Origin of the sequence: Desulfoscipio geothermicus DSM 3669, from assembly GCF_900115975.1 — a bacterium.
GTDB lineage: Bacteria > Bacillota > Desulfotomaculia > Desulfotomaculales > Desulfallaceae > Desulfoscipio > Desulfoscipio geothermicus.
In genome coordinates, this window is the sequence record NZ_FOYM01000024.1 from 1 (window position 1) to 56,755 (window position 56,755).

The 56,755-nt window shown below is 46.6% G+C and carries 52 protein-coding genes and 2 tRNA genes; 46 read left to right on the forward strand and 8 right to left on the reverse strand.

The features are described 5' to 3' along the window. On the forward strand, window positions 1-372 hold a 372-nt coding region (locus BM299_RS13605; RefSeq protein WP_165608332.1), incomplete at its 5' end, for an RNA-guided endonuclease InsQ/TnpB family protein. A gap of 238 nt (window positions 373-610) precedes the next feature. Here BM299_RS13605 and gyrA read toward each other — a convergent pair. The 7 genes from gyrA to dnaA form a co-directional block, all read right to left on the reverse strand. Further along, complete coding sequence (gyrA, locus tag BM299_RS13610; protein WP_092485364.1) at window positions 611-3,037, reverse strand: DNA gyrase subunit A; 2,427 nt, start codon at window positions 3,035-3,037, stop codon at window positions 611-613. A gap of 134 nt (window positions 3,038-3,171) precedes the next feature. Then, entirely contained in the window at window positions 3,172-5,073 is a 1,902-nt protein-coding gene (gyrB, locus tag BM299_RS13615; RefSeq protein ID WP_092485367.1) for a DNA topoisomerase (ATP-hydrolyzing) subunit B, read from the reverse strand. Between the two features lie 22 nt (window positions 5,074-5,095). Then, window positions 5,096-5,332 (reverse strand): extracellular matrix regulator RemB, encoded by a 237-nt coding sequence (remB, locus tag BM299_RS13620; RefSeq protein WP_092485370.1) that lies wholly within the window; start codon window positions 5,330-5,332, stop codon window positions 5,096-5,098. Continuing rightward, window positions 5,332-6,432, reverse strand: a complete 1,101-nt coding sequence (recF, locus tag BM299_RS13625) for a DNA replication/repair protein RecF (protein ID WP_092485373.1) — start codon at window positions 6,430-6,432, stop codon at window positions 5,332-5,334. Before recF ends, remB begins: the two co-directional genes overlap by 1 nt. Then, window positions 6,433-6,660, reverse strand: coding sequence for an RNA-binding S4 domain-containing protein (locus BM299_RS13630; RefSeq protein ID WP_092485376.1), 228 nt, complete (start codon window positions 6,658-6,660; stop codon window positions 6,433-6,435). Window positions 6,661-6,673: 13 nt separating this feature from the next. After that, a complete protein-coding gene (gene dnaN, locus BM299_RS13635) occupies window positions 6,674-7,777 on the reverse strand; it encodes a DNA polymerase III subunit beta (protein ID WP_092485379.1) in 1,104 nt (367 codons plus the stop codon). Window positions 7,778-7,979: 202 nt separating this feature from the next. Next, window positions 7,980-9,332 (reverse strand): chromosomal replication initiator protein DnaA, encoded by a 1,353-nt coding sequence (gene dnaA / locus BM299_RS13640; protein ID WP_092485382.1) that lies wholly within the window; start codon window positions 9,330-9,332, stop codon window positions 7,980-7,982. 311 nt (window positions 9,333-9,643) lie between these two features. Between dnaA and rpmH the strand changes: the two genes are divergently transcribed. From rpmH to BM299_RS13700, 12 genes are all read left to right on the forward strand, one after another. Continuing rightward, complete coding sequence (gene rpmH / locus BM299_RS13645; protein ID WP_092485385.1) at window positions 9,644-9,778, forward strand: 50S ribosomal protein L34; 135 nt, start codon at window positions 9,644-9,646, stop codon at window positions 9,776-9,778. A 68-nt stretch (window positions 9,779-9,846) separates the two neighbouring features. Beyond that, window positions 9,847-10,200 carry a ribonuclease P protein component gene (gene rnpA / locus BM299_RS13650; protein ID WP_092485388.1) on the forward strand — a complete coding sequence of 118 codons (354 nt, stop codon included), beginning with the start codon at window positions 9,847-9,849 and terminating at the stop codon, window positions 10,198-10,200. Beyond that, complete coding sequence (yidD, locus tag BM299_RS13655; protein WP_092485391.1) at window positions 10,197-10,403, forward strand: membrane protein insertion efficiency factor YidD; 207 nt, start codon at window positions 10,197-10,199, stop codon at window positions 10,401-10,403. The genes rnpA and yidD overlap by 4 nt, the downstream gene beginning before the upstream one ends. 50 nt (window positions 10,404-10,453) lie before the next feature. Then, a complete protein-coding gene (locus BM299_RS13660) occupies window positions 10,454-11,116 on the forward strand; it encodes a YidC/Oxa1 family membrane protein insertase (protein ID WP_425429491.1) in 663 nt (220 codons plus the stop codon). After that, entirely contained in the window at window positions 11,113-11,733 is a 621-nt protein-coding gene (gene jag, locus BM299_RS13665; protein WP_092485394.1) for an RNA-binding cell elongation regulator Jag/EloR, read from the forward strand. The genes BM299_RS13660 and jag overlap by 4 nt, the downstream gene beginning before the upstream one ends. 62 nt (window positions 11,734-11,795) lie before the next feature. Next, complete coding sequence (gene mnmE, locus BM299_RS13670; RefSeq protein ID WP_092485397.1) at window positions 11,796-13,178, forward strand: tRNA uridine-5-carboxymethylaminomethyl(34) synthesis GTPase MnmE; 1,383 nt, start codon at window positions 11,796-11,798, stop codon at window positions 13,176-13,178. A gap of 9 nt (window positions 13,179-13,187) precedes the next feature. Further along, window positions 13,188-15,101, forward strand: a complete 1,914-nt coding sequence (gene mnmG / locus BM299_RS13675; protein ID WP_092485400.1) for a tRNA uridine-5-carboxymethylaminomethyl(34) synthesis enzyme MnmG — start codon at window positions 13,188-13,190, stop codon at window positions 15,099-15,101. Next, the gene (rsmG, locus tag BM299_RS13680; RefSeq protein WP_245779784.1) at window positions 15,085-15,810 is read left to right on the forward strand and encodes a 16S rRNA (guanine(527)-N(7))-methyltransferase RsmG; all 726 of its coding nucleotides are present in this window, start codon (window positions 15,085-15,087) and stop codon (window positions 15,808-15,810) included. Before mnmG ends, rsmG begins: the two co-directional genes overlap by 17 nt. Before the next feature lie 133 nt (window positions 15,811-15,943). Beyond that, window positions 15,944-16,705, forward strand: coding sequence for a ParA family protein (locus BM299_RS13685; protein WP_092485403.1), 762 nt, complete (start codon window positions 15,944-15,946; stop codon window positions 16,703-16,705). Further along, a complete protein-coding gene (locus BM299_RS13690; protein ID WP_092485406.1) occupies window positions 16,698-17,561 on the forward strand; it encodes a ParB/RepB/Spo0J family partition protein in 864 nt (287 codons plus the stop codon). Before BM299_RS13685 ends, BM299_RS13690 begins: the two co-directional genes overlap by 8 nt. Before the next feature lie 38 nt (window positions 17,562-17,599). Next, window positions 17,600-18,292: a DUF554 domain-containing protein gene (locus BM299_RS13695; RefSeq protein WP_092485409.1), complete on the forward strand. Its 693-nt coding sequence runs from the start codon at window positions 17,600-17,602 to the stop codon at window positions 18,290-18,292. 478 nt (window positions 18,293-18,770) lie between these two features. Further along, window positions 18,771-19,682, forward strand: a complete 912-nt coding sequence (locus BM299_RS13700) for a YkuS family protein (protein ID WP_092485412.1) — start codon at window positions 18,771-18,773, stop codon at window positions 19,680-19,682. 279 nt (window positions 19,683-19,961) lie between these two features. Here BM299_RS13700 and yyaC read toward each other — a convergent pair whose 3' ends face one another. Further along, window positions 19,962-20,564 (reverse strand): spore protease YyaC, encoded by a 603-nt coding sequence (gene yyaC / locus BM299_RS13705; RefSeq protein ID WP_092485414.1) that lies wholly within the window; start codon window positions 20,562-20,564, stop codon window positions 19,962-19,964. 171 nt (window positions 20,565-20,735) lie between these two features. Here yyaC and BM299_RS13710 point away from each other — a divergent pair, with 171 nt between their 5' ends. From BM299_RS13710 to BM299_RS13870, 33 genes are all read left to right on the forward strand, one after another. Beyond that, entirely contained in the window at window positions 20,736-21,755 is a 1,020-nt protein-coding gene (locus BM299_RS13710; RefSeq protein WP_092485417.1) for a YkvI family membrane protein, read from the forward strand. A gap of 78 nt (window positions 21,756-21,833) precedes the next feature. Beyond that, window positions 21,834-22,553, forward strand: coding sequence for a CvpA family protein (locus tag BM299_RS13715; RefSeq protein WP_092485420.1), 720 nt, complete (start codon window positions 21,834-21,836; stop codon window positions 22,551-22,553). 21 nt (window positions 22,554-22,574) lie between these two features. After that, window positions 22,575-23,972 (forward strand): aminopeptidase, encoded by a 1,398-nt coding sequence (locus BM299_RS13720; protein ID WP_092485423.1) that lies wholly within the window; start codon window positions 22,575-22,577, stop codon window positions 23,970-23,972. Window positions 23,973-23,990: 18 nt separating this feature from the next. Continuing rightward, window positions 23,991-24,188, forward strand: a complete 198-nt coding sequence (locus tag BM299_RS13725) for a DUF951 domain-containing protein (protein WP_092485426.1) — start codon at window positions 23,991-23,993, stop codon at window positions 24,186-24,188. 183 nt (window positions 24,189-24,371) lie between these two features. After that, window positions 24,372-24,659: a 30S ribosomal protein S6 gene (gene rpsF / locus BM299_RS13730; RefSeq protein ID WP_092485429.1), complete on the forward strand. Its 288-nt coding sequence runs from the start codon at window positions 24,372-24,374 to the stop codon at window positions 24,657-24,659. Between the two features lie 47 nt (window positions 24,660-24,706). Beyond that, on the forward strand, window positions 24,707-25,129 hold the full coding sequence (locus BM299_RS13735; RefSeq protein ID WP_092485432.1) for a single-stranded DNA-binding protein: 423 nt from the start codon (window positions 24,707-24,709) through the stop codon (window positions 25,127-25,129). Window positions 25,130-25,140: 11 nt separating this feature from the next. After that, complete coding sequence (gene rpsR / locus BM299_RS13740; RefSeq protein ID WP_092485435.1) at window positions 25,141-25,371, forward strand: 30S ribosomal protein S18; 231 nt, start codon at window positions 25,141-25,143, stop codon at window positions 25,369-25,371. Window positions 25,372-25,558: 187 nt separating this feature from the next. Further along, complete coding sequence (locus BM299_RS13745) at window positions 25,559-26,533, forward strand: DUF2232 domain-containing protein (RefSeq protein WP_165608333.1); 975 nt, start codon at window positions 25,559-25,561, stop codon at window positions 26,531-26,533. A gap of 4 nt (window positions 26,534-26,537) precedes the next feature. Beyond that, window positions 26,538-26,984, forward strand: coding sequence for a 50S ribosomal protein L9 (gene rplI / locus BM299_RS13750; protein ID WP_092485441.1), 447 nt, complete (start codon window positions 26,538-26,540; stop codon window positions 26,982-26,984). 45 nt (window positions 26,985-27,029) lie between these two features. Next, window positions 27,030-28,955 carry a Lon family ATP-dependent protease gene (gene lonC / locus BM299_RS13755; protein ID WP_092485444.1) on the forward strand — a complete coding sequence of 642 codons (1,926 nt, stop codon included), beginning with the start codon at window positions 27,030-27,032 and terminating at the stop codon, window positions 28,953-28,955. A 26-nt stretch (window positions 28,956-28,981) separates the two neighbouring features. Then, entirely contained in the window at window positions 28,982-30,313 is a 1,332-nt protein-coding gene (dnaB, locus tag BM299_RS13760) for a replicative DNA helicase (RefSeq protein ID WP_092485447.1), read from the forward strand. A gap of 206 nt (window positions 30,314-30,519) precedes the next feature. Continuing rightward, on the forward strand, window positions 30,520-31,908 hold the full coding sequence (locus BM299_RS13765) for an NAD(P)/FAD-dependent oxidoreductase (protein ID WP_092485450.1): 1,389 nt from the start codon (window positions 30,520-30,522) through the stop codon (window positions 31,906-31,908). A gap of 125 nt (window positions 31,909-32,033) precedes the next feature. Then, window positions 32,034-33,320 (forward strand): adenylosuccinate synthase, encoded by a 1,287-nt coding sequence (locus BM299_RS13770; protein WP_092485452.1) that lies wholly within the window; start codon window positions 32,034-32,036, stop codon window positions 33,318-33,320. Between the two features lie 249 nt (window positions 33,321-33,569). Further along, window positions 33,570-33,645, forward strand: a tRNA-Lys gene (locus BM299_RS13775). Window positions 33,646-33,652: 7 nt separating this feature from the next. Next, a tRNA-Glu gene (locus BM299_RS13780) sits at window positions 33,653-33,728 on the forward strand. Window positions 33,729-33,921: 193 nt separating this feature from the next. Then, the gene (locus BM299_RS13785; RefSeq protein ID WP_092485511.1) at window positions 33,922-35,742 is read left to right on the forward strand and encodes a polysaccharide biosynthesis protein; all 1,821 of its coding nucleotides are present in this window, start codon (window positions 33,922-33,924) and stop codon (window positions 35,740-35,742) included. After that, a complete protein-coding gene (locus BM299_RS13790) occupies window positions 35,739-36,773 on the forward strand; it encodes a Gfo/Idh/MocA family protein (protein ID WP_281246383.1) in 1,035 nt (344 codons plus the stop codon). The genes BM299_RS13785 and BM299_RS13790 overlap by 4 nt, the downstream gene beginning before the upstream one ends. Window positions 36,774-36,895: 122 nt before the next feature. Then, entirely contained in the window at window positions 36,896-37,807 is a 912-nt protein-coding gene (locus BM299_RS13795; RefSeq protein WP_092485458.1) for an LCP family protein, read from the forward strand. A 103-nt stretch (window positions 37,808-37,910) separates the two neighbouring features. Then, window positions 37,911-39,239 (forward strand): nucleotide sugar dehydrogenase, encoded by a 1,329-nt coding sequence (locus tag BM299_RS13800; protein ID WP_092485461.1) that lies wholly within the window; start codon window positions 37,911-37,913, stop codon window positions 39,237-39,239. 8 nt (window positions 39,240-39,247) lie between these two features. Then, window positions 39,248-40,009, forward strand: a complete 762-nt coding sequence (locus BM299_RS13805) for an acyltransferase (protein ID WP_092485464.1) — start codon at window positions 39,248-39,250, stop codon at window positions 40,007-40,009. Beyond that, window positions 40,009-41,112 (forward strand): DegT/DnrJ/EryC1/StrS family aminotransferase, encoded by a 1,104-nt coding sequence (locus BM299_RS13810; protein ID WP_342741337.1) that lies wholly within the window; start codon window positions 40,009-40,011, stop codon window positions 41,110-41,112. The genes BM299_RS13805 and BM299_RS13810 overlap by 1 nt, the downstream gene beginning before the upstream one ends. A gap of 71 nt (window positions 41,113-41,183) precedes the next feature. Beyond that, a complete protein-coding gene (wecB, locus tag BM299_RS13815; RefSeq protein WP_092485470.1) occupies window positions 41,184-42,254 on the forward strand; it encodes a non-hydrolyzing UDP-N-acetylglucosamine 2-epimerase in 1,071 nt (356 codons plus the stop codon). After that, window positions 42,244-44,628 carry a glycosyltransferase gene (locus BM299_RS13820; RefSeq protein WP_165608335.1) on the forward strand — a complete coding sequence of 795 codons (2,385 nt, stop codon included), beginning with the start codon at window positions 42,244-42,246 and terminating at the stop codon, window positions 44,626-44,628. Before wecB ends, BM299_RS13820 begins: the two co-directional genes overlap by 11 nt. After that, window positions 44,621-47,119, forward strand: coding sequence for a glycosyltransferase (locus tag BM299_RS13825; RefSeq protein WP_165608336.1), 2,499 nt, complete (start codon window positions 44,621-44,623; stop codon window positions 47,117-47,119). The genes BM299_RS13820 and BM299_RS13825 overlap by 8 nt, the downstream gene beginning before the upstream one ends. After that, the gene (locus tag BM299_RS13830; RefSeq protein WP_131820652.1) at window positions 47,112-48,308 is read left to right on the forward strand and encodes a glycosyltransferase family 4 protein; all 1,197 of its coding nucleotides are present in this window, start codon (window positions 47,112-47,114) and stop codon (window positions 48,306-48,308) included. Before BM299_RS13825 ends, BM299_RS13830 begins: the two co-directional genes overlap by 8 nt. A 35-nt stretch (window positions 48,309-48,343) precedes the next feature. Then, the gene (locus BM299_RS13835) at window positions 48,344-48,973 is read left to right on the forward strand and encodes a PIG-L deacetylase family protein (protein WP_092485481.1); all 630 of its coding nucleotides are present in this window, start codon (window positions 48,344-48,346) and stop codon (window positions 48,971-48,973) included. A gap of 72 nt (window positions 48,974-49,045) precedes the next feature. Then, entirely contained in the window at window positions 49,046-49,591 is a 546-nt protein-coding gene (gene cysC / locus BM299_RS13840; protein WP_092485484.1) for an adenylyl-sulfate kinase, read from the forward strand. Beyond that, window positions 49,591-50,595, forward strand: a complete 1,005-nt coding sequence (locus BM299_RS13845) for a sulfotransferase family protein (RefSeq protein WP_092485487.1) — start codon at window positions 49,591-49,593, stop codon at window positions 50,593-50,595. The genes cysC and BM299_RS13845 overlap by 1 nt, the downstream gene beginning before the upstream one ends. Window positions 50,596-50,645: 50 nt before the next feature. Further along, window positions 50,646-52,631, forward strand: coding sequence for a sugar transferase (locus BM299_RS13850; protein ID WP_092485490.1), 1,986 nt, complete (start codon window positions 50,646-50,648; stop codon window positions 52,629-52,631). A gap of 17 nt (window positions 52,632-52,648) precedes the next feature. Further along, a complete protein-coding gene (locus BM299_RS13855; protein WP_092485493.1) occupies window positions 52,649-53,311 on the forward strand; it encodes an acetyltransferase in 663 nt (220 codons plus the stop codon). Window positions 53,312-53,325: 14 nt separating this feature from the next. Next, window positions 53,326-54,291 carry a GNAT family N-acetyltransferase gene (locus BM299_RS13860; RefSeq protein ID WP_092485496.1) on the forward strand — a complete coding sequence of 322 codons (966 nt, stop codon included), beginning with the start codon at window positions 53,326-53,328 and terminating at the stop codon, window positions 54,289-54,291. A gap of 15 nt (window positions 54,292-54,306) precedes the next feature. After that, on the forward strand, window positions 54,307-54,975 hold the full coding sequence (locus BM299_RS13865; RefSeq protein ID WP_165608337.1) for a PIG-L deacetylase family protein: 669 nt from the start codon (window positions 54,307-54,309) through the stop codon (window positions 54,973-54,975). A gap of 193 nt (window positions 54,976-55,168) precedes the next feature. Then, a partial coding sequence (locus tag BM299_RS13870; protein ID WP_092485502.1) for a hypothetical protein occupies window positions 55,169-56,755 on the forward strand: 1,587 nt, incomplete at its 3' end.

The window sequence follows — 56,755 nt, forward strand, 5'->3', positions numbered from 1 at the left end:
ACTAAGCTTCACGACAAGATAGCCAACCAGCGCAAGGATTTCCTGCATAAGACTTCTTACGGCATAGTCCAAAAATATGACTTAATAGCCGTGGAGGACTTGTCAGTCAAAAACATGGTTAAAAACCGTCATTTAAGTAAAAGTATTGCCGACGCCGGGTGGGGAAAGTTCGTGGACTACCTGGAATACAAGTGCCTAAAATATGGCAAGTCATTCGTAAAAGCTCCAGCCAGTGGAACATCCCAAACCTGCGTGTGTGGTGCTCACGTACCCAAGGACCTGAGCGTTAGGGTGCACAAGTGCCTAGAATGCGGTTTGGTTGCAGACCGGGATGTGGTTTCAGCGATGGTGATACTTCAAAGAGCAAGTTAAGTTTTTGTGATTCAGTAGGGCTGGTAGCACCCGAATTTACGCCTGGGGAGATTGCATAAGACCTCAAAGGCTGCGGTCGATGAACCAGGAAGCTCCCGCCTCTTAGCGAAGCGTAGGCGGGAGAGGCTTCACCCAACCGGCCTAATCAAAACTTTTGCAAATGTAGCACAGCCCCATATCGGTTGTCAATAAAAAATGTGCGCGCCTTTCGGCGCTTTGTTACACGACAAAGCGGGGATTATTCATCCCCGCTGATCACTCTGGCCACGGCCACTACATGATCCCCTTCACTGAGTTTCATAAGTAATACTCCCTGTGTAGCCCGGCCAATTAGAGATATGTCATCCGCTTTCAACCTGATCATGATACCTTCAGCGCTGATCATCATCACTTCTTCTTCCGGTTTAACTACCTGCAGCGACACCACATAGCCGTTGCGCTCGGTGCACCTGATATTAATCAACCCGATACCGCCACGGGATTGCGCTCTGTATTCACTAAGCCTGGTCCGCTTACCGTAACCTTTACTGGTTACCACCAGTAAATCTGAATCATCTCGCACCCGGTCCATGGAAACCACCCGGTCGTTGCCCCTTAAACTAATTCCCTTGACACCCCGGGATACCCTGCCTGTGGACCGGACATCATCTTCAGCGAATCTGATAGCCATGCCCTGTCGAGTACCAATAATGATTTCCCCGTTGCTTTCGGTCAGCAGTACATTGACCAACTCATCTCCTTCATCCAGGTTGAGGGCGATAATTCCGTCGCGCCTGGAATAACCGTATTCACTAAGAGGTGTCTTTTTAATAATGCCCCTGCGGGTGGCCATAAGCAGGTAATAATCCGGTACAAACTCGCGTATGGGTATGACCGTGGTAATAAATTCGTCTTTCTCTATATACAGTAAATTTACAATAGCCGTACCCCTGGCCTGGCGGCCGGACTCGGGAATTTCATACCCTTTAAGTCTATATACCTTACCTTTATTGGTAAAGAAAAGAAAATAGTGATGGGTAGTGGCAATAAACAAATGCCTTAAAAAGTCATCCTCTTTAACACCCATGGCGTGAATGCCGCGCCCGCCCCTGCGCTGGCTGCGGTAGGTGTCCAGCGGCATTCTCTTAATATAACCCTGATTGGTGATGGTAACCACCACATCTGCCTCGGGTATCAAGTCGGCTTCCTCAAAATCCGTGTCTTCATCGGAAATTATCGTGCGCCGCTTATCGCCGTATTTCTTTTTAACCTCCAGGATTTCCTCCTTGATAATGGCCAGGACCATTTTCTCATCGGCCAGCACGGCGCGGTAGTATTCAATCTTCTTGATCAGGTCCTTGTATTCGGCCTCCAGTTTATCCCTTTCCAGGCCGGTCAGCCGGTGCAGCCGCATATCCAAAATGGCCTGGGCCTGTTTTTCGGAAAGACCGAACCTGTCCATCAAGCCATTTCTGGCCTCATCCACGGTTTTGGAACCGCGGATAATCTTGATCACCTCGTCCAGGTTGGCCAGAGCAATGCGCAGCCCCTCCACGATATGGGCCCGTTCTTCCGCCTTACGCAAATCATACCTGGTACGGCGGATGATGATCTCTTTCTGGTGTTCCAGGTAATGATAGAGCACCTCTTTTAAATTCAATATTTTGGGCTGCCCGTCAACCAGCGCCAACATGATGATGCCGAAGGTATCCTGCATCTGAGTATGCTTGTATAGCTGGTTCAAAATTACCTTGGGCTTGGCGTCCCGGCGCAGTTCTATTACAATACGCATGCCATGCCGGTCGGATTCGTCCCTTAAATCCGAAATGCCATCAATTTTTTTATCTTTGACCAGTTCGGCAATCTTTTCGATCAAACGGGCCTTGTTAACCTGGTAAGGAATCTCAGTGACAATGATACTGGTTTTTTTACCGTTGTCTGTAATTTCCGCTCTGGCCCTGACTTTAACAGTTCCCCGGCCGGTTTTGTAAGCCGAGCGAATGCCGTCCCGTCCCATAATGATGGCACCCGTGGGAAAATCCGGGCCGTGAATGATTTTTATCAGGTCATCAACCCCGATTTCCGGGTGATCAATCATCCTGACAATGCCGTCAATCACTTCCGTCAGGTTATGGGGCGGAATGTTGGTCGCCATACCCACGGCAATGCCGGCCGAGCCGTTCACCAGCAAGTTGGGTATCCGGGAAGGAAGTATCACCGGCTCTTTTTCACTCTCGTCGTAGTTGGGCGCGAAATTAACGGTTTCTTTATCAATATCCGCTAACATTTCGGTGGCTATTTTAGCCAGGCGGGCCTCGGTGTAACGCATGGCCGCCGGCGCATCACCGTCCACCGAACCGAAGTTGCCATGCCCGTCCACCAGCGGGTACCGGGAGGCAAAATCCTGGGCCAGCCTTACCAGGGTATCGTAAATAGCCGCATCACCGTGCGGGTGGTACTTAGCCATTACTTCACCGACAATGTAAGCCGATTTGCGATGCGGCTTGTCGGGCGTAACCCCCAGGGTGTGCATGGCGTAAAGTATCCGCCGATGCACCGGTTTCAAGCCGTCCCTTACATCGGGTAAGGCCCGGCCCACAATCACACTCATGGCGTAATCCAGGTAAGACTTTTTCATTTCATCGTTTATGTCAATAGAGCGGACTTGTCCAGTTAAAGCCGGCACAGATTCTTCACCTCATAAAATAAATTAAAATTAAATACCTATAATAGTATAATTGCCTTATTTAAGCTAGGCAATACCGTAATTTGGTAAATAAAAAGCAGGAGAACGGCACTCCCGCTAACGATAAACGTACTTTACACGTCAAGATTTCTGACTGAACGGGCGTTATCCTGGATAAATTCCCGGCGGGGTTCCACCTTGTCGCCCATGAGCATGGAGAAAATATGGTTAGCTTCAATGGCGTCCTCAAGTTTCACCTGCAGCACGGTCCGCGAATCAAAGTTCATGGTGGTTTCCCACAACTGATCCGGGTTCATTTCACCCAGACCCTTGTATCGCTGAATGGCTATTTTATCCCGGCCGATCCGGTCCAGCAATTTTTCCAATTCCTTATCGCTGAATACATAATGATCTTTTTTACTTTTACGCACCTTGTAAAGGGGGGGCTGAGCGATAAAAACGTAACCGTTTTCAATCAACGGCCGCATATACCGGTAAAAGAAAGTCAGCAACAGGGTGCGGATATGCGCCCCGTCCACGTCCGCATCAGTCATGATGATGATTTTATGGTAACGGGCCTTTTCGATGTTGAAATCTTCCCCAATGCCCGTGCCCAGGGCGGTTATCAGGGACCTGATTTCTTCATTGGCCAGTATTTTATCCATGCGGGCCTTTTCCACGTTTAATATTTTACCCCGTAAAGGTAGGATGGCCTGGTAACGCCTGTCCCGACCCTGTTTGGCCGACCCGCCGGCGGAATCGCCCTCGACAATAAATATTTCGCTCAAGGACGGGTCCCGTTCGGAACAATCGGCCAACTTTCCCGGTAAGGTGGAACTTTCCAGAGCGTTTTTACGCCTGGTCAACTCCCGCGCCTTTCGCGCTGCCTCCCGGGCGCGGGCGGCATTAACCGATTTTTCCAGGATCTTTCGGGCCACGGAGGGGTTTTCTTCAAAAAAGGTGCTCAGTTTTTCAGACACCACGGTGTCCACGATGCCGCGCACCTCGCTGTTGCCCAGCTTGGACTTGGTCTGCCCCTCAAATTGCGGCTCCGGCACCTTTACACTGATGATGGCTGTTAAGCCTTCCCGGATATCTTCCCCAAGCAGACCGGAGATACCGTTTTTAAAAATGTTGTACTTTTTACCGTAATCATTGATCACCCGGGTCAGGGATGTCTTAAAGCCCGTTTCATGCGTACCTCCGTCCACGGTGTGAATATTGTTCACGTAAGAAAACAGGTTTTCCACAAACCCGTCGGTATATTGAAAAGCTACCTCCACCATCACCTGTTCTTTTAATTCTTCCAGGTAAACAGGCTTGTGCAGCACATTCTTATTTTTATTTAAATGCAATACAAAATCCTTGACACCGCCGTTATGCTGGTAAACAAACTGCTGTCCGGTGCGTTCATCGTTTAAGGTGATCTTTACTCCCTTGGTCAGGAAGGACAATTCCTTGAGCCGCTTTATCAGGGTTTCCTGGTTAAATTCCAGTTCTTCAAAAACTTCCGGGTCTGGCTTAAAGGTGACCTTGGTGCCCGTACTTTTAGCCTTACCCGTTTTCTGTAGTCGGCTGACGGCAACGCCCCGTTCATAACGCTGGTGATAAACAAAGCCGTCCCGGCGCACCTCCACTTCCAGCCATTCGGAAAGGGCGTTGACCACGGAAACACCTACCCCATGCAGGCCACCGCTTACTTTGTAACCACCGCCCCCAAACTTTCCCCCGGCGTGCAGCACGGTAAGCACGACCTCCACCGCGGGCAAGCCCATCTTGGGATGAATGTCCACGGGTATGCCGCGCCCGTTGTCTATTACGGTAACTGCATTGTCAGGATGGACAATGACATCTATTTTGTTGCAATAACCGGCCATGGCCTCGTCTATGCTGTTATCCACCACTTCATAGACCAGGTGGTGCAAACCCCGGGCGCTGGTGCTGCCAATGTACATGCCCGGCCGGCGCCGAACAGCTTCCAACCCTTCAAGCACCTGGATTTCTTCGGCACTGTACCTTGTATTATTTTCCAACAACAGGGTTCCTCCGTTCTTTTAGTTACTCAAGAGCTCGTTTTTTCAGAGTATTGCATGATATGGGGGACAGGTAAATTTCATTGCCTGTTATAACATAGGTTTTTTCCTTGCCCGGCTCGGATATATTAACTATAAACCCCTCATCGCCGGCTATTTCCAAATATTCACGGGTAATACCGGAAGACTTGGCTCTGATATCCAAAATTGCCACTATATCTTTTTTAGGCACCACAACATCGCCGCCCAGGTGTAAAAACATTAACTTTCCTCCTTCACTGTGCCTTTATTAACAAAGTATACCCGATCCACATACCGCTTAATTGAATCGTCCAGGGTAGTGGAAGTAATAAATGATTGATATTTGCCGGCAATCAGCTGCAGTAAATAATGCTGCCGCCGGTCATCCAACTCCATCAGCACATCATCCAGCAATAATATGGGTTGCTCACCGGTTTCCAAGCGAAACAATTGCAACTGGGCGGTTTTCAGGGCCAGAACAATGGACCTGATCTGTCCCTGGGAGCCGTAATGGCGAGCATCCTGTTTATTAATTAAAAAGACAATATCGTCACGATGCGGACCGATAACCGTTTGTTTTTTATAAAATTCTTCCTTTTCCCTGGTTTTTCCTTCAAAAATAAAATCGTTTATAATTTGCTCCGTATCCGTTCCACCAGATATTTTTACGGTTGAAAGGTATTTAATCTCCAGGTTTTCATGGTTTCCCGCAATGCTGGCGTACATTTCCCGCACCAGGGGAGAATATTTTTTTAATAATTTAATGCGACCGGATAAAACTTCCGCGCCATACCGGTAAAATTGCTCATTCCATATTTTCAGTGATTGTAAATCCTTACCGCCACCCACGCGCAATAAATTATTTCTTTGCTCCACCACACGCCGGTACTGCTGCAAGCGGCGGCGGTAAACCGGCTCAATCATGCCGATCTCATTATCGATAAATTCGCGCCTGCGGGCCGGCGGTCCTTTAATTGTTTCCAGATCGTCCGGCCTAAATAGAACAATGCCGAAACGTCCCGGTAAAAATTTCCGACCGTCTTCGGCACCGTTGATCAATATCTTCTTTTTTCCCTCTTCGTTGATATCAGCTACTATGTCAACCGGCATGTCCTTTAAAAAATAAGTGGCCCTGACGGATGAATGTGTCTTTCCCCAGCGGATGACATCACGGTCTTTTTTACGAAAAGAATAACCCAGTCCGCTGAAAAAAACAGCCTCCAACAAATTTGTCTTACCCTGGGCGTTGGACCCGGTAATAAAATTTATCCCATTACACGGCTCCCATAGTATTTTATCATAATTTCGAAAATCATTTAATAGTATATTCTTTAAAAACAATCATGAGCACTCCTGTTCGGTCACAACGCGAAAAGAGCCCATGTTCTCCACTTCCACCAGGTCGCCGTGTTTCAATTTACGCGATCGCCTGTTTTCTAAACGGCCGTTGACCCGTACCATGTCGCTGGCAATCAACAGTTTGCTTTGACCACCGGTGGAAGTCACGCGGGACCATTTTAAAAATTGATCAAGTTTAATTTCGTCCCTGATAAGAATGTCTTTTGCCAATAATCACTCACCCTTAAGGAACAGCCGGCACCAGGATGGCAAAGTAATTATCATCATCAATGGGTTTAAAAAGGGCCGGGTTTTCCGAGCCGCTCAATTTAATGATCACCTCGGAGGTGTCTAAAGATCGCAACAAATCAATAAAAAACCTGACGTTGAATCCAACATCCAGTTGATCACCGGAAAAGTCAGCAGTAATTTCCTCCCTGATTCTTCCAGTTTCAGTATAAAAGTAAATTAACAGGTTACCGGGTTGAAAATTAATGTTGAATACGTTTCGCCTGTTATTAACCAGCAAGGACGCCCTTTCAGCAGCATCCAGGAGCGCACTTACCGGAGCCCTTACTTCACAAACGTATTCATTGGGAATGACGATTCTATAATCGGGATATTGCCCGGCAATTAAACGGGACATCAGGCAAATATTTTCAAAGGCAAAAAAAATCTTATTGTCCGTAAGATACAAATCGAATGTATCGTCCACTGCATCAATTAATTTATATAATTCATTTAAAGTTTTACCCGGTACGATAATATTTATAAAATTTTCAGGCGCTGTTTCCAGTTTTTCTTCGCACACGGCCAAACGCCGGGTATCCGTAGCTACCATGGAAATAGTTCCGCCGGTATCTATGCGAATATTGACACCGGTAAATACGGGGCGGTGTTCTTCGGTGGCCACTGCAAAAAGAACTTGTTTAAGCATCTTTTTAAAAATTCTTTGATTAATTTTCAGAGCCTGCTTTTCAGGCAAAGCCGGAAAAGGAGGGAATTCTTCAGCCGGATACCCATGAAGCACCACTTCGGAATCACCGTAAGAAAAAACAGTGGTGTTGGTTGAAATATCGCATTGCACATTTAATTCAACTTCCGGCAGGCGATTGATAAAATTGGCCATGTACTTGGCAGGCAAAGCAGCAGAGCCTTCAATTACAGTATTTACCGGAATGGTGCAGCGGATACCGAATTCGAGATCGGTAGCTGTTACAGTAAGTGTACCACTGGTGGATTCCATATGCAAACAAGATAATATGGGCATGGGATTGCGCAAAGAAACCGCTTTTTGAACAACCTGCACGACGGAATTCAAATCCTCTCTGTGAACGGAAAAATGCATAATAACCACCTTATAAACATATAATAATAAATTACGTAGTAGTAATAGTAAGGAAAAAAATGTGGATAAAGGCCACCGGATTAACGGCGGCAAGCTATCAAAGGTTTTAAAAAAATGTGAAAAATGGCTGGGAAATTTTTTATAAAAATGTTAACCGGAAAAACGCCGGTAGAGAAATCAACAAAAAAATAAACAGGGTTTGTTAGTTTTGTTTAATAAGTTCCTTGATTTTAGTAATGGTCATGGCCAGGGTGGGGTCGTTGTTCATTTCTTTAGTAATTTTTTCTTGTGCGTGCAGTACGGTTGTATGGTCGCGACCCCCAAACCGGTTACCTATTTGGGGTAAGGATTCCTCTGTCATTTCCCGGCAGAGAAACATGGCGATTTGCCTGGGAAAGGCGATATTACGGGTTCTTTTTTTTGATTTTAGGTCGTCCACTTTCACGTTAAAGTATTCAGCCACTTTTTGCTGAATTCTGGGAATGTTTATTTCCACTGGTTTTTTGGCCGGTAAAATGTCTTTAAGTACCTCGGCCGCCATGTCCTTGTTGATTATTTCATTGTTCAACGTGCTGTAGGCGGCTACCCTGATCAAAGCCCCTTCCAGTTCTCTTATGTTTGAATTTATACGGTCTGCAATGAAATTAATGATTTCATCGGGGATAATTAAATTTTCCATCTGGGCTTTCTTTTGTAAAATAGCTATTCTTGTTTCAAAATCCGGTGGTTGAATGTCCGTAATTAAACCCCATTCAAAGCGGGAACGCAACCTGTCTTCCAGTGTGGGTATTTCCTTGGGCGGGCGGTCACTGGAAATAACTATCTGTTTATTTGCTTCGTAAAGCGTGTTGAAAGTGTGGAAAAATTCTTCCTGGGTTCTTTCCTTTTTGGCTAAAAACTGAATATCGTCGATCAATAAAGTGTCTATACTGCGGTATTTATTCTTAAATTCCACAGTTTTTTCTTCCCTGATGGCGTTGATCAAGTCGTTGGTAAATTTTTCGGTGGTCACGTAAGCCACTATATAATTACCGCTGTTATTATTTCTGGCGTAATGGCCGATGGCATGCATCAGGTGGGTTTTGCCTAACCCGACACCGCCGTAAATAAACAAGGGGTTATATGCTTTGGCCGGTGATTCGGCTACAGCCAGACAGGCGGCGTGGGCAAATCTGTTGCTGTTGCCTACTACAAAGTTATCAAAAGTATACCTGGGATTGAGTAAGGTGTTCCTTAAATCGTTTTCCCTGTAATCCGAATTATCCACAGATTTTTCTTGCTGATCGGCAATATGGGGTATGTCTTCGTCCAGTATGAACTGTACATTGATTTCTGATTCAGTAAAATGGCTGATGATTTCCCGAAAAAGAGGGGCATAACTGTTGTTCAACCAATCCCGTGAAAAATGGTCTGGTACACCGATGTAAAAAGTATTGTTTCTGATTGTTACCGGTTTCATTGCTTTAATCCATGTTTCATAGGAACGGGCATTCAATTTGTTTTTTAGTTGGTTGATGGTTTTTTCCCAAATGGCGTTAGTGCCGGAATTTGCCAATGGATAATCCCCCTGAACAAATTTGTTAATAAAAAAATAAGCGAGTGCAGTATAAAATATCTAATCTTAACAATTTACACACAGATTTATCCACAGGTTGTGAATAATTTTATTGTCTGAAAGGCTAAACTAAATGATACCAAATCTTACTGATCTATTCAATAAGAATAAATAGCTCGTAGTTGGCGGATTAAGTTCACAATCTATAACTTGACTTGAAATAAGGGCATACTATATAATGAGAACGTACGCCTAGTATTTTCCAAAATTTTTCGTCAAGATAAAGCAGCGGTTAGGGGGATTTTGGTGCAATGAAAAGAACTTACCAACCTAAAAAAAGGCAAAGAAAAAAAGTACATGGTTTTTTAAAGAGAATGTCTACAAAAGCGGGACGGAGGGTTATTAAGAACAGAAGGCTAAAAGGAAGAAAAAGATTGACTGCGTAAGGCCGCTTGCTGAAAGTGGCCTTTTGCTAATTGTATAAGGATGTTCCAGACAGGTTAAATTTTTAAACATGCACAAAAAAAAGTTTATAAAAGACAATAAAGAATACAGAAAAGTGTACAGGGAAGGCATATCGCTGGCCAATCGTTATGCCGTGCTTTATGCGTGTAAAAACACTTTAACCACAAAGCGGTTTGGATTTTCCGTCAGTAAGAGAATAGGTAAGGCCGTGGTTAGAAACAAGATAAAAAGGCGGCTGAAGGAAGTATGCAGAATACACGGTGACTGGTTTGCCGATGGTTATGACTATATTATCATCGCCCGCAGGGGTATTGATGAATTGTCCTTTAATTCGGTAAAAAATAATTTGGAAGACTTGGCGTACAGGATAAATAAAAAGATTATAAGGGAAAATCGGTTATGAAAACTATATTGATTGGTTTGATAAAAGTTTACCAGATTTTTATTTCCCCGCTGAAGGGTCCGACCTGTCGATTTTACCCCACATGTTCCGAATACGCGGTTCAGTCATTGGTAAAATATGGATTTTGGAAAGGGTCTTTAAAGGCAGTATTCAGGTTATTGAAATGTCATCCTTTTAACCCGGGAGGGTATGATCCTGTATAATAATGCCTGGTTATCAAGAGTTGTTACAGGGAGGCGATGGTTTGGGAGAATTGTTCCAGTCACTGGTTAATGCCATGACTTCTTTGACACACTGGCTGTATGAATTGACGGTATCGGTAGGTGTGCCCAGTTATGCTTTAGCCATTATTATTTTAACCATATTGATTAAAGTGGTGTTGTTTCCGTTAACGCAAAAGCAAATGGTATCTATGAAAAAAATGCAGAAAATCCAGCCCAAGATTAAAGAAATACAGGACAAATACAAAAACAAGGACCCGCAGAAAATGCAGCAAAAAATCATGGAAATGTACAGGGAAAACAATGTCAATCCCATGGCCGGATGCCTGCCCATATTAGTGCAAATGCCTATTCTTATCGCATTATATCGTTCTTTATTGCATATTGAATTTTTAAATAATGAACATGCCGGCTTTTTATGGATTACTACCTTGACGGATAAGGATCCGTACTTCATTTTGCCGCTGCTTGCCGGTATTACCACGTTTATGCAAACCAAATTAACGACTTCCACCACGGACCAAACCCAGCGCATGATGCTGTATATGATGCCCGTATTTATCACCTGGATCAGCACGACAGTGCCGGCGGGGTTGGTGTTATACTGGGTAACGTTCAATATTCTGGGGTTTGCGCAGCAATTGCTGGTAAATAAACAAGTTGGGCAAGTAAAGGAGGGTGCTCCTTCGAAGTGAATTACGTGGAAAAAAGTGGTAAAACCGTGGAAGAGGCAGTGGAAAACGCACTCAGGGAAATTAATTTAACCAGGGATGAAATTGAAATAGAGGTTCTGGAGGAACCCAGCAAAGGGTTGTTTGGTTTTATTGGCGGCAGGCCGGCGCTGGTGCGGGTCAAACCAAAGGAAACGCCGGCCCGGCAAGCCAGGGCACTACTGGAGAAGGTAATGCAAACAATGGATTTGGACGTGGATATTGATGTAATAGAAAAGGATGAAAAAATATTAATTAATATAAACGGTCCCGATCTTGGTATATTAATCGGTAGACGTGGAGAAACTTTAGATGCGTTGCAGTACCTGGTGAATTTATCCGCCAACAAAAATACCGACAAGCGCAAGCGAATATTAATAGATATTGAAGGTTACCGCAAGCGCCGGGAAGATACGCTGAAAAAGCTGGCTTACAAACTTGCCGACAAGGCCAAACAGCGAGGGCGCAATGTTATCCTGGAGCCTATGAATTCAATGGAGCGGAGAATCATACACACGGCATTGCAGGGCAGAGATGATATTTATACATTCAGTGAAGGCGAGGAGCCTTACCGAAAGATAATTATCGCACCCAAAAAATAATATGCAAAAAAACCCAGCCCGGTATCCCGTGCTGGGTTTTTTAGAAATTTCGGGGGTAGGTTATGCTTGACGATACCATTGCCGCTATTTCCACGCCGCCGGGTGAAGGTGGAATCGGTATAGTAAGGATTAGCGGACCGGCAGCAGTAGAAATCGCGCAAAAAATTTTTCGCCCGGCCAAAAAAAATAACTGGCAAAAGCAAACTTTTCGGTTGGTGTACGGGCATATTTACGACCCGGGGGACGGACAAGTAATTGATGAAGTATTGCTGGGCATTATGCGCGCCCCCCATACATACACCAGGGAAGACGTGGTGGAAATCAACTGTCATGGCGGGGCGCTGCCATTGCGAAAAACCCTGGAACTGGTATTGGGCGTCGGGGCCCGTCCGGCCGAACCCGGCGAGTTCAGCAAGCGCGCTTTTTTAAACGGGCGGCTGGACCTGGCCCAGGCGGAATCAATAATCGATGTTATCAGGGCCAGAACCGGCGACGCGCTGCGCTTGGCCGTCGGCCAGCTGTCAGGCGGACTGTCAAAAAAATACGCGTCGATTCAGGAAGAATTGCTGGCCATGACTGCTCTTATTGAAGCCAATATTGATTTTCCCGAGGACGAGGTGGAAGAATACAACCTGGATGAAATATACTCACGCGCCGGAAAGATGGCCGGTGAAATACAAAAATTGATTGACGGCGCGGAAACTGGTAAGGTGTACCGGGAGGGAGTGCGTACAGTTATAGCCGGTAAGCCCAATGTGGGAAAATCATCTTTATTGAATGTTTTATTGCGGGAAAAAAGAGCCATAGTTACGGATATACCGGGCACTACCAGGGATATTATCGAGGAAATTTTGAACATCGGCGGGGTTCCTTTAAAAATTATCGATACCGCGGGCATTCGGGATACTGAAGATATTATAGAAAAAATCGGAGTGCAAAAAACCAGGGAAAGTATCAAGGGGGCTGACCTGGTTATTCTGGTTATTGACGCGTCCAGCGGAATAAGCGATGAAGACCGGAAAATCATTGATCTGGTGAAGGACAAGCAGGGCATTAAGGTGATGAATAAGATTGATATAGTTGAGAATGATGAAAACCGGCGATATATTGATGCTGTGCTTCCGGAATGGCCCTTGGTGCGGGTTTCCGCTACCGAGGAAAAAGGCATAGAACAGTTGGAAAAGGAGATAGTGGAAGTGGTTACCGGTGGAAGGATCATACCGGCGGATGGAGCTATGGTTACCAATGTACGGCACAAACTGCTGTTAAAAAAGGCGCTGGATCACTTAAAAGAGGTGCGGGCAGCTGTAGAAAACCGAGTGCCTCTGGACTTGATTGCCATAGATGTGCGAAGCGCATGGGAAGCGGTGGGTGAGATAACAGGCACCGTAACCACGGAAAATATTATCGATAAGATTTTTGCCGATTTTTGCATCGGAAAGTGAGGGATGGACTTGGAATACCTGGCCGGTCAGTATGATGTGATAGTTATCGGCGCCGGTCATGCGGGTTGCGAAGCCGGTTTGGCGGCGGCGCGCATGGGCATGAAAACACTGGTACTAACTATAAATATGGAAAATATAGGAATGATGCCTTGCAACCCGGCCATGGGTGGTCCGGCCAAGGGACAGTTGATCAGGGAGATTGATGCCCTGGGCGGTGAAATAGGTTTGAACACCGACCGGTCGGCCATTCAAATGCGTATGTTGAATACGGCCAAAGGACCGGCGGTGCAGGCACTGAGGGCCCAGGCAGATAAAAATATATATCATGTAAATATGAAATGGGTACTGGAAAATCAACCTAATCTGGATGTCAAGCAAGTAACGGTAGAAAAAATTTTGGTTAAAGGGGAGCGGGTGGCCGGTGTTGTGGGCCGGACGGGGGCGGTTTTCAAGGCGCATGCGGTAATAGTAACCACGGGGACGTTTCTAAGGGGACGCATTGTCATTGGCGACCTGGCCTATCCCGGTGGTCCGAGCGGTAATTTTTCGGCAATAAAATTATCGGAAAGTTTACAGGATCTGGGTTTTAAATTAGGCCGGTTTAAAACGGGTACGCCGGCCAGAGTGGACCGGCGCAGTATTGATTTTAATAAAATGACTATTCAGCCGGGGGATGACCGGATATACAATTTTTCTTTTATTTCAAGCATAAAGCAAAGGGAACAAATACCTTGCTGGTTGACTTACAGTAATGAGCAAACCCATGATATAATCCGGGAGAACTTGCATCGTTCGCCGCTGTACAGCGGTTTTATCGAGGGCACCGGTCCGCGATACTGCCCGTCAATAGAGGATAAAGTGGTAAGATTTGCGGACAAGCCCGCCCACCAAGTTTTTGTAGAGCCCGAAGGAAAAAAGACCAATGAAATGTACGTGCAGGGTATGTCCACCAGTTTGCCGGAAGATGTACAGATGGCCATGCTGCGGACATTGCCGGGGTTGGAAAAGGTGGAAATTGTACGTCCCGGTTATGCCATTGAATATGATTACGTGGTGCCGAGCCAGTTGAAACTGACATTGGAGACAAAAGCTGTCAAAGGGTTGTTTACCGCCGGACAAATCAATGGCACCTCCGGGTATGAGGAGGCTGCGGCCCAGGGATTAATTGCCGGAATTAACGCGGTGTTGTATATAAAAAATAATGAACCGTTTATAATTTCCCGTTCCGAGGGGTATATCGGTGTGTTAATAGATGATCTGGTCACAAAGGGGGTCACTGAACCGTACCGCTTATTAACTTCCAGGGCTGAATACCGTTTGATGTTGCGTCAGGACAATGCTGATCTGCGGCTTACAGAGCGAGGCTACCAGGTGGGACTGGTTTCGGCGGAACGTTACGGCAGGTTCATTAAAAAGCGCCGGGCTATAGAAGAAGAAATTGAGCGTCTTGAAAAGACCGTAGTACCGGTGGGACCGGAGTTGAAAAACGTATTGGAAAGAGCTAAATCGGCCCCGTTGCAGGGCGGTATTAAACTGGCCGCCTTATTGAAAAGACCCGAGATAACCTATCGGGACATAGAAGATTTACCGCTTGAACATCCCAATCTTGATGAAGATGTCAAGGAAGAAGTGGAAATACAAATCAAGTACGCGGGCTACATTAAAAAACAGGCGGCACAGATTAATAAGTTTGAAAAAATGGAAAATATGAAAATACCGCCGGATATTGACTACGGCAAGGTACGAGGGCTGGCGGTGGAAGCAATGCAAAAACTGGACAAGGTAAGACCGGTTTCCATTGGGCAGGCATCGCGCATATCCGGGGTTAACCCGGCTGATATTTCGGTATTATTAATTCACCTGGAACAAAATAAGCGCCAACAAACAACTGGCGGCAGCGCGAAAGATGATAGCCATGCATAACGAGCTCAGGGAAGTTATTATAAGCGGTGGACGGAAATTAGGGCTGTCTGTTTCAGAAGAAACGGTGAATAAATATGAACAGTATTATCAAAAGTTACTGGAGGAAAATAAAAAGTATAACCTAACTGCTATTACCGCTGCTGCTGAAGCGGCAGAAAAACATTTTTTGGACTCATTGTTATTGGTTGAGGATCTACAAGAAATATATAATACCAGTGTGGTGGATATCGGCAGCGGGGCGGGTTTTCCGGGATTGCCTTTAAAAATATATCTGCCCGGTCTGAAAATGACCCTGCTGGATGCGGTGGGCAAAAAGGTTTTATTTTTACAGCAGGTGATTAATATTCTTGAATTATATAATGTGGTAGCTGTACACGCCCGGGTGGAAGAATTTGCTGCAAATCATCGAGAAAGTTACCATGTAGCGATCAGCAGGGCGGTGGCGGAATTACGGGTGCTGGTTGAATACGCCCTGCCCCTGGTGCAGGTGGGTGGTATGTTTATCGCATCCAAGGGACCTGCAATAAACGAAGAACTAAGAGCAGCAGAGCAAGCCATAGAGATTTTAGGCGGGCGATTGGAAAAGGTGCGCGAGATAGCATTGCCACTAAGTAAGGAAAGGCGTTCCATTGTTATCATTAAAAAAATATCCGACACCCCCGCCAAATACCCGCGCCGGGCCGGGATACCAAAGAAGCGACCATTGTAAAATTCGGAGTAGATTTAAAAACGGGGATAAAATGTCCCTGTTTTTTATTTGCCCAAAAAACAGAGCAGGAAGTAACGTTATAAATGTGGAATAAAAATTGAATGTAAACTTTGGCATCTAAGGGGTGCATAGCGTGGGAAAAATAATTGCCATTGCCAATCAGAAGGGGGGTGTGGGTAAAACCACCACTGCAGTAAACCTTTCAGCATGGCTTTCTATGATGGAATGCCGGGTATTACTGGTGGATATCGACCCACAGGGAAATGCCACAAGCGGGCTGGGGATAGATAAGGATGCCCTGGAAGGCTGTATATATGATTTATTGCTGGATAGCGCGAGCATTGAAAATATTAAAATTTGTAATGTACTGGAAAGACTGGACCTTATTCCATCATCAATTGAACTGGCTGGTGCGGAAATAGAAATGGTGGGTATTGAGTACCGGGAAAATTTATTAAGGAATATATTATACCGGGAAAAAGATGAATACGACTATATTATTATTGACTGCCCGCCATCACTAGGATTGTTGACGGTCAATGCCCTGGTGGCGGCGGATTCGGTGATCGTGCCTCTACAGTGTGAATATTATGCACTGGAAGGCCTTGGCCAGTTAATGAATACTATAAAGCTGGTACAGCAAAGTATGAACCGTGGACTGGAGATAGAAGGCGTAGTATTGACTATGTTTGACGGGCGTACAAATTTATCTATTCAAGTAGTGGATGAGGTAAAAAGCCATTTTAAAGATAAAGTTTACAAGAGTATTATTCCGCGTAACGTTCGGCTAAGTGAGGCACCCAGTCACGGCAAACCGGTAATGCTTTACGATCGTAGGTCCAGGGGAGCGGAATTGTACCATGATTTGGCGCGTGAGGTGATGGGTCTTGAGTAAAAAAAGGGGCCTGGGAAAAGGACTTTCGGCATTAATACCGGTGGAGCCTGGTGATAAAGTAAAGAATAATGATAATGAAATGTGCTATATTGAAGTGGAAAAAATATTTCCCAATCCTAATCAACCTAGGAAAAATATTGATGAGCACAACCTGGAAGAACTTATAAAATCCATAAAAACCCACGGTTTAATCCAGCCTATAGTAGTACGTTCCAGAAGTAATGGCAATTATGAAATTATTGCCGGCGAGCGTCGCTGGCAGGCCTGTAAAAAATTAAAAATGAATGAAGTACCGGTTATTATAAAAACATATAATGACCTGGAAGCTTCCGCCGCTGCCTTGATCGAAAATATACAGCGGGAAGACCTGAATGCCGTGGATGAAGCCAATGCGTATCGCCGTTTGATGGAGGAATATGGTTTAACCCAGGAGGAATTATCGTCTCGTCTGGGTAAAAGCCGGTCTTTTATAGCCAATATGGTGAGGTTGCTGGGATTACCCGGGGAACTCAGGGAAATGCTGGCGGAAGGTATAATTTCCACCGGTCATGCCCGCGCGTTGATTCCTTTACAGGATAGTGAAACACAAATAAAATTTGCACTCAAAATAATTAAACAGCATTTAAGTGTCCGCAAAACAGAGGAAATAGTAAAAAAATATATTGAAGAGGCGGGTAAAACCAAGCGAGCCAGGGAAAAGGATCATGAAAGCATGGAATGGGAAAGATTATTAAGTAAAAAATTAGGAAAACGGGTAACTATACGCCCTAACTCAAACGGTAGCGGTAAACTAATTATAGAATATACCACACGAGATGAACTGGCCGCCATAGTTGATAATATTAAAATCAATTAAATGTTTCACGTGAAACATTTTATACGGGAGTATATTTTATGACAGGTACTATAGTAAATATTATAGCCATCGGAATAGGTACGTCTATTGGCTTGTTTTTTAAAAAGGGAATATCGCCACGTGTAAAAAATACGGTGATGCAAGGCATCGGACTGGCGGTCTTGCTAGTGGGCTTACAAATGTCATTACAGGGAGAACAGTTATTGATAGTAATTATCAGTTTGGCCCTGGGTGGGATTTGCGGCGAACTGTTAAAAATAGAATATAATCTGGAACGCCTGGGAATGTGGTTGGAAAGTAAGGTGGGTGATAATGGCGGAAACGTGGCCCGGGCTTTTGTTACAACCAGTTTAATATACTGTGTGGGCGCCATGGCCGTGGTGGGCGCTATAGAGGACGGTATTTCCGGTAATACCGATACATTGTTTGCCAAGGCCATGCTGGACGGAGTAAGCTCCATTTTCTTTGCTTCTACCATGGGCATCGGAGTTATTTTTTCCGGTTTACCCGTACTGGTTTATCAGGGCACCATCACCTTGCTGGCCGCATCGTTGAAAGATATTCTCAACCCCTTTGTGATTAATCACTTAACTTCCACCGGTGGCCTTTTAATTATTGGCATAGCGATAAATATACTGGAAATTAAGAAAGTAAATATTGGTAACTTGCTGCCGGCCATAATTATTGTCATACCGCTGGCATATTTTATGCAATATTTGCATTTATTTTGACCAAGGGAGGGGTAAAATATCCTCTCTTTTTTTTAATAGTGCGCTTTTGGAAGTAGCTTTCTTCGCTAAAAAGCTAAATAATATAATAACTATTAACCAAAACATTTGACTGCTGTAGTATCGCCCATAAGCGAACGACTTGCGTAGCGCCGGTAACAGAACCCGGGAAAAGCTTTTAGGTAACCGGATAGCGGCGCGAAAACAGTGGGTTACTAACAGTTTGCGATTTAAAAAGATGAGCTTTAAAGTCAATATATCAAAAATATGAATACATATCGCGCCGCTTTTGCAGCTCCGCTAATCCGGTCCGAAGCAAGGCGTGGTGTGCATCACACGCGAAGCATTAAAGTGAGTGTTAGGCATTACTACAGCGGGCTTGCTGAATAGTTACATAATATATTACCCACAATCTTTTGCTCTATTAATAATTTACAAAGCATGGCGGGCAAAATAGAGTAAAAAATCGGGGGCGGTATGAATGTTCGATGAAAATTATCAATACAAAGATCGTCTTGAGGCGGGAAATATATTGGGCTTAAAGTTAATGGAAAAAGTTAGCAATAATACAGTGGTAATCGGCATACCCCGGGGCGGAGTTGTGGTGGCCGCCAGGGTGGCAGAAATGTTAAATAATCCTCTGGATATAATTATCCCACGCAAGATAGGGGCACCGTTTAATCCCGAGGTGGTCATTGGAGCTGTGACACAGGATGGGACGGTATTGTTAAACAGTCATGTGATGGCGGCTTATAACATAGAAGAGAAAGAAATTGAAACGCTGATTCAAGAACAGGTTGCCGAAATCAAGCGACGCATGGTTAAATATCGCGGCAGTGCAGATTACCCGGATTATTCCGGGAAATTAATTATTCTGGTGGATGATGGCATTGCAACGGGTTTTACTGCCAGGGCCGCCGTGCAGTCGTTGAGGAATATGTTTAGGCCGCGAAGAATTATCCTGGCGGCACCGGTTATGCCGGCCGATACAATAACCAGGTTAAGTGGTGATGTTGATGAAATAGTTTGCCCTCTAACTGCCGAAAAGTTTTATGCCGTGGGTCAATTTTATAAGGAATTTGAGCAAACCACCGATGCTGAAGTCATTAATCTCCTGCATAAAATCAAAAAAGCCAGGAAAGATAATACAGGAGGTGTGAATATGAAAAAGATAGCACTTGATGATGATCTACAAAGGTTCCGCAAGGATTTGGAAAGAGAAGGCTTTACGGTGGTTGACGGTGCCATGGCTGACGATGCTGACGCGTATATTGTTTCCGGCATGGAAAACAACTTTATGAATATGCAGGACAGAGCGACGGAGAAAAAAGTGATTGACGCCAGCGGAAAAGACATTAATGAAGTTATAAACGAATTAAGAATTATTCCATGAAGGAACAAGAAAGGCGCACGCTTTCCAGTACTGCAATGTTTTGCCCGGCTATGAATATGGCCGGGTATATTTCTTAAAGTGAAAGTAACTATTCAGTAAGCCCCTGTGGTATTGTCCAACGTTCACTCCAGTGCTTCGCGCCGCTATCCGGTTACCTAAAAGCTTTTCCCGGGTGCTGTTACCGGCGTTACGCAAGTCGTTCGCTTATGGGCAATACCATAGCAGCCAACTGTTTTGCTGAATATTTACCTTTAAAGTGAAAAACTTAAAACCCGGAGTTTAGCAACTCCGGGCCTTTTTATGCCTGCTCTCCCTGGCAACCTTGTTCAATCCTGCTACAATGGTATTGGTAATCTTCATTACCAGGCTGAGGCGGGTGTTTTGCAATACCAGGTATTCCATAAAACCGCCTACATTTACAATGCCGGTAATATAAATTTGACCCACGGAGGGTAAAGACTTGTTAACACCGGCGCCAGGCTGCAACGATCCGTCACCGATATTGATGCACCCGACATTTTCCAAGCTGCCAAGGCAGGCATCAACGGCTATAATAAACGGGTCGCTGTATTGTTTGTTGATCATATCCAGATATTCCTGTAAATTACCGGCATGCACCGGCTGGTCCAGGGTACCGTAAATTTGAAACAGGTCTTGATTTTGATATTCCAACTGGGTGCCAACCAGCGGTCCCAGACAATCGCCGGTTGACCGGTCGGTGCCGATACACAATAATATCACGGGGCCGGTATGCAGCGCTTCATAACGGGTTAGTTTATCCATTAAAGCAAGGTATATTTTCTCCGTTGCCAGCTGATCATCAACATGTATTTTAATTTTAGGCATAGAATGTTGTTTTATGAGTTGCTTTGCCACAGCCATAATATATCACCTCTTTGTTTAAAAAAACAAACTAATATATTTATTCCCTTAAACTTATGGCTTTATTCCTTTTTTGTAAAAAATTAATTAACTGGTGCATAAGATCATTAGAGGATGGAGGTGAAATAGCTGTCGTTAAATAAACAAATTTCAATATTAAAAGTTATTGCCATGTATATGGGTGCGGTTATAGGCGCGGGTTTTGCCTCAGGCCAGGAAATTATGCAGTTTATTACTTTGCATGGCCTGAACGGGTTAAAGGAAGTTGTTCTGATAACCGCATTATTCGCTTATCTGGGAGCATCAATACTTTACCTTTCAGTAAAACTAAGCACGGATAATTACTTGGCACTAATTAATTATTTACTGGGTAAAAAAGTGGGAAAAATGTTGGATTTATTAAGCATGTTGATGCTTTTCGGCGGTTTGAGCGTTATGCTGTCCGGCAGTGGAGCGATATTCAGCGAACACTTTAACATTAGTGCAAAATTTGGAATATTTATAGTAGTGGTGATAAATTGCTTTATTTTGCTGGGTGGTTTGAACGGTGTGGTACTGGTAAATGCGGTGTTGGTGCCCATAAAAATTATAGCTATTCTAATTATATCATTATTAATCTTACAGGCTGAAAATACTTCGTTTGTACAAAATAATGCCGTGCTGTTTACGGGAGCGGTAACGGGTCACTGGTTATGGTCGGGGGTACTGTATGTGTCGTATAATATGATTCTGGTTGTGGCCGTCTTAACCACACTGGGAAAAAGCATCACCAAAAAGGTAGCATTATGGGGCGGCGTAGCCGGCGGCGCTAGTCTGGGAATTATAGCCGGAATCATGTATCTGGCCGGGCTCAGTTTGTATCCAGAAATTATCAATTACAAAGTGCCCATGTTATATATGGCCGGCAAGGTGGGTCAAGGATTTAAATATATTATGGGTGTATTGATCTGGCTGGCTATTTTAACCACAACGGTGGCCAATGCCCACGGGTTCGCTGCCCGCATGGCTGACGCGGGAAGTAAAAATTACAAAATAATTGGTATCGGCGCAACTTTGCTGGCCGTTCCACTGGCAGGAATGGATTTTGACCGGCTGGTGGGCACCATATATCCTTTATTTGGTTATGCCGGTTTATTGTTAATGTTATTCTTAATAATGGCACCCCTGCTGGTGGTGCGGCGCAGGCAGTAAACCAAATAATCAAAAAACTGACAGGTAAAAAATATTAACAGAAAGAATAATTATAATGAGGAGGTGAAGCAGGCTATTATGAACTGGTTGGATTGGTTAATGTTGTTGATTATTTTCTTTTCAGCCTGGCGCGGGCTGCACACCGGATTTATAGCCGGCGCGGCCGGGCTGGCAGGTCTGGTGCTGGGATTGGCGGCAGCCTTCATCGGGTATGCGCCGCTGGCATTGTATATGGAAAACCGGTGGGGTTGGGGAGGCGCCATCGCTACATTTATTAATGATAAACTACCTCTTTCCGTGCTGGATGAATTAATCAAGAATGATTATATGAATAACCTGCAAATTACGGTGCCGGGCGTCAAAGCCACGGGCTATATAACAAACATGGTGTATCAGGCAGCCATGTCAATTCTGGAGATAATATCCTTTTTATTACTGTTGGTGGCGGTATCCCTGCTGGTGAAAATTGTATTGCGCATGTTTTCCGGGGCGGTGGCGCATACATTTTTCAGCCCGCTGGATCGCTTTGGCGGGTTGTTGTTGGGAGTGGTAAGGGGGCTTGTAATTATCACGTTAATGGCGATTCTTCTAGAGCCTTTGCAGGCCACCGGTGCGGCGCCGGTTCAAGGAGATCCGGGCTTTTTGGGACGGGCCGTCGCCGGATCCGCGCTGATGCCGTATGTATGGCATCTTTTGAATATATTAAATATGCATATACCAGCCTGGCAATCCCTGGGGGATATATTTAAATCCGGCGGGAGTAATTATATATATCCCGGCCATACTAAAACATCATAACTATGGGTTGGAGGTTGACCGATGAGTAAAAAGGGCCAACTGGCTTACAGTAGGAAAAATGTTTGGGAAAAAATCAGTGAACTCGAAAAAAAATCGGTATTAAGCATGGGTGAAGATTACAAGCAGTTTATCAAACAGGCCAAAACGGAACGGGAAACTATTTATTTGATTAAGGAATTTGCCGAGAACAACGGTTTTAAACCGCTGCAGGGAATATCAGGCCCGTTAAAACCCGGTGATCGCGTGTACGCCGCATTACGCAATAAATCGATGGTCATGGCCGTAATGGGCAGCCGCCCGCTGGTTGAAGGAGCTAATATTATCGGAGCGCATGTGGACAGCCCGCGCTTGGATCTAAAAGTTCACCCGCTGTATGAAAAAAGCGATCTGGCTTTATTGGAAACCCACTATTACGGGGGTATAAAAAAGTATCACTGGCTGGCGCTGCCGCTGGCGTTACACGGAGTGGTATTTCGCAAAGACGGCATTCAAGTGAATATTTGCATTGGCGAAGAGGAAGGCGACCCGGTATTTACCGTAACCGACCTGCTGCCCCATCTGGCCCGGGAGCAGGCGGAGAAAAAGGTATTGGAGGCTTTCCCGGGTGAAAGCTTGGATGTTCTGTGCGGGAGCCTGGCGGTCAACGACCGGGAAGTCAAAGAAAGGGTCAAGGAAACAATCCTGGACCACCTGCATGAAAAATATGGTATAATAGAAGAAGATTTGGTTAGTGCCGAATTGGAGTTGGTCCCGGCGGTGGCTCCGCGGGATATCGGTTTTGACCGTTCCATGATAGGCGCATACGGGCAAGACGATCGAGTATGCGCTTATGCGCAAATGATGGCCATTAATGGCGTTAACTTGCCCAATCGCACGGCAGTGGGCATATTTACCGATAAAGAAGAAATCGGCAGTGTTGGGAACACAGGCATGCAAGCCAGCTTTTTTGCTAATATTATGGCAGAATTATTGGAAAAAAGTACCGGTAAATATAATGAGTTGCTGCTGCGCCGGGCCATGAATGCTTCCCGGGCATTATCAGCCGATGTCAATGCGGCTTTAGACCCCAACTTTGAGGAAGTGATGGAAAAGAATAACGCCGCGCGGCTGGGATGCGGTGTAGTCATTACCAAGTATACCGGTTCCGGCGGCAAAAAGGGGGCCAACGACGCCCACGCCGAATATATGGCGCTGGTCAGAAAAATATTTAATGATCATAACGTTATCTGGCAAACCGGCGAACTGGGCAAGGTTGACCAGGGTGGCGGCGGGACCATAGCTTATATGCTGGCTGAGTACGGGATGGACGTAGTGGATTGCGGAGTGGCATTGCTGGGGATGCATTCACCGTTTGAAGTGAGCCACAAGGCCGATATTTACATGATGCACCAGGGTTACCGGGCCTTTTTTCTGTCATAAAACAACGGGGGTCGGTCTATGTTTGTTAAATATAATATAGGGGACGTTGTTAAAATGCGCAAGCAGCATCCCTGCGGCGGAGATGAGTGGGAGGTTATGCGTACAGGTGTGGATTTTCGTATCAGGTGTACAACCTGCGGCCGGGTAGTTATGCTACCCCGGCCCAAGTTTGAGAAAAGCGTGAAAAGAATAGTGCAGCCGAAAGCCGAATATTGAATGCATTGCAAATTCCCATATCATAATAATAGTTGTTGCAAGACCAAATTCCTTGCTACGGCTAAATAATTATGCTATAATTTTATAGTTAAAGCTGAAACTGGCCTAAAATGCATATTTTATGGACCTACCCTGCTCTACCGAACAGTAGGGCCTTATGTCCAAAGGGAGGAGGTGAGCATTGTGCGCCAGTACGAATTGGTATTTATTCTTAAAACAAACCTGGATGAGGAAGCCACCGAGGCGGTAATCGACAAAGTAAAGGGTATAATTGAAAATAATGGCGCCGAGGTAACCAAGCTTGACAAGTGGGGCAAGCGCAGGTTGGCTTACGAAATTAAGCATACCCGCGAAGGTTATTACGTGATAATAAACTTCAAAGGCGAGCCGGCGGTGGCCGGTGAACTGGACCGGATCCTGAAAATTACCGATGAAGTTTTAAGACATATAATTGTGCGTAATGATGATTAAAGATGTAACCAGAGATAGATTTACTTACACCGGGGCGGTGATTAAAAATGTTAAATAGAGTAATATTAATCGGCCGGCTGGCTCAGGACCCCGAACTACGCTACACACCGAATGGCGTACCGGTGGCCACCTTTACCCTGGCGGTGGGTCGCCAGTATACCAACCGGCAGGGTGAACGTGTGGAAGCTACCGACTTTATTGATATTGTTGTGTGGCAAAAATTGGCGGAAACTTGTACCAATCATCTGGGCAAAGGAAGGCTGGTGGCCGTCGAGGGCAGGTTACAAGTTCGTTCTTATGATGACAGCCAGGGGATTCGCCGCAAGGCGGCCGAGGTTGTGGCAAACGATGTGCGCTTTTTGGATTGGCCTAAAGAGGCCCGGGGATCATCCACTGGTGGAAGTAAAACAACAGAAGGAGAAAATTTTGCCAGTGAAATAAGCTTTAACGAGGATGAAATTCCGTTCTAGGAGGGAAGACTATGAGACGCGAGCGTGGGCGCCGGGGCAAAAAGCGTATTTGCAGCTTTTGCGTTGATAAAATGGATAAAGTTGATTATAAAGATGTGCCGCGTTTAAAAAAATTTATCACTGAAAGGGGTAAAATTTTACCCCGGCGCATTTCCGGCAATTGTGCCAGGCACCAGCGGATGCTGACTGTAGCAATCAAAAGGGCTCGTAATATTGCCCTGTTGCCCTTTACAGCAGAATAAATAGTACATGTTAATAGGTGTATTTAATAGGGGAACATGGGTTCCCCTTCCTTTGTTTTGTACACTTGGTACGACGGGTAACAAATAACAGGATACACCTGCTTCGCCCGGGCAGGAAAAGCGGTTTATGTGCAGAACTATAATACAATTGTGTAATAAAAATATAACGAGGTGGTTCCCCGGACTTATGGATAAGTATCCGAATGTGCCAGAAACAGTCATAGTGGCCACCGTCACGGCCCTGCTGGGATTGCTGGGCCTTTATATTACGCCGGTGTTTTTTTTGACTTCCTTGATTTTGCCGGTGCCGCTGGCATATTTGATTTTAAAAAGGGATTTGAGGCATGGCCTGCTGGCTTTAATGATGTCTACGGTTATGTTGATGTTTGCCTTTACTCATATTAAGGCAGCGTTGCTGATGGTGCTGCAGTTCGGCCCGCCGGGCGTTATTGTAGGATTGCTGCTCAAGAACAGGGTGACGGTGTCTAAAAGTATCAATGTATTATTCTTTTGGGCACTGGTGGCCGCGGCAGTCAACCTGATAATCAGCTTCGCGGTCAATGACGCCGGCACAGCCAAGGTAGCGCATGAATTCCGGGCAACTATGGATCAAATGGCCCGGGTGTACATGCAAAACGGTATCATGGACGAATCCGGCAGGCAGCAGTTTATGGCCGCCGCCGAGCAGATCGCCCGGTTGGTGCAAACATTTATCCCCGGCAGCGTGGTGGTCTGGAGCTTGATCATGACGCTGGCAAGTTATTTTATAACCAGGTATATCATGCACAGGTTGGGCTTGGCGCAAACCGAAAAGTTTGACTTTGCCAAGTGGCAATTGCCGTGGTACTCTACATGGCTGGTAATAACCGGCCTGGCCCTTACTCTGGGGGGCGATGAGTTGGCAATAAGCACCATGGGAATAGTGGGCAAAAATATACTTTATATTGCGGCATTTGTATTTTTTGCGCTGGGCACTGCTGTACTGACATACTTTATGCAAGTTTGGAAGGCTTCCCGGGTTGTCAAAATAATCATTATTGTGGTTCTGACATTGTACTTGCCTTTTACCATTACCATGACGCTGGCGTGCGGTGTGGTGGACCCGCTGGTCAACTTGCGCCGGTTGACCGCCAACGGAGATGAGGGGATCAAAGGGGGTTAAAAACATGCAGGTAATTCTTCTGGAAGATGTGAAAAAGCTCGGTGAAAAGGGCAAAGTGGTGAACGTGGCGGAAGGCTACGCTCGCAATTATTTGATACCCAAAGGATTGGCCGTGGAAGCTTCCAAGGGTAGAATGAAAGACCTGGAAAAACAAAGAGCTATTCAGGCGGAAAAAAAGAAACAAATTGAGGAAAAAGCCCGGGAACTGGGCAACCGGCTTGACGGGTTGAAATTAACCATACAAGCCAGGGTGGGTGACGCGGGCAAACTCTTCGGGGCCATTGGCAATAAGGATATTGCCGGCGCCTTGAAAGAAAAACACGGGCTTGAGGTGGATAAGAAAAAAATCATTGTAAAAAACCCCATTAAAGCACTGGGCGAATATCCCATTATCATTAAATTGCACCCGGCGGTACAGGTGGAAATTAACTTGGAGGTAGTGGCGGAGTAGTTTTTCGAAACAGGCCGAAACTGACATTAAGGAGATTTGACAGCAATGAAAAGTTTTCTGGAAAAAATCAAGGGTAAAAACGAATTGGGCACCAACTTCAGGGAACAGGAACAACTACGGCGACAGGTGAGTTCTCTTTACAACATCATGACGGACATATACGGTTCGGACAAAATCGTACTGCGGGCCGGTAAGCTGGGCGTGCTGCAGATGATGCGATCCGAGTATTTGCCCGAGCGAGTGTTGGCCCTGCAGAAAATTGTTCTTGAAGACCCTACATTGGATACCGTACCTGAGCCGGAACATATACGGGACATTCTGGATGAATTAGAAAATGAAATTGCTGACATCATAGCGCGTCGCGCCGTGGAAGACGAACTGGAAAAAAAGATTAACGAGCGCTTGCAGCAACGGCATGAAGATTACGTGCGCGAAATAAGAATGCAAATTGTAAAGGAGAACACCGGCCCGGAAAATGCCCAAACCTTGAAAAAACTGGCTATTCTTGAAAAACTGGAACAAAAAAACCTGGTGCGTTCCGCCCTGGATGTGCTCCGGCCGTCCAGCCTGGATGAGATTGTCGGCCAGGAGCGCCCGGTGCGGGCTTTGCTTTCCAAGCTGGCCTCACCGTTTCCACAGCATATTCTGCTTTACGGCCCGCCCGGAGTGGGTAAAACAACCGCTGCCCGGATCGCTTTGGCGGCGGCGCGCGACTTAAAATATAGCGCATTTGCTGCCGGGGCGCCCTTTGTAGAAGTTAACGGCACCACCTTGCGCTGGGACCCGCGCGAGGTTACCAACCCGCTTTTGGGCTCGGTGCACGACCCCATTTACCAGGGCGCACGTCGCGACCTGGCGGACAGCGGGGTACCCGAACCCAAACCCGGTCTGGTGACGGACGCGCACGGGGGTGTGCTTTTTATAGACGAGATCGGTGAATTGGACCTGATTTTACAAAACAAATTGCTCAAGGTGATGGAAGACAAACGGGTATTTTTTGAATCGTCATATTACGACCCTTTAGACAACAATGTTCCCCGGTATATTAAAAAGCTGTTTGAAGAAGGCGCGCCGGCTGATTTTATCCTTATCGGGGCCACCACCCGAGAGCCCGAGGAAATTAACCCGGCCATCCGCAGCCGGTGCACGGAAATATTTTTTGAGCCGCTGACGCCCGCGGATATCTGTCAGATAGTCCGGCAGGCCGCCCGGAAATTAAACGCACCCATGGATAACGGTGTGGCTGAAGTAATTGCCGAATATACCATTGAAGGGCGCAAAGCGGTTAATATACTGGCTGATGCCTATGCGCTGGCCTGCCATAAAGTTGTTGACGGGCAAGAACCGGTGATCACGCTGGCGGAAGTATATGAAGTTGTTCAAGTGAGCCGGCTGACTCCCTATATAACCCGGCGTTCCAGCGCCAACCACGAGGTGGGCAGGATATTCGGTCTTGGAGTGGCGGGATTTGTCGGTTCAGTGCTGGAAATCGAAGCAGTGGTATTTCAGGCCCGGCGCAAGGATGGCGGGGTCATCCGGTTCAATGAAACAGCGGGCAGCATGGCCAGGGATTCGGTATTCAACGCCGCCTCCGTGCTCCGTAAATTAACCGGGCGCGATCTGAACGAATACGACGTGCACGTTAATGTGGTCGGGGGCGGGCGGATTGACGGCCCGTCAGCGGGTGCGGCCATTTCCCTGGCCATATACAGCGCCCTGGAAAACCGCCCCATTCCCCAAAATATAGCCGTAACCGGTGAACTGTCCATTCAGGGCCGGGTCAAGGCGGTCGGCGGGGTGCCGGAAAAAATTTACGGTGCCAGGCAGTGTGGCATTGAAACGGTGTTTGTGCCCCGGGAAAATGAAAAGGATATACCCGCCGATACCCGCGGCGTCAAGGTGGTCCCGGTACAGACGCTGGAGGAAATAATTGCGTCAATTTATCCGACAGCCAAGGAAATGGTTAATTGAATAATTGAGTCAGGTGATGATGGTTTATGTGGGACAAAACACCTCCCCACAATATAGACGCCGAGCAATCGGTGTTGGGTGCACTGCTTCTGGACAACAGCGCCATTTCCAAGGTGGTCCGGTATCTTCGCCCGGAAGATTTTTATGTAGAATCCCACAGAGTCATTTTTGACGCTATTTTGGAGTTGGATGAAAGCGGGCAGGCCGCCGACCTGGTGACCGTGACCGATAAACTGCGCCGCAGCGGCGAATTGGAAAAGGTGGGCGGCGCCGCCTATGTGGCCACATTGACCAGCGTCGCTCCCACTTCGGCCAACGCCGAGTATTACGCGCGTATTGTGGAAGAAAAAGCGCTGTTGCGTAATTTAATCAACCTGGCCACCCGCATAGCCGGGCTGGGTTACGAGGGCAGCGAGGACGCCGAGCGGCTCATGGAGGAAGCCGAAAAAATGCTGCTGGAACTGGGCTCACGGCGTACCACGGCGGTATTTACGGAAATCAAGGATATATTGCTGGATACCTTCAAGCACCTGGAATTTCTATATAAACATAAGGGAGAAATAAACGGTATCCCCACCGGTTTTAAAGACCTGGACCGGCTGTGCCAGGGCTTGCAATCCGGTGACTTGGTGATCGTGGCGGGACGCCCGTCCATGGGTAAAACCAGCTTCGGGTTATGTATCGCTTTTCACGCTGCCGCCCAAACCAAAAAACCGGTGGCCATATTCAGCATGGAGATGTCCAAGGAACAACTGGTGCAAAGGATGCTCTGTGCCGAAGCCATGGTGGACCAGCATAAAATACGCAGCGGCTTTATTCAGGACGAGGATTGGGTCAAACTTACGCAAAAGGCTCGGGATATGGCCAGGTTGCCCATTTATATCGATGATTCCGGCGTGCTCACGGCGCGCCAGATACGGGCCAAGGCCCGGCGTATCCATGCGGAAAAGGGGCTGGGGTTGATTGTTATAGACTACCTTCAGCTGATGCAGGGTAGTCGACGCTCGGAAAACAGGCAGCAGGAAATCGCGGATATATCACGGTCTTTAAAAGGGCTGGCCAAAGAACTGAACGTGCCGGTGCTGGCCCTGGCCCAGTTGAGCCGCTCGGTGGAGCAGCGACAGGATAAGAGACCCATCATGTCCGATTTGCGGGAATCCGGAAGCATAGAACAGGACGCGGACGTGGTGATGTTTATTTACCGGGATGAATATTATAACCCGGAAACCGAGCGGATCGGCATTGCAGATATAATTGTGGCCAAGCAGAGAAACGGCCCCACCGGTACGGTGGAACTGGCCTTTTTAAAAGAGTTCACCAAATTTATGAACATCGCCCGCCGCAAGGAAGGGGAATAAACGGTTATTACGGTTATTAATTAGTTGCTAAGCAAATTTAAATTTGATATAATTACATTGCTGTGCGTCTTAACAGTTACCTAAATAATCTTATTTACATTCATAACCGGTATATATTGATTAATTGACTCAAACAATATTATCCGTTTGGGTTATTTTTATGTCGAGGGGAAAAATATTTTGCAGAACAACAGGGGGTTTGCCCAGTGTCTAAACATTACGACATCATTATTGTCGGCGCTGGCCCGGCAGGTATATTTGCCGCCATGGAGCTGGTTAAAAAAAGAAGTGATTTGCGTATCTTGATTCTGGAAAAGGGACGCGATATCAACCAGCGCAACTGTCCCTCCCGGGAAAAGGGTGGCAGTTGCTTTAATTGCAACCCCTGCTCTACGGTTTGCGGGTGGGGTGGTGCCGGGGCTTTCAGTGACGGCAAACTGACCCTTTCATCGGAAATCGGCGGTAGCCTGGAGCAGTACATGGGCGAAGAAAAACTGGTGGAAATGATCAATTACATTGACCGGGACTATTTGAAATACGGGGCCCCGGAACACATATACGGTTTGGAACACCAGGAGGAAATTCAAGAGTTCCAGCGCCGGGCCACCCTGGCCGATCTAAAGCTGATTCCGGTGGCTATTCGTCATCTGGGCACGGGGCGGTGCCAGAAAATATTGGAGAACATGTACCACTTCTTAATTGGTAAAGGTGTGGAAGTTCGTACCAGAACCACCGTGGATCATATAATGACAGACGGGCAGCGGGTCAAGGGCGTACAAATCGCGGGCGGCGAGGAAATCACCGGTGATTATGTTATCATGGCGCCCGGCAGAGAAGGAGCCGAATGGCTGGCCCAGGAGGCCTTCCGGTTGGAATTGCCGACTTCGGTCAATCCCGTGGACATCGGTGTGCGGGTCGAGGTTCCGGCGGCCGTGATGGAACCCCTGACCAGGGTGTTTTACGAATCCAAGTTGATCTACTATTCACGGACCTTTGATGACCGGGTGCGTACTTTTTGCATGAACCCCCGCGGGGAAGTGGTCATGGAAAATAATGACGGCTTGGTGACGGTCAACGGGCACAGCCATGCCTTCAATAAGACCGATAACACCAACTTTGCCGTACTGGTCAGTAAGACCTTTACTGAACCCTTCCGGGAGCCTATTGCTTATGGAAAATACGTGGCCAGCCTGGCCAACTTGCTGGGCGGCGGAGTAATTGTCCAGCGTCTGGGCGATTTGCTGGACGGGCATCGTTCCACGGTGGACCGCATGAAAAAATGCCTGGTGACACCTACGTTGAAAGAGGCCACCCCGGGTGACCTCAGCCTGGTATTCCCTTACCGGCACCTGGTGGCCATAGTGGAGATGTTGAAAGCGCTGGATGAAATAGCGCCCGGCGTATATTCCCGCTATACCCTGCTTTACGGTGTGGAGGTCAAGTTTTATTCCTCTCGATTGACACTAAGTAACGGTCTGGAGACAAAAATTAAAAACCTGTTTGCCGTGGGTGACGGGGCCGGCATCACCAGGGGACTGGCCCAAGCCTCGGTGGCGGGCGTGGTGGCCGCCAGGGAAATCATTGGCAGAATATAACGAAAAATCATTTCCACCGGCATTAAGATGATGCATATTGGAAACAGTTGGGTTATAATATAGGCAACGCATATTATTATATAAAGATAATGCAGTAAGAGGGAAAATTGTAAGGGGGTTGCCGAATGTCTACGGTAGTATTGGTTGGAGCGCAGTGGGGAGACGAAGGTAAGGGTAAGGTAACCGATTTTTTGGCCCGCAAGGCCGACATGGTGGTGCGCTACCAAGGCGGTAACAACGCCGGTCATACCGTAAGGGTGGACGATAAAACTTATAAGTTGCACCTGATTCCTTCCGGTATCCTGTACGGTGACAAGCAGTGTCTTATCGGCAACGGTGTAGTTATTGATCCGGACGTATTAATACAGGAGTTGGACAATCTGGAAAAACAAGGTATTAGCACCGCCAATTTACGGATCAGCCTGAGAGCGCATGTAATCTTCCCTTACCATAAAAGCATAGATATGGCCGAGGAAGAGAGCAAGGGCAATCGTAAAATAGGTACTACTTGCCGGGGCATCGGTCCTGCTTATACCGACAAGGCATCCAGAGTGGGTATTCGCATGGTGGAATTGATCGACCGGGACGAACTGGCGGAAAAACTGCGCGATACGCTGGAAGCCAAAAATAAGCTGCTTGCCGGCTATTATGGCGCGAACGACCGGTTTGATTATCAGGATATATTCGACCGCTACAGCAGTTATGCTGAGCGCCTCAAGAAATACGTAGCGGACGTATCAGTGCTGGTTAACGAAGCCATAGACGGGGGGGCCAGGGTATTGTTCGAAGGGGCCCAGGGCACGCTGTTGGACCTGGACCACGGCACTTACCCCTATGTCACTTCCAGTCATCCCATTGCTGCGGCGGCCTGCCTGGGCGCCGGTTTGGGGCCCACCAAAATTAGGACGGTATTGGGTGTGGCCAAGGCCTATATTACCCGGGTGGGCGAAGGGCCTTTCCCCACCGAACTGCATGATGAGCTGGGCGACCTGATCAGGAAGCGGGGACATGAATTCGGCACCACTACCGGGCGGCCGCGCCGCTGCGGTTGGTATGACGCTGTTATCGCCCGCTATGCTGCCCGCATCAACGGTCTCAGTTACCTGGCCATTACCAAGCTGGATGTGCTGTCCGGCTTGGAAACCCTGAAAATTTGCACGGGTTACCGGTACAAGGGGGAAATTATCAAGGAATTTCCCGCCAGTTTGAAAACGCTGAACGAGTGCGAGCCCGTTTACCGGGAATACCCGGGCTGGCAGGAGGATATTTCTGCAATAAGCGATTATGATGATCTGCCGCAAAATGCCAAGGAATACCTCAAACACCTGGAAGAATTGTCCGGCGTACCCGTGGCTGTCGTGGGCGTAGGTCCCGGCCGCGCCCAAACCCTGGTGCTGAAGGAGATATTTTAAGTATATGTTCGAAAGAGCACATAGGTACTAGTACAGCATTTGAGCAAAGTTTGCCAAGTCGGGGTAGTTAGCTTTGGTGCCAGGTGTTGAAAGTTGAAAATCAAAGATTTTCAACTTTCAACACCTGGCACCTATCACGGATTTTTTAAATAACCTTTTTTAAATGTAAAACAATTACAAACCTGTAATTATAATATTGTTGACACATTAGCTAATCTAATGTATCATGTAAAATTGTAAGACATGCGTGAGCCATTAGCTCAGTCGGTAGAGCACCTGACTTTTAATCAGGGTGTCCCGCGTTCGAGTCGCGGATGGCTCACCACTATACCGGCCCCATGGTCAAGTGGCCTAAGACACCGCCCTTTCACGGCGGTAACCCGGGTTCGAATCCCGGTGGGGTCACCACAGAAATCACCTTCATATGAAGGTGGTTTTTTTTTTATTATTAAGGAAAGTATACCAAAAAGGGGACAGGTTGCTTTTTTCGTTTTTTGAAAAAAGATGCCTGTCCCCTTTTTGGCTTTTTTATTTGTTAACAACCCTGCTCAGTCGAGCATATAAATGTATGAAATTTGCAAGATCCAGGAATGGGGCACCGATGAAAAGTAAGATGACAATGCTGCTAAAAATAGCCATAGACTTAATAGCGGTTAATACGGCTCTTAATATGATGCTGGCTCTGTCAGGAGTTTTTATCCCTGAACGGGAAGTGTTTTGGGCGCTGCATTTAATGGCCTCGATGATTGTCGTGGGCATTTTTTACATCCAGGAGATATACCACCGTTTATGGCAATTTGCCGGGCTGCGTGATTACATGGTGCTAATAAATGGCGTGGCCGGTTACGTTCTAACCTTTTATTTCGGTTGCAACGTGTTGTTTTCTATCTCCCTGCCGCCGTTGGCGGTGATTGCAATGATTTGCGTCACGGGATTTTTGGCCGGTGGTTGGCGTCTGGCATGGCGAATAATCCGGGAATTTAGCGGTAACCGTAAAACGGTGCAAAAAGTCAGACCGACGTTGATAGTCGGGGCGGGGGGCGCCGGCTCCCTGGTGGCCCGGACTCTGCTGGATAACCGGTCAATGTTGAGACCCAAGGGCTTTGTGGACGATGATCAAGCCAAGCAGGGCATGAGGCTTATGGGTTTACCCATTTTGGGCACCCGCCGGGATATTCCCGAACTGGTTAACCGTTTAAAAATCGAGGAAATCATTATCGCCATTCCCTCGGCCGGGGGCAGCGAAATAAAAGAAATTGTCGAGTTGAGCCGCAACACTCCGGCCCGGCTTAAAATACTGCCCAGCGTCTTTCAAATGATCGGAGGGAAAATTCCGGAAGAGCAAATTAGGGACATCCAGGTGGAAGACCTGTTAAAAAGGAAGCCGGTGAAATTAAACATAGAAATTATTGGGGGGTATATAACGGGCCATGTCGTCCTGGTTACCGGTGCCGGTGGCTCGGTTGGCGCGGAGTTGTGCGTGCAGCTGGCGGGTTACAATCCGGCGTCGCTGGTGCTGCTGGGTAAAGGAGAAAACAGTATTTATGAAATAGAAGCCAGGCTGGCTGCCGGTTTTCCCCGGTTGAAAATTTTTTCTGAAATCGTGGATGTCAGGGATTATCCCAGGATTTCACGTATTTTTCAAAGGTATAAACCGGCGGTGGTATTTCATGCCGCTGCACACAAACACGTGCCCCTCATGGAAAAAAGCCCGTCCGAAGCGTTTAAAAATAACGTGTTGGGCACCTGTGCCGTTGCCCGGGCGGCTCTGCTGAACGGTGTCAAAACCTTTGTGTTGATTTCCACCGACAAGGCGGTAAACTGTACCAGCGTAATGGGGGCCACCAAGCAGTTGGCGGAAAGGATTGTGCGGGAATACAACGAGCAGGGGGACACCCGTTTTGCGGCAGTACGTTTCGGCAATGTACTGGACAGTAGGGGTAGCGTTATTCCCTTATTTAAAAAACAAATTGCCGCCGGTGGACCGGTGACGGTAACTCACCCGGATATGGTGCGCTATTTTATGACCATTCCTGAAGCCGCCCAACTGGTCATTGAGGCTGGAGGTATTGCCAAGGGGGGGGAAATTTTTGTGCTGGATATGGGGGAACCGGTAAAAATTGTTGATCTGGCTCTGAATATGATTAAATTATCGGGCTACCGGCCGGAAAAGGACATCGCTATTAAATTTACCGGCATACGCCCGGGCGAGAAGCTATATGAAGAATTGTTCGGAGCAGACGAAACAGTGGTTGAAACCCAGCACGAAAAAATACTCATGGCCCAACCGGCCGATGCGCAAGGCAATATCTTGGAATTTATAGCGCAATTAACCGAAGAAGATATTAATGAGGATATAAAAGTCCTGGGAATTATAAAAAAATTTGTCACCATATATAACGCGGAGGGGGGATTAAACTGAAAGCGTTCAATTTTGCCATTGTGGGTTGCGGTTTCATTGCAGCAAAGCATGCGCAAGCTTTAAGCGACATGCCGGGTTGCCGCCTGGTGGCGGTATATGACGTGGACAATATGGCGGCTGAAAAACTGGCCCGTTCCACAGGGGTCCAAATTTACCGCAGTTACGATGACTTGCTGGCCGACCCCGGGGTGGACGTGGTAAACCTGTGCACGCCCGGGAGTTTGCACGCCGTTCTTGGTATCAAAGCCGCCAGCCACGGTAAGCACGTGCTGGTGGAAAAGCCAATGGCCGTCACCCTGGAAGACGCCGATGCGTTAATTGAAGCCTGTGACCGAGCCGGGGTGGTATTGGTAACGGCGCATCAGAACCGTTTCAAAGGGCCTGTCCGGGCGTTAAAAACTGCGTTGGAACAGGAAAAAATGGGCCGGATATCCCACGGGTCGGTGGTGCTTCGCTGGAATAGAAATATGGATTACTATTTGCAAAAACCGTGGCGGGCAGATGCTTCCCAGGGCGGAGGGGTTTTGTTAAATCAGGCTATACATAATATCGATCTTCTGCAATGGATGTTGGGACCTGTCAACACAGTGTACGGTCTGGCTTCCAGTGCCACACCTTCTCTCAAGGCGGAAGAAAGTGCTGTTGCTGTTTTAAAGTTTGCTTCCGGAGTACTGGGGATAATTGAAGCTTGTTCATCGGTGTACCCGGTAAACTTGGAAGAAACACTGTCTATATTTGGTGATAATGGTACGGTTATTTTAAGTGGAACAAGTATAGGCCAAGTAAAAAAATGGCAATTTGCAGTAAATATATCCAAGCCTCCTGATCATGTCGTGAATCCTACGGATCCCGGTGGTTATCGTCCATTACTTGAGGATATGGTACAGTGCATAAAAACCGGGCGCAAACCACTGGTTGACGGTTGGGAGGGGCGCAAGTGCCTGGAAATTATTCAGGCTATTAAACGTTCAAATAGAACCGGCCTTCCGGTTAACCTACCCCTTTTTAAAGATAGTAAAGTAAATAACTAACCAGATGGCTCCGGGTTTTTTCCCGGGGTCTTGTTGTGCGGCTGGCAGTCACACTTTCTGTCCGGTTAGAATAATATGCCTTTACAAAGGGAAAAAAGGTCGTCAATTTGGAGAGATAACTTGTGCTTAGAAAAACTTTACCGGTTGGGCTTTTTATCCTGTTACTGTGTTCGCTGGTAGTTGTATTAAAAGCCGCCGGGTTAGAGCAAATAAACCAAAATAGCCCGCCAGATATTAATTTAATTGAAAGTACAGAGAAAAAGAACTCTCTTGCCAAATTGCAAAAGCCGGTAAATGTTTTAATTGTCGGCCTTGACACAGGCCGGTTTCCCGGGGGAGCAAGCAGGGAGGGTGTTGGCAGAACAGACACTATCATATTGGCCTGCCTGAATCCTCAAAATCAGGCTGTAAACCTTTTATCCATACCCAGGGACACTCTGGTCGAAATACCCGGACACGGGGAAGATAAAATCAATCACGCTCACCCTTTTGGAGGGATGCCGCTGGTCATAAAAACTGTGGAGCGGTTTAGTGGGGTGAAAATTGATTACTATGTCAAATTTAATTACCTGTGTTATGAAGAAGTGGTCAGAACATTGGGCGTTGTTGAAGTTACTGTCACTGAAGAACTGCACCATAAATACTATGACTTCTATCCCGGCAAAATGAAAATGGGACCGGAACAGGCATTTATTTACCTTCGCCTGCGCAATGTGCCCAGAGGGGATATTGCCAGGACGGAGCGCCAGCAGAGATTCTGTATTGATCTAGTTAAAGAAATTAAAAAACCTAAAAACTGGGCGCGTTTGCCTAAGATTTACCAAATTATTAACGAAAAGGGTGAAACTAACATTAAACTTTGGGATTTGTTGAGAATTGCCAATACTTTTAAATCAATCAATGGTTCAGATATATCCGTCAATACGGTAGCCGGAAGCAATTACAAGGAGAGGGGGATTTATTATTGGAAACCCGATATGAAAAAAACAGCAGCACAGATAAAGTTACTATTTGATACAGATAAACAAAATTAGTAGTAAAGTTCCCGGAATATTCTGCGTGGGGACCGGTGGTTTCACGCAAGTAATGCAACAGACCGATAAAACCTCATGCTGGAAGAAAGCGGAGGGATTATAGTTGAAGGATGTGGATAGCATAGCGGCTTTATCCTTAAAAGAAAAGATAATTCAGAAAAAAATTGTATTAGCCGTTATCGGCCTGGGATACGTCGGTTTGCCGCTGGCACTGGAAAATGCCAAATCAGGGTTCTTAGTACTGGGTATAGATAAGGATTCTGATAAAGTAGCTCAGGTTAACCTTGGTAACAGCTATATCCGGGATGTCAGAGACAGCGATTTGTTACAGGTAGTCAGCCGGGGCAGGTTGTCTGCCACCACTTCTTTTGGTGTTCTGGAAAGGGCCGATGTGGTAATTATCTGCGTTCCCACCCCCCTTACCGCGACAAGGGAACCGGATCTTTCATACGTTACAAACGCTGCCTTGGAAATAGCAAAGAGGTTACATCGTGGACAGCTGATTACCCTGGAGAGCACTACATACCCGGGCACTACGGAACAGGTTGTACAGCCGATATTGGAAAAGACGGGGTTAAAAGTCGGTCGGGACTTGTTTTTGGCTTTTTCACCGGAACGGGTTGACCCGGGGAATATTAAATATACAACTAAAAACACTTCCAAAATTGTCGGGGGGGTTACCCCTGCATGTTTGGACCTGGCATGTACTTTTTATAGCCAGACTTTACAGGTAGTACCGGTTTCTTCGCCTGCCGTGGCAGAAATTACTAAATTATTTGAAAATACCTATCGGGCCGTTAACATTGCTTTAGTAAACGAATTAATGTTTTTATGCGACAGGATGGGGATTGATGTGTGGGAGGTAGTCGATGCAGCCGGTACCAAACCTTTCGGCATACAGACTTTTTATCCCGGGCCGGGTGTGGGGGGGCACTGTATTCCCATAGATCCCTTTTATCTGTCATGGAAGGCCAAGGAATATAGCTATAACACCAAATTTATTGAAATGGCGGGGGAAATTAATGCTGAAGCCACGCAACACGTTTTTAAAAAGGTGTACCGGGTGCTGAATAACCGCAAAAAAAGCATCAATGGTTCGCGCATACTGGTTATTGGCGTGGCCTATAAAAAAGATATAGACGATGTTAGGGAATCTCCCGCCTTGCGCATCATTGCAATGTTACTTGACGAGCAGGCGGATGTAGTATATCACGATCCTTACGTACCATCCATTACCCTGGCGAATTCGGTAAGCTTAAAAAGCATTGTTCTTAGCGAGGATGAAATAAAAAAGGCGGATTGCATGCTGATACTGACTGACCACTCATGTTTGGATTATAATTGGCTGACTGAACATGCCGCCGTAATAATAGATGCCCGTAATGCTACAAAAGATGTTAAAACCGGGCGGGAAAAGATTGTCAAAATATAGGTGATGGAATGATTAATTATATTCATGAAAAAGCGGATATTGGTGTTAACGCAAGAATCGGACATTTTACAGTAGTTAATGAAAACGTAAAAATAGCTGATGATGTACAGGTGGGTCATAACGTTATAATTTATCCCGGGACCATTATTGACCAAGGCGTAATTGTCGGGGACGGTGCAGTTATCGGCAAACCGCTGACTGTCGCAGCCACCAGCACCGTCAAATCCGGTCAGAATCTCGAACCGGTCCGGATAAAGGAAAAATCTATTATTGGCGCTTTGGCTGTTATATATGCCGGGACGGTGATTGGCGCCTATACTCTGATCGGTGATCAAGCATCTGTGAGAGAAAAGTGTCAAATTGGTGATTTTGTCATCATTGGCCGGGGGGTTTGCCTGGAAAACTCCGTTTTAATTGAAAATTATACCAAAATACAGAGTGGCGCTTACATTACGGCCTATACCGAAATAATGGGTCACGTCTTTGTTGCGCCCATGGTAACTACAGCTAACGACAACTTCATGGGGCGTACCCGGGAACGTTTTAAATACATTAAAGGACCGGTTATCGAAAGAGGCGCCCGGGTGGGGGCGGGCGCAATTTTATTGCCGGGAATCAAAGTAGCGGAAGAAACCTTTGTAGCCGCCGGGTCGGTAGTAACCAGGGATACGGGTGCCAAAACCCTGGTCAAAGGAATCCCGGCAAGGTACGAAAAAAACGTGCCTGAAGAACAGCTGCTTTGGGGCACTGACAGGGAGGATATTGAATAATGATACCCCTTTTGGACCTGGTGGCCCAATATAATGCCATTTCCCGCGAAGTGAACGAAGCTGTACAACAGGTTTTATCCGGAGGGAGGTACATACTGGGCCCCAACGTGGAAGCATTGGAACAAGAAATAGCCGGTTATTGCGGTACGGATTACGCTGTCGGTGTGGCCAGCGGTACCGATGCGCTGCTTTTGGCTTTGGAGGCTTGTGGGGTTAAGCAGGGGGACGAAGTGATTACTTCTCCCTATACTTTCTTTGCCACCGCCGAGGTAATATCCAGGCTGGGCGCGAGACCGGTTTTTTGTGATATAAATCCTGACACATACAATTTAAATACCGATTTACTGGAGCGCTTGGTTACTTTACGTACCAGGGCCATTGTTCCGGTACACCTTTATGGGCAGGTAACCGGCATGGCTGAAATTATGGAACTGGCTCGCAAACACAATCTGGTTGTGGTGGAGGACGCCTGTCAGGCCATGGGCGCACAGCAGTACGGGAAAAAAGCGGGTGCCTGGGGAGATGCCGGTTGTTTTAGTTTTTTCCCTTCCAAAAACCTTGGCGGCTGTGGCGACGGTGGCATGGTTGTAACTTCTAATGCTGAAATCGCAGCTAAAATTAAAAAATTGCGGCACCACGGCACTGACAAGAAATATTTCCATTCGCTGGTCGGCTACAACAGCAGGTTGGATGAAATTCAGGCGGCTATTTTGCGGGTGAAATTAAAACGATTGGATGAATGGAATAACGGGCGGCGAGAAAAAGCAACCTTATATAACCGGTTATTTAAAGATACGGATATTGTCACACCCCTTGAAGTACCCGGAAGCAGGCATATCTATCACCAGTATGTAATCCGGCATATTCAACGGGATAAAATCATGCAGATTTTACAAGAAACTAACATAGGCTGCGCAGTGTATTACCCGTTACCCTTGCATTTACAGGAGGTTTACCAAAACTTTGGCGCCAAGCCGGGCGACTTGCCCGAGGCGGAACGGGCCGCAAGGGAGACGCTGGCCTTACCGGTTTTCCCGGAATTGAACAGGGCGCAGGTTAAGTTTATTGCGGAAAAAGTAATCTTCGCTTTAACTCAAAAATAGGAATTTGGCACATGTAAGCGCGCCACCGGCCGAAAAGGATGAATATACGTGTTTGAAGTAGGGATATTTTAATGCCTAAAATTGTCACAGTTGTAGGAGCAAGACCGCAGTTTATTAAAGTGGCTCCGGTTTCCAGGGAATTGAGACGCTTTCATCAGGAAGTGCTGGTGCATACCGGGCAGCATTATGATTATCTGATGTCGGAAGTATTTTTTGTGGAATTGGGTCTTCCACGCCCGGATTATCATTTGGGGGTTGGTTCAGGTTCACATGGCCGGCAAACCGCCGGAATGCTGACTGCTCTGGAGGATGTTTTTTTAAAAGAAAAACCGGACTGGGTACTGGTATATGGAGACACTAATTCAACTTTGGCCGGTGCCATTGCAGCAGTAAAACTACACATCCCGGTGGCTCATATAGAAGCCGGTTTGCGAAGCTTTAACAGGAGAATGCCTGAAGAAATTAACAGAATCGTAGTAGATCATATAGCAAACATACTTTTTTGTCCTACTGAAAATGCAGTAGCCATGTTGGCCCGGGAAGGTGTCACGGAAGGCGTTCACTTCGTGGGGGATGTTATGTATGATGCTATTTTAAGTTTTACGCCAAAGGCCGATCAAAGTGACATATTAACCAGGTTGGGTATTGAACCGGGTAAATACTGGCTGGCCACAGTGCACCGGCCGGAAAATACGGACCGGCCCCAAAGGCTTGAGAGTATTTTAGGCACCCTGTCCGAACTCGGAATACCTGTAATATTGCCGCTGCACCCCCGCACCGCCAAGAAAATTATTGAATTTTCTCTTACTTCTTTACTAAAAAACTTCGGAGTTATTGAACCTGTTAGTTATATAGAAATGATAGCTCTGGAAAAAAACGCGTGCGGTATATTTACCGATTCCGGCGGTATGCAAAAGGAGGCCTATATTCTCGGGGTCCCCTGTATAACTTTAAGGGATGAAACGGAATGGGTAGAGACGGTGAAAAGCGGGTGGAACATGCTGGTTGGGGCGAACCCGGAGTTGATAAAGCAAGCCGTCCGGCAATTTCACCCCCGGGGACCCAGGCCGGCTGTTTTCGGCCGGGGAAAAGCCGGCCTGGAAATTGCCAAATTGTTGTTGGGGGATGACTATGCAACATAATATTTGGATAATCAATCACTATGCCGTACCCCCTCAACTACCGGGGGGAACCAGGCATTACGAGTTTGCAGCGCAACTGGTTGCCCGGGGTTATGCGGTAACCATCTGGCTTTCATTATTCCACCACGGGATGCGGCAGTATGTTGATAAAACCTTGCGTAATCAGATTAAAAACGATTTACCCGGTAATTTAACCTTTAACTGGGTGTGGTCATTGTCCCATACCGGTAATGATTTGCGCCGGGCCCTCAATATGCTTACCTTTTTTATGCTGGTGCTTTTGCGGGGCCTTTTTGCGCCGGCACCGCAGGTTGTTATTGCTTCCAGCCCCCATTTACTGGCCGGTCTGGCGGGATGGGTTCTGAGTAAAGTTAAAAGAAGCCGATTTATTCTGGAAATACGGGACGTTTGGCCTGACAGCCTCGTGGTGGTGGGAATAAAGGAAAGCTCTCTAAACTATAAAATTTTTTACCGCTTGGCGCATTTTTTGTACCGAAAAAGCCAGCGCATTATTGTATTGACGGAAGGTATTAGGGATACGCTGGTGCAGCAAGGGGTTGACGAGAAAAAAATTGTTTTTATTCCCAATGGAGTGTCTCTCAACTATTTACAGCAAACAGAAAGCATTGAAGAAACCAGGCATAAGCTGGGCTTTGGCAACAAATTCGTTTGCCTTTACGCCGGCGCGCACGGGCCCGCCAACGCGCTGGATACAGTCCTGGATGCAGCCGGGTTGGTGGGTAATAATAAAGAAATTTTAATTGCGTTAATGGGCGATGGTCCCGATAAACCAAAATTACAGGCCAGGGCCCGGGAAATGAACTTAAAAAATTTAATTTTTTTGGATCCTGTGCCCAAGAGCGCAGTGTTGCAGGTGTTGCAGGCGGCAGATGCCCTTATTTTATCCTTAAAAAAAGACAAAATGTTTGAAGGGTCCAGGCCGAACAAGTTTTTTGATTACCTGGCAGCAGGCCGGCCAGTCATCTGCGCTGTGGAAGGTGAAGTCAGGAAACTGGTGGAAGAGGTCGGGGTAGGAATATTTGCCCGTCCTGAAGATGGGGAAAATTTGGCTGCTGCGATAAATCAGATATATATTAACCGGCATGAAATGACTGCCAGGGCATCCAGCAACGGCCCTTCGTATATTAAAAAGCACGCGAGCCGGGAAAAGATGACTGATATTTTGGAAAAGGCCATTACCCAAGATTGTGACGGGGTAGATGAAAGCCCGGCTGTATTTATTATGACTGTACATCGCTGGGATGACCCGCGAATTTATTATAAGCAAGCCCATTCCCTGGCCCGGAAGTACCGTGTAGAATTGCATGCTCCGGGGACTGGTAAACCTTTTGAGCGGGAAGGGGTCAGGGTTGTGCCCCTGCCCCAATATGGCAACCGGTATTTTCGCCCGCTCAATTGGGTGCGGCTGTTTTATCGTGGCTGGCGTACCCGGGCTAAAATCATTCACCTGCACGACCCGGAATTATTACCGCTGGGCTTCATTATCAAGATTTTGTTCAAGAAAAAAATTATTTATGACGTCCACGAAAATTTTGCCGCCACAATGGAATATAAGACATGGGTGCCCGCTTGTATGAGACCTGTTTCGGCTACGATATTGGGGGGGGCGGAAAAATGGTTTGCCCGGCGGGTTGATGCATTGGTACTGGCTGTTCCTTTTTTAAAGGAATTGTTCGCTGGTTGCGCTATGCCCAAGACAGTTGTTTGCAATTACCCCCTGTTAAATCAAATTCCCGGGCCAAGGGAACATAAGCGAACCAATATTTACAAAATAATATATGCCGGAGGTATTTCCAAACCCCGCGGTGCGGTCCAGATGGTGCGCGCCCTTTCCCGGGTGAACTGGCAGGGTAAAGACTTCAGGCTATATCTCGTGGGGCCCTGTCAACCCCACTCGTTTCGAAAGGAGTTAATTGATTTAGCCGTGGGTCTGGGTATGGCGGATAAAATGGTGTTTACCGGCCTTCTGCCACTGGAGGAAGTGTATAAACATTATTCTGATGCGGATTTGGGCCTTTCTCTGTTACACCCGGAAAAAAACTATATCAATTCCCTTGCTACAAAAATATTTGATTACATGGCAGCCGGTCTACCGGTAGTGGCCTCGAATTTCCCGCACTGGATAGAACTGGTGGAAGGCAATAAGTGTGGAGTGAATGTTAACCCGGTTGACGAAATTGCCATAGCCAGGAATATTGAAATATTAATTCATGACATTAATCGCCGTAATACAATGGGCATCAACGGCTACAGGGCATTTATTCTAAAATACAACTGGCGCACGGAAGAGCGGAAACTATTGAGCCTGTATGACAATTTATTACTGCCTGGCGGGGGAAATAAAAATGAATAAAAGTTATAAATATATTTTACTGACAATTTTAGCAATACTGACGTTTTGTATAATAATTTCGTTCTTAAACGGGGCCGATCCCCGGGTGACGGCCCTGTTATTGCTGATGACACTGGTATTCCTGGGACTTTTGCTTCCCAAAGAATATATAATCATTACAGCTATATTCCTGATTCCTCTGGCTCCCCATACCAAGTTGTTCAGTGAAAACTTGCCTGCAATGACCATAGAACTACCTTTTGCAGCAGTGTACGGGATAATGTTTTTGTACCCTGCCATGAAGCGGGCCGGGCAATTGAAAGGGCTATGGCTTCTGGTCGGGTGCTGGGGTATTTTTTCCATCCTGGTTGTGCTTAGCTGGAGGCATGCCGGCAGTAAAAATGCTAACGAACTGTTTGCCGTTAATCACTTTGCTTTTTTGGGCGCCCTCCTTGTCATGGCGGCAGCCGTCTATACAAATGATTTTGATTTTAAAAAGGTATGCCGGGCTTTTTATACCGTGGCGTTTGTAGTAGCTCTGATTGGATTGTTCCAGTATTTGTTCTTCCCTCACTTTATTAACGACCTGTATATTAACGCTTATATGAAATCAGGGATGGACTCGGGTTACTACGGGCGGATTTATGACAGAGCGCTTTCCACATTCGGTAATCCCCATACGCTGGGTTTGTTTCTGGGCATTATTTTAATGTTTGCAACGGGCAGTAACTTCTGGGGATTTACAAACAGGTGGACTAAATATGCCTGGATTGTAACTTTGCTGTCAGTTATCATCCTGACCCGTTCACGTACAACTTTTATTTGCTTGGTTTTGGGTTACTTATTTTTAATTTGTTTTAGAAGGTACGAATTGAAAAAAATCATTTATACCCTGGGGACTCTGGCTGCAATATTCGGCATAATAAACCATTATTTGCGAGACAACTGGATTGACAAATTGCTTAACTATGATATGTCTTTGCATGCCCGGTTTGTTAGATGGGATATGGCATTGGACCGCTTTATGTCATCACCGGTTTTTGGTGTGGGGCCAAATCCCAATATAAGAATCGGCAACGATATGTCTTCAGTGCCGATCGACAATATATATTTTACGGTTTTAGCTTCTTATGGCCTTTTAGGTACAGCCGCTTTAGCGTTAACCCTGTTTATTATTTTTTACCAGTTAATCAAACTGGCCAACTTTGATTTTAGATCCAAAAATATTGCGTTGGGGCTCGGGTGCAGCTTACTTATGCTGTTAATTGGCAATCTGAGCGGAGATTTTCTGTTCCATCCAAAGGTTATGGGCCCATACATGTTACTCTTGGGCTGCTTTATGGTTGCAGGTCAAATAAAAACCGGCGGGCCAACGAAAATACTGATTGTGGGTAATGCCAAAAGCATTCATATACAACGCTGGGGTACATCACTGGCGCAAAAAGGATTGTCGGTGCATGTGCTTTCCCCGGAAGCGCATGTTGTGGAAGGCTGTTCGGTACATGTGATCAAGGGGGCATCATTGTCTGTGCTGTCGCCGGCTGGTATGTTAAGCTTTGTCAGCAGGTTGTTGCAGGTGGAGAAAAAAATAAAAGTGGTTGATCCCGACCTGGTGCACATCCACGGCGCTTTTTCATTCGGCTGGTTTGCCGCATCCTGTAAAGGAAGCCCGGTTATTACCAGCACATGGGGCAGTGACATATACCGGTATGCCGGTGCTTCGCGGTTGAAATACAAGGTGGTTAAAAGCATCCTAAAAAGGTCGGATGTTGTGACAGTGCATAACAGGCAGATGGCGGATTATGTAGAGGAAAAATTTGGGGTATCCAAATGTTTTGTCTTACCATGGGGAATCGAAGACCGGGTTTTTAGGTTGGAAGATCACAAAGGGGCGGCCAATATTAGAGAAGCGCTGCAGGTCCCGGAGGCAAACAAAATTGTACTCAGTCCCCGTGGGATGACTCCTCTTTACAATATTGAAGTGATAATAGAAGCTATTCCGCTGGTGTTAAGGTCTGATAAGCACGTTACTTTTTGTTTTGTGCGGGGTGCCGGAAGCGCCGCATATGAAGCCCGAATGATGCAAAGGGCATTAAAATTAAAAGTGAACGACCACATACGGTGGATCAAGAAATTTCAAACTTCTGAACAGATGGCGGATCTTTACAGGGCATCAAATATCTTTATCAGCATACCGGAAACCGACAGTTCAGCATTGACCATCGCCGAGGGTTTGGCATGCGGCAGTATCCCGGTGCTTAAAAAGTTGATAACCTACCGGTGTTTTTATGAAACCGGGGCGGTTATATATACCGTGTCTGATTTGACACCTGCAAATCTGGCCGCTGTGGTTAACGAGGCGTTGAAAAAAGATGCCCGCGAAATAAGGGCTATAAACGCGGCGGCGGCGGCTTCCCTGGGTACATGGCGAAATGCGGTAAGCAGAATGGTAGAGTTGTATGAGAGTATTCATGCCGGGCGGCAGGTGAAAGGGGTTAGACAGGTTGAGTAGGATAAAGGGACATATGTTACAGGTAGCAATGTTTGTAATCAATAATTTTACAAATGACGCCAGGGTACACCGGGAAGCCGCTACCCTGGCGGATAGTGGTTACAGGGTTACGGTGATAGCACTCAAGGACGGCAACACGCCTGCTGAAGAAACCGTAGATAATTTTTACGTCAGGCGGATCAATCTGTTAACCAGATCCTTACCCAGAGTGCCCGGTTTTCAAATATTTAAGTACCTGGAGTTTATTATTTGTTCAGTGTTTCTGGCTGTTCGTATCAGAGCGGATATATGCCATGGACATGACCTGAATGCGCTGGTTCCTGCATTTGTGGCCGCCCGTGTTTTAAAAGCATATTTGATTTACGATACCCATGAGCTGGCCACAGGGCAAAACACCCAACGGCGCCGGATATGGGGGGAGATGTCTCTGTGGCATTATATGGAAAGATGGCTGATTAAAAGGGTGCACCTGGTGCTGACGGTTAGCCCCGGTATAGCTGATGAACTGGCCGGAATGTATGGGATTGACCGTCCCCAGGTAATTATGAATTGTCCACCTTACGAAAACGTAACCCGTAATAACCTGTTGCGCGAGTTTTTTAACTTTAATAAAAAGGATGTTATTGTAATTTACCACGGGGTATTTGGGCCAAACCGCGGGATAGAGGTGTTGGTAGAATCCTTTGTCCATATCCCGAAGGGATATAAACTCGTTTTAATGGGGCCGGATAACTCTTTTAAAGGTTTTATCAAGAATACCGTACGTAACCTAAATTTGTTGGACAGGGTATTTTTTCATCCGGCAGTACCTGTAAAAGATGTGGTTAAATATGTCGCTTCAGCGGATGTGGGGACTTTTTTGAGTAATCCGCAAATTAAAAGCCAGCAGCTTGGTTTACCGAACAAACTTTTTGAATGTATGGCGGCGGGCACTCCCATTGTAGTGGGAACCATTTGCCGAGAGCTGGTTTTGCAATTAGGGGTGGGCGTCGCCTGCGACCAGAACAGCCCGGTATCGCTGGCGGAGGCTATTCAAAGATTAACCACTGACAGTAATTTATATCACCGGGTTCAGCAAAGCGCTCGCGAATACGCCAGAAGCGAATATAACTGGCAGGCCCAGGGGAGAAAACTACGTGCCCTGTACGAAATGCTTCAGCACGAATCCCGCCGGCCCGGCATAAGTTAATATTAGTTTAACAAGTTAGTTAAGGGGTGCAAGGGTTGTTCCATAGGATATTGGTGTTGGCCCCCCATACGGATGACGGAGAATTTGGTTGCGGGGGCACCATTGCCAGAATGGTTGAGGAAGGAAAAGAAGTATACTATGCGGCATTTTCGGCAGCGGAAAAGTCCGTTCCCCCGGAATGGGAAAAGGACATATTAAGGCGGGAGGTTAAAGAGGCCACTGCCGTTTTGGGTATAAAACCTCAATGCTTGATAATCGAAAATTTTCCGGTGCGGGATTTCCCTGCCCTGCGCCAGGACATCCTGGAAAAAATGATTCAATTGCGTATGGAAATAAAACCTGATTTGGTTTTTTTGCCTTCGGTATATGATTTGCACCAGGACCACCTGACTATTGCCCGGGAGGGTATCAGGGCTTTTAAAAATATAAGTATCCTGGGGTATGAAATACCCTGGAACAATCTTACCTTCAGCACAAATTGCTTTATTGCCCTTGACAAAAGCCATGTTCAGAAAAAAGTGGCTGCTTTAAAGTGTTATGCTTCCCAGTCTTTCAGACCGTATGCCAGCGAAGATTTTATCTGGAGCCTGGCTCGCACCCGGGGTACCCAGATTAATGCTGTTTACGCGGAAGTTTTTGATACGGTCAGGTTATATATCAAGTAGCTTTTTTCATCTCTCTGATTGTGCCGCACAAGCGGCATGGGGATCTACCAACAAATTGGAGGTCTTGTTAAAATGGGGCAGCGTGGAGTTACGGTGTGGTTTACCGGTTTGAGCGGTGCGGGTAAAACAACTATCAGCCGGGCAATGGAAAAAGAGCTGCGGGTCAGGGGTTTAAATGTCGAAGTTCTGGATGGCGATATGTTACGCAGGAACCTTACCAGGGGGTTGGGATTTACCAAAGCGGACCGGGATGAAAATATCCGGCGCATAGCTTTTGTGGCCCGATTACTAACACGCAACCAGGTGATTGTGTTGGTTTCGGCCATTTCCCCGTACCGTGCGACCCGTGATGAGGTGCGGCGGGTGATAGGTGACTTCGTAGAGGTTTATGTCAATGCTCCCCTGGAAGTTTGTGAACAGAGGGACGTAAAAGATTTATACAAAAATGCTCGTGCGGGTAAGATCAAGTGTTTCACAGGGATTGACGATCCCTATGAACCGCCGCTTAACCCCGATGTGGAGTGTCGAACGGACCGGGAGAGCGTGCAGGAGAGTATGCAAAAAGTCATGCAAAAATTGGAATTATTGGGTTACGTTAAGCCGGTGGGGAGGTCCTGATGCATAAACCAATTTTCCTTCTCGGAGCGCATAAATCCGGAACCAGCTTGCTCCGCTCGTTATTTGACGGGCATAAAGATGTTTTTGTAGTTCCTATAGAGGCCCACTTTTTTCAACATATGAAATGGTGGGTTGATTATTCTTTAAGAAGAACGGTGCCTGCAAAACTGACTCTGGATCAATTTATAATCAATATTAAGGCCTGGGTAAAGCATTACAATGAATCTGAAGATTATCAAGCCGATAGTGTTGCCAGGGGAATATTTAACCTCCGGCGTTTCAATGATTATGTCGAGGAGTTTATCAATACCGCCCCCGGCCGGGTGGGCAATCTTTTTAATGTTGATACAGGTACCTTGTTCAAGGTTTATGTTAAAGCCATTCACTATTCAATCTACGGCTCAAGACTGCCGGAAACCGGGAGAATAGTGGAAAAGTCCGTTGAAAATGTGGAATTTGCCATGGATTTACAAGCAATGTTTCCCGATGCTGTTTTTATACACATAGTTAGAAATCCATATGCCAACCTGGTGTCCATCAGAAAATATATGACTAAGGATCATTACCCCAAATTAAGGCCCATATATAAGTCGTTATATAATTCCTATTATTTTTTATACAGAAACCGTCGGTTAATAAAAAATTACTTGGTAATTAAATATGAAGATTTAGCTCAAAATCCGGAACCTGTAATTAAACATATTTGTGATGTTGCGGGGTTGGAATTAACACCATCCATGTTTGAACCTACATTTATGGGTAAACCGTGGAAAGGTAACAGCACTTCGCCGGAGCAGTTTAAAGGCATATCTCCGAATCGCATTAACACCTGGCAAAGTGAAATTGCCCCGCTGGAAGTGGAGTTAATCAATAAATATCTTAGGCACGTTGTTGAGGAGTTTGAATATGGTGTTTTTAAGATGAAGAAATCGGTTTTTATTCCTGTAAGAAAAGAGTCTTTAAAGGCATACATTGCAAACCGGTTTTTATGGTGCGCCGGTTAAAGGTTGTTTCAAACAGCCTTGCCGGGTGAGTTTCTTATGTGGAGGCTCGTATGGGAAGTCTGGGTTTGCGTAAATTATTTATTAACATTGGTGGAACATTAGCGCGTCAAATGACTGCGGTTTTACTGGGCATATCTTTGGTGGTATTATTGGCACGCGCTCTGGGGCCGCAGGGTAACGGTACGTACGCTATGACCATCCTGCTCCCGACCCTGCTTGCCAATCTCTTAAACCTGGGCATTCCTTCAGCCAATGTTTATTATATCGGCCGGGGCAGTATTTCAGTGTATCATGCTTTTAAAACGAATATCCGGCTTTGGTTGTTTTTAAGCGGTCTGGGCGTGTTACTGGCTGTGCTCGTTGTCTGGGTGGGGGGCGAAGCACTTTTTCCGGGTGTTCCGAAAATTTTTTTATGGCTAACTTCATTATTGATATTTCCCATGGCGTTGTTGCAATTTTTGTTAACCAGCTTGCTGCAAGGAGTGCAGGATTTCCGGCGGTTTAATCATGTATTACTGGTAGCGCCCGCTGCTACATTGCTGCTCGCCGTTTTAACGGTATGGTTGTTTGACCTTGGAGTAGCCGGGGCGCTTACGGCTTTTGGCTTGGGTTATTTTTTGGGGTTGGTTTTTTCTATATATGCCGTTCGGACATATTTGCACGACAAAAGCAAAAGTACGCCACCCCCCGATTATGCCGGACAATGCATTGGTTACGGCTGGAAAGCACATTTAAGTAATATTCTTACTTTCATCAACTATAGGACCGATATCTACCTGGTCAACCTTTTTCTGAACCCGGCTTTCACGGGTATTTATGTCATTGCGGTGCAAATCGCGGAACGGTTATGGATGTTATCCCAGTCGGTCAGCACTGTTATTTTGCCCCGGTTATCCGAACTGCACCGTGATGAGGAAACCCGCAAGCGCCTTACACCCATTGTAGCGCGGTGGATTTTTATGGTGACGGTCGTTGCGGGAGGAACCCTGGCTCTATTCGCCAGTCCCCTGATTAAGCTTTTATTCGGCGCAAAATACCTGGCCGCCGCCGGTGCTTTGCTATGGTTGCTGCCGGGAATAGCGTTTACCAGTTTTTCAAGAGTTCTTGCCAATGATTTGGCCGCACGGGGCCGGCCGGATTTAAATATGTATGCGGCCTGTCTGGTCGTTATAGTAAATGTTATAGCCAATATAGTACTGATTCCCCGGATGGGCATAAACGGTGCTGCTTTGGCCACGACCATAGCATATACGGTTAATGCAGTTGTTAAGTTTTATTTATATGCCCGTTTGAGCGGGAATCCTTTGTGGCAGGTGATTGCCTTCAGTCGAGCTGATAGGGAGCTGTTGGCAAACGGAATAAATTCCTTTCGCAAACTGTTCGGTGGTTCGTTAAGTGCGGGGCAATTAATAAAATCCGCCAATACGAACAGAAGATATAAAAGATGTATGGATATTTTTTTTTCATTAATTTTTATTATAGCTGCCCTGCCCTTGATGGTTTTAATTGCCATGGCTATTAAATTTGAAACCGGTGCACCGGCAATATTTATCCAGGAACGGGCCGGTTTACAGGGGAGACCTTTTAAAATATATAAATTTCGCACTATGCTCAGAGATTTTGTTTCAACGGGCCAAAATTATGCTGATGAAGAAAAAAGGATTACCCGGGTGGGCAGGTTATTGCGGTCCACAAGTTTAGATGAACTGCCCCAGCTTTTTAATGTATTAAAAGGTGATATGAGCCTGGTGGGGCCTCGCCCGACTCTGCTTTACCAGGTTGAAAAATATTCCGACGGGCAAAAAAAGCGCCTGGATGTACCCCCGGGCATGACCGGATGGACCCAGGTGAACCGGGGTGAATGTTTCTCCTGGGAAGAGCGAATAAAAATGGACATTCACTATATCCAAAACTGGTCCCTTGGGCTGGATTTTAAAATATTATGGATGACTGCAGGGGTAATGCTGAAAAAACGAGTTGCCTGGGTGGACCAGTCTGATGACAGGATAGCCCGGATACCTACTGATGAAAGTTAATGCGTGGGGGGATGTAGTTGAAAAAGCTTGTTGTGGTAGGCGCCGGCGGGTTCGGGAGGGAAGTATTGCAACTCGCGATGCACCAAAACAAAATGACACAACAATGGAATATAATGGGTTTTGTTGATGATAACAGAAAGTTGCAAGGAAAGACAATCAACGGATTTCCCGTACTTGGGGACATTGACTGGCTGGCTGCCAATGCCGGCGATAAATATGCCGTTTTTGCTCTGGGCGAACCCAAGCTTAAAAGAAAGGTTGAGAAACGTTTGCAAAAATCGGGGATTCGTTATGCCACCCTGATTCATCCTTCGGCGGTTATGGGAGATTTTATTGACATACGGGAAGGAACCATTATTGCCGCCGGAGTGGTATGCACGGTAAATATTAAGATCGGTAAACACGTAATTATAAACCTTAATTGTTCCGTCGGTCATGATGTAGTAATTGGAGATTATGCAACCATCGCACCTGATGCCAATGTCATGGGTGAAACCAGCATTGGGGAAGGATGCTATATTGCCAGCGGAGTCACTGTCAGGGACGGTGTGAACATCGGTCAAAACACCATCATTGGTCTTGGTGCCGTGGTGGTTGGCAATCTTCCGGGTGATGTTGTTGCCCTGGGCTGCCCGGCTAAAGCGGTGCGGGAAAATACTGGCGGCAAAGTTTTTAAATAAATTGGGGGATAATTATGAATTTTAAGGTGGCTCCCTATACCCCGGGGGATGAAGGTAAAATACTGGAACTGTTCAGGTTGGTATATAACAGGGAAATGACGGGTGATTACTGGCGCTGGCGGTTTGCCGGCAATCCCGCCGGCAGCCGCATGATAGAGCTTTGTTGGGATGGTTCTACCCTGGCGGGGCATTACGCTGTGTCCCCGGTAAAGATGGTTATTAACGGAAGGGAGTATTTGACCGCCCTTTCCATGACCACCATGACCCACCCGGATTACCGGAAGAAAGGTATTTTTACCACCCTGGCCCGGTCTCTTTACCGCCGCCTGGAAAATGAAGGTGTGGTTATGATTTGGGGTTTTCCCAATAACAATTCCTACCACGGTTTTATGACTAAATTAAACTGGTTTCCCCTGGCCCGGATTCCCAAGCTGGCAATTAACAGGTTTCAAAAGGGGCAATTGCTGCCCGGCAGAAGCAGGCCGGAAATCATCGATGTTGACCGAATAGATCACCGGTTTGATGAATTATGGCATCAAGTTGATAAATCCGGTGTCAATATGGTGGTCAGGGACAGTAGATATTTACAGTGGCGTTATCTTGACAATCCTGTCAATAATTACAAAATATTTGCCTGGCAAGGTTTTACAAGTATAGCCGGATATGTAATATTAAAAACTTATCGAGACATTTCGGGGGAAGATGGTGAAATTGTCGACCTGATGGCTATAAATAATGAAATTAATTTTAAACTAATCAGCCATGCCGTTAATTATTTCTTTAAACAGGAAGTTGACAGAATAACGATTTGGCTTAATGCCCGTACAATGCTTTACCGGGCGGCCGTGGAATTGGGTTTTGAGCCTACAGATGAACTGACCCATCTGGGAGCGATGGTCAATGGCACGCAAATTTCCCAAAAAGATGTCAATGATTATACAAGATGGTTTGTTACCATGGGTGATTCCGATATCTATTAAAAGGTGGTGAGAAGTTTGAAATTATTGGTGCTGGCAGCTCACCCCGATGATGAAGTATACGGTGTCGGAGGGACGATAGCCAAGTACGCCCAAATGGGTGCCGAAATATATGTGGCCATTCTTACCGAGGGGTGTTCAGCGCAATATCCGGGGAGACCTGAAATGAAAGACCGTAAGCGGGAAGAGGCTCTGGCAGCCAATAAGATTTTGGGAACCAGGGAAATAATATTTTACGAATTGCCGGATATGAAGCTGGATGCGCTTGATCACGTGGAAATAAACAGTTGTATAGAGGATTGCGTAAAAAAGGTGAAGCCGGAAGTTATTTTTACCCATCACCACGGGGATGTAAACAAGGACCACCGGTTGGTATTTGATTCAACCCTGGTGGCGTCGCGTCCTTTAACCGGTAGCACAATAAAAAAGGTTTATACCTATGAGGTACCTTCCAGCACGGAATGGGCGGCGCCTTTTGAAAGGTGGTTTATCCCCAACTTTTACAATGATATTGGTAAGACTCTGGAAAAGAAAATCGCTGCTATAAAGGCATATAGTAGCGAGCTACGACCCTATCCTCATCCCCGCTCGGAACAAGCGGTACGCATTTATCACCGGCAGCGTGGTTTGTCATGCGGCCTGGAGTATGCCGAAGCCTTTATCCTGGTCAGGGAAGTGAACAGTTAAAAATAAATAAACGAATCAGCCGGCGTTTCAACGCCGGTAATTTTTTTGCTTTTTATTCTTGGATGGAGGGGGAGAGAAGGAGCACCCTTTTGCCTTAAATTGGCAAAGGGTGTGAAAAGGAGCTATTAAAAAATATGTCGAATTATGGTCTTAGTCCCCTAAAAAATGAAGTTTTGACAAAAGGAGGTTATGTATGTTAAAGACAAAAAAATGGGGCTATCTGACCATAACATTACTGGTCGCGGGATTATTATTCAGTTTGATTGGAACGGCGCATGCGGCGGTTAACATTTCCGGTACCGACCGGGCCGATCTTATCCGGACTTTTGATGTGCTGGATAAAGTGGGCAATAATGGCAACTGGTATCGGACAAGCACTAACGACTCCGGTGCCCTGGCCTGGAATGAGGGACCCGTGATATACTCTTACCTGCGAATGTACGAGGCTACCAGGGACAAAAATTATCTTGACCGGTTTATTTTACATGCTGACAGTATTCTCAAGAACCGTGACAGCGAGAGGGGAGTTTCCGATTATCGCGGGCTGAGCTTGCCGGCCTGGCGGGCGGGTGGAAAATATACCCTGGACGGCAAGTATTACATTTTTGCCGCTCACACGGGTATGATTGCCTCGCCTCTAGCTGATTTTGCCAGAATAGTCAAGGAATACAACTTGCAAGAATACCAGGATAAAGCAGCGGTTTACCTGCAGGCCGCCCGGGATGCGGTGGCGGTTCATGATGACGAATGGGTGGACGAGGGCGACCAGGGTTATTATATTATCAGAAAGGGGGCGCCGGTCTGGTCTGACGGAGTGGGCATTCCTTTCAACATGTACCTGATTTTGGGTGAAGCCCAAATATCCCTGTATCAGGTTACCGGAGACCCCATTTATTTGGAAAGAGCCACAAAAATGGCCCGGCATTTCAAGAGTCACCTGACCGTTGATCAAGCCACGGGGGCCTATGTGTGGAATTATTACTGGGGTCTTGCGTATACCGGCTGGACAGCCGCCAATAATCCCACAACCAACACCCCTGAATACAGAGGTTACAAAAATGTGGAAGATATTCGTCATGGTGTATTGGACATGCGTTTTGCAGAAAAAGCATACCGGGCTGGGATTGTGTTTAATGAACAGGATATGATTCGTTTTGGAAAGACTGTAACCAGTAATATAATTAAAGCTATCGACAGTGTGGCATTTCAAGTGGATGGCAGGGGGACCGACGGTACTAACCGGTTAACCGGTTGGACAATGTTGTATCCCTGGGCCCCGCAAATTCTTGACGTGGATAAAAACGCCCCTTATATTGCTGCGGGCAGCATGGCCGGGTTATCCTTGTATATTAAAGCTTTGTCTGAAATAAACGGTTGGAACGAGACCACCCCGCCGGCGGACAACGGCGGGAAAGGCCCCGGGGATGGTGGAATTACCCCGCCGTCCGACAATGAGCCGCCGGAGGAGCCGGTTAACGGTGGGACAACCCCACCGGCTGAAGAACCGCCGGCCGTACCGGAACAGGTGCAAAACGGCGACTTCAGCAACGACCGCACGGGCTGGCAGGGTAAATACGGTGAGCCGGGTGTGGAAGCAAACGGCAACAAATACATTTCCAACGGCGCCAACTGGGGCCTGTATCAGGATATTGCGTTGGAAGCGGGTAAAGAATACGTAATAAACGCCGATACCCGCAAAGGCAGCGCAGGGACTGCCGCGCGGATAGTGGTGCTGGGTATAGATGCCGGCGGCCGGTTGATCACAACAGACCCGGTGGAT

Coding starts and splice junctions, on each gene's coding strand:
- remB (WP_092485370.1), bottom strand. CDS start 5,332: ATGTTTTTACACCTGGGCGGCGATGTTGTGGTGCCTAAAAAAGATATA.
- dnaN (WP_092485379.1), bottom strand. CDS start 7,777: ATGCATTTTTCCGTTCACAGAGAGGATTTGAATTCCGTCGTGCAGGTT.
- rpmH (WP_092485385.1), top strand. CDS start 9,644: ATGAAAAGAACTTACCAACCTAAAAAAAGGCAAAGAAAAAAAGTACAT.
- rnpA (WP_092485388.1), top strand. CDS start 9,847: ATGCACAAAAAAAAGTTTATAAAAGACAATAAAGAATACAGAAAAGTG.
- yidD (WP_092485391.1), top strand. CDS start 10,197: ATGAAAACTATATTGATTGGTTTGATAAAAGTTTACCAGATTTTTATT.
- mnmE (WP_092485397.1), top strand. CDS start 11,796: ATGCTTGACGATACCATTGCCGCTATTTCCACGCCGCCGGGTGAAGGT.
- rsmG (WP_245779784.1), top strand. CDS start 15,085: ATGATAGCCATGCATAACGAGCTCAGGGAAGTTATTATAAGCGGTGGA.
- BM299_RS13695 (WP_092485409.1), top strand. CDS start 17,600: ATGACAGGTACTATAGTAAATATTATAGCCATCGGAATAGGTACGTCT.
- BM299_RS13700 (WP_092485412.1), top strand. CDS start 18,771: ATGTTCGATGAAAATTATCAATACAAAGATCGTCTTGAGGCGGGAAAT.
- yyaC (WP_092485414.1), bottom strand. CDS start 20,564: ATGGCTGTGGCAAAGCAACTCATAAAACAACATTCTATGCCTAAAATT.
- BM299_RS13710 (WP_092485417.1), top strand. CDS start 20,736: ATGTATATGGGTGCGGTTATAGGCGCGGGTTTTGCCTCAGGCCAGGAA.
- BM299_RS13715 (WP_092485420.1), top strand. CDS start 21,834: ATGAACTGGTTGGATTGGTTAATGTTGTTGATTATTTTCTTTTCAGCC.
- BM299_RS13720 (WP_092485423.1), top strand. CDS start 22,575: ATGAGTAAAAAGGGCCAACTGGCTTACAGTAGGAAAAATGTTTGGGAA.
- BM299_RS13725 (WP_092485426.1), top strand. CDS start 23,991: ATGTTTGTTAAATATAATATAGGGGACGTTGTTAAAATGCGCAAGCAG.
- BM299_RS13735 (WP_092485432.1), top strand. CDS start 24,707: ATGTTAAATAGAGTAATATTAATCGGCCGGCTGGCTCAGGACCCCGAA.
- rpsR (WP_092485435.1), top strand. CDS start 25,141: ATGAGACGCGAGCGTGGGCGCCGGGGCAAAAAGCGTATTTGCAGCTTT.
- BM299_RS13745 (WP_165608333.1), top strand. CDS start 25,559: ATGGATAAGTATCCGAATGTGCCAGAAACAGTCATAGTGGCCACCGTC.
- rplI (WP_092485441.1), top strand. CDS start 26,538: ATGCAGGTAATTCTTCTGGAAGATGTGAAAAAGCTCGGTGAAAAGGGC.
- lonC (WP_092485444.1), top strand. CDS start 27,030: ATGAAAAGTTTTCTGGAAAAAATCAAGGGTAAAAACGAATTGGGCACC.
- dnaB (WP_092485447.1), top strand. CDS start 28,982: ATGTGGGACAAAACACCTCCCCACAATATAGACGCCGAGCAATCGGTG.
- BM299_RS13770 (WP_092485452.1), top strand. CDS start 32,034: ATGTCTACGGTAGTATTGGTTGGAGCGCAGTGGGGAGACGAAGGTAAG.
- BM299_RS13785 (WP_092485511.1), top strand. CDS start 33,922: ATGAAAAGTAAGATGACAATGCTGCTAAAAATAGCCATAGACTTAATA.
- BM299_RS13805 (WP_092485464.1), top strand. CDS start 39,248: ATGATTAATTATATTCATGAAAAAGCGGATATTGGTGTTAACGCAAGA.
- BM299_RS13810 (WP_342741337.1), top strand. CDS start 40,009: ATGATACCCCTTTTGGACCTGGTGGCCCAATATAATGCCATTTCCCGC.
- wecB (WP_092485470.1), top strand. CDS start 41,184: ATGCCTAAAATTGTCACAGTTGTAGGAGCAAGACCGCAGTTTATTAAA.
- BM299_RS13820 (WP_165608335.1), top strand. CDS start 42,244: ATGCAACATAATATTTGGATAATCAATCACTATGCCGTACCCCCTCAA.
- BM299_RS13825 (WP_165608336.1), top strand. CDS start 44,621: ATGAATAAAAGTTATAAATATATTTTACTGACAATTTTAGCAATACTG.
- cysC (WP_092485484.1), top strand. CDS start 49,046: ATGGGGCAGCGTGGAGTTACGGTGTGGTTTACCGGTTTGAGCGGTGCG.
- BM299_RS13845 (WP_092485487.1), top strand. CDS start 49,591: ATGCATAAACCAATTTTCCTTCTCGGAGCGCATAAATCCGGAACCAGC.
- BM299_RS13850 (WP_092485490.1), top strand. CDS start 50,646: ATGGGAAGTCTGGGTTTGCGTAAATTATTTATTAACATTGGTGGAACA.
- BM299_RS13860 (WP_092485496.1), top strand. CDS start 53,326: ATGAATTTTAAGGTGGCTCCCTATACCCCGGGGGATGAAGGTAAAATA.